We start from the raw sequence: 57671 nt of genomic DNA, 5'->3' as shown, positions 1-57671 counted from the left end.
ATTCATACAAAAACTGGCATACAAGTTTTGGTGATGGACAGTAGATCGCAACATCAAAATAAAAAGATAGCTTTAAAACGATTGCAAGAAAAGGTGGATACATATAATAATGAACAGTTAAAAATATTGGTTCAGCATCAATGGGGAAATCATCTCAATTTAGAAAGAGGAAATCCTACTCGTGTTTTTACAGGAAGCGATTTTAAAAAACAGAAAATAAATAAAAGTTACAAGTCTAAACGACAAGAATCTAGAAACAATTTAAGACAGGAAAAATGGGATTAATAAGGGCAGATAGTTACTGTGAAAAAACAAAGGTTGCAGTAGCTAGTTTTTGTCGTTTGGAAATGAATCTGTGAAGCACAATGATTTACATATGATGTAAATCATTGTGCTTTACTTTATTTGTTGTGAGAATTTTATGCAGATAAAACATTTTACTTTGATCATATGTGTAAGAATCTTGTCTTGAAGATTTAAAAGAAGTATTATAAAAACTGGTATAGTGATACACAAAAACTATGGTGTTTCTTGTTGTAAGGTAAATCTGTGTCGATGTTTAGTTCAAAGGTTTTTAAGCAATCTCTAAAGGATATTCATATATTTTTTATATTATTGTATACCGTATACGAGAATTGTATACGGTATACAAAGTGTTATTTGCATGGATAAAATTTTCAACAATGAGTTAAGTGCTCAGGCTTATAAAAGAGTAAGAGCGATGATTATATCTAAAGAACTAGCTCCTGGACAAAAAATAGTTCAGGATAAGTTGGCCGAAACTTTAGGGATTAGTAGAACGCCTTTAAGATCTGCATTACAAATGCTAGAAGGTGAGGGTTTAATAGTTTCTATACCCAGAAAAGGAGTCATTGTAAAGGAGTTTTCTGATATAGAGATCGTAGAAATTTTCGATTGTAGAATGGCTTTAGAAGGAACAGCTGTTAGACTGTTTACAAATAATGCAGGGCCAGAAGAAATAAGCGAGCTTAAAAAAATATTTACACCTTTTTTGGAAGGAGATATCGATAATTCCTTATATCAGAAAGCAGATGCAAAATTTCATAATACCATAATGAAAGGAAGTGGAAATGGGTTTTTAAACAGGCTTTTTCAACAAGGTAATTTGTTAGTGTGCATGGATTTGATAGGCTTGCTAAGATTACCAAAAGAGACACTATCTGAACATATCGCTATTATTGAAGCTATAGAAAAAAGAGACGCTGATTTGGCAGAATCAATGGCCAAAGAACATTTAAATAAGACAAAGCAGCTAATTTTAAAAAAAATAAATGAATAAAAGAGCCTCTTTTTTTCCTGTCAGGTATCGAATGGTCTTAGGGACTTTTATCCTATCGATGATAGTGCTTTTTGATAGAATACTAATTTCTGTGGCAAAGGATCCAGTAGCAAGTGATCTATCTCTATCTGATAAAGAAATGGGATGGGGGCTGTCTATTTTTGCACTTGGTTATGCTCTTTTTCAAACACCTTCAGGATATTTGGCGGATAAGTATGGGGCTAGAAAAGTATTAACAGTTGTAGTAAGTATTTGGTCCATATTTACCGCGATTACAGGAGTAGTATATAATTTTTTCGCACTATTAATAGTGCGTTTTCTTTTTGGAGTGGGAGAAGCAGGGGCCTTTCCTGGTATGGCACGTGCCATTTTTAAATGGATACCTGTAAAAGAAAGAGGTTTAGTTCATGGTATTAATTTTTCAGGAGGACGAATAGGGGCCGCTATAGCCTTGCCTATAGTTGCTTGGTTAATTAACCTTGTGGGTTGGAGAATGAGTTTTGTAATACTTGGAGGAATAGGTGTTTTATGGGCGTTAATTTGGTTTTGGTGGTACAGGGATAATCCTAAAAATCATAAATCCATGACCATAGAAGAACTTGTAATTATAGATGAAGGGATACAAGAAAAAGGCAAAAACAAATCACCAATACTTTTTAAAAGAATGTTTGGGTCACGTACCATGTGGTTACTCATGATACAATATTTCTGTAGCAATTTTACCTTTTTCTTTTGTCTTACATGGTTATTTCCATATTTGAAAGCAAAATATAATCTGGATGTCGTTGAAGCTGGTTTTTATTCTTCAGCTCCATTTATTTTTGGAGCATTAGGAAATTGGTTTTCAGGCTGGATGGTTGATTTTGTGTATAAAAAGAATAAATGGGGATTATCTAGAAAACTACCTGCAATTATTGGGTTTACACTTGCTACTATTGGTATTATTGCTAGTGTTTATATGAATGAAGTGAATGGTGCGGTTATTTTTATATCATTGGCGGTTTTTGGGGCCGATATGACATTAAGCCCTTCATGGTCTACATGTTTAGATGTAGGAAAAGAACACTCAGGTACTGTGAGCGGAACTATGAATATGGCCGGCAATCTCGGATCTTTTTTTACCGCTTTAGCGTTTCCATATATGATGGCTTTTGCGGGTTCGCATACGCCATTTTTCTTTTTAGCAGCGGGTTTAAATTTAATTGCAATTCCGATTTGGTTATCTATTAAACCAGAAAAAGCATTGCACCTAACAACATAAAAAAGAGTATAACAGAATGATAAAGTTTGAAGAATTTAAAGAAGTCTGTCAGAAATCAATCAAAATGATTGAAGAAGCCGGCATACTACTTACACAGGATGATAAAAAGAAAATGACAGCTGCGGATTTTGGATTAAATCATATTAAAAAAGAGGGAGTTCAAATATTAACCATGTTTCAGACAGGAAGAATTGCAGGTAAAATATTGGTGTTATTACCAAATCAAACAGAGCCAGAACATTGGCATCCAACGGTGGGTGATGATCCAGGAAAAGAAGAAGTGATTAGAGCAATTAGTGGTGAGTTATATTTCTACATTCCAGGAGAAAATACTATGAAACACGGTTTCATAGTAGATGACAAAGACGATTGTTATACCATGCGTAATGAAATCGTAATGAATCCTGGAGATCAATTAGAACTTCCGGCAGGAACTAAACATTGGTTTCAGGCAGGTGAAAAAGGAGCAGTTATGTATTCATTTTCAACTACAGTCACAGATTTAAACGATCAATTTACAGATCCGAATATAGTTAGAGACACTATAATTGAAGAAGCACCAAGTAGTGCGTATTAAATTAAAGATAAAAATAAATGAAACAGAGTATAATAACAGCGTTTTTAAGTAAAACACAAGATAGGTTTTCAGAATACCAGAAGCCTACTGGTTTAAAAGAAAGGTTAGAAATTGTTCAAAAAATAGATGGTGTAACAGGTGTCGAAATTGTATTTCCTTATGAAACAGAAGAGGCAGATTCAACAAAAAAGTTAATGCAAGATATGGGGTTGGAGTTTGCAGCTGTTAATGCCAATATCAAGAAAGAAACAAAATGGGTTCCTGGGGCATTATCAAGACCAAAGGAGAATTTGAGAACCGATGCAGTTCAAATGATTAAAGATGCAAAAGATTATGCTATAGCAGTGGGAGCACCTTTAGTTACATGCTGTCCTTTATCAGATGGATATGACAATCTATTTCAAGTGGATTATCAAAAAGGATGGAAATATATGATAGATGCTTTCGCAGAAGCTGCAGATTATAAACCAGAAATGCCTTTGTTTGTAGAATATAAAATTAATGAGACTCGAGTAAATTGCTTTTTAGATAGTTGTGCCAAAACGATTGTATTCTTAAAAGAAGTTCAAAATGCGGCTACAGGAATAACAATAGATTTTGGTCACGCGCTACTTGCCAAAGAAAATCCAGCAGAGATACTGGCATTGTGTGAGCAATCAAATATCGATTACTACCTACACACAAATGATAATGACTGGCAGTTTGATTGGGATTTGATAGGCGGGTCAAGAAACTTTTTACATACCGTTGAGTTTTTCTTTTATGCTAAAGAATTTGGTTATGACAAATACTTTACTGCAGATGCTTCACCAAGAATTTTTGATATGCTTGGTTTTTTCAGAGAGCATGCAGAAATGAACAAAGCCATTTGGAATATTGTAGAAAACTTAGACAGAGATAAGTACAGACGCTTAATGCATGAGGAAAAACATATGGATCTAATGCAATTAGTAAGAAAAGAAATTTATAGACTGTAAAAATGCCAAAAACAACATTTAAAATAACGTATAATGAGGCTAAGATGTTGATGAATGAAGCTGTTAAATCTGCGAATCATCATAATGTACCCGGAGCTATAGCTATTGTAGATGAAGGAGGTCATCTTCTCTTATTAGAAAGCCTTGATAATACGATGAGTAGCGCTTCTAAAATTGCGATAGGAAAAGCAGCAACGGCGGCGGCATTTAAAAGACCTACAATGGATATTGAAAAAGTTGTACTAGAAGGAAGAACACCTATGTTAGTACTAGATAGTGTCACAGTAGAATCATACGTTCCTTTAAAAGGTGGATATCCTATTTGGTATGAAGGAAAATTAGTAGGTGCCATAGCTGTAGCAGGTACTATGGATGCAGAAATGGACGAAGTAGTGGTTTTAGAGGCATTGAAGAATAAGACTTGGTAAATTGTATTCGGAGAATAAAAATAGAGTATTAAATACATCAAAGAGATTCATTTAGGATACAAAGAATTAAAAATCATGAAACGAAGTTTTTATTTACAATATATTGCATTGGTTATTGTAGGATTGTTTTTGCTACAAAGTTGTGATGACAATCAACAATGGGAAATTGTTCCGGCAAAAGGGATTCCTACTGCGAGGCATGAAGCAGGTTTAGTTGCTTATAAGGATAAAATTTTATTAATAGGGGGGAGAAGAATTAATCCTACCGACGTATTTGACACAAAAACGAATACTTGGATAGCAAAATCACCAACACCAATAGAACTACATCATTTTCAACCTGTGGTGGTGGGTAATGCTATTTACCTAGTCGGAGCAATGACAGGAGAATGGCCAAATGAAAAACCTCTTGATAAAGTTATTATTTATTATCCAGAAGAAGATAGATATGAATATGGCCATCCAATACCAAAAAATAGACGTAGAGGAGGGGCCGGAGCCGTGTATCATAATAATAAAATTTATCTGGTTGGCGGTATTACAAACGGTCATGTAGACGGATATAAATCTTGGTTTGATACATATGACCCTAAAACAGGAGAGTGGCATGTGTTACCTAATGCACCTGATGCACGAGATCATTTTCAGGTCGCAGTAGCTAATAATAAACTATATGCTTTTGCAGGTCGCAGAACCTCTAAGGCAACAGATCAGGATATGGCTCTAACCAGTAGTTATGGAAATGTATATGATTTTGATGCACAAAAGTGGGAACCTGTAACCAGTGATTTAGCAATACCTACCGAAAGAGCAGGCAATGGTATTTTTGCATGGAATAATGAAATTGTAATTGGAGGAGGAGAAAGTGTTGCCCATGAGAAAGCACACGCCGAGGTAGAAGCGTATAATACAATAACTAAATCATGGAATAAATGGCCATCTTTACTAAATGGTCGTCATGGCTCGGGTTTTGTAATCGTTGGAGACTATGTATATACAGCATCAGGTAGTGGTAATCGAGGAGGAGGCCCAGAACTTACTTCGATAGAGCGATTAAAATTACCCAGAAAAGGACACAATGATAGCGATGTAGTTAACACAAATCGAAAAACTGTTTATAAACAATGGCATACGGTAACCCTACCATTTAAAGGACCAGAAACATCAGAAAAAGCAATAGATAATCCATTTTTAAATTATCGTTTAACGGTAGAATTTAAGCATGCAGAAACAAAGCGTACTATAAGAGGGTTTTATGCAGCAGATGGGAACGCAGCAAACACTAGTGCAGATAGTGGTAATATCTGGAAAGTTAGGTTTACTCCAGATGTAATAGGAGAATGGACATATTCAGCAATACTACACCATGACGACAGTATTGGGTTGGATACTAATCTCACTAATGGGACCAAAGTTGATATATCTAATGCAAATGGTAGTTTTATTGTTTCTAACTCAGATAAAAGTGGTGTTGATTTTAGAGCAAATGGTATGCTTGAGGTGTCTAAAGGATATTTTAAATTTAGAGATTCAAAAAAATATTGGATCAAGGGTGGAGCAAATAGCCCAGAAAACCTATTAGCTTATGTAGATTTTGACGATACGTATCGCCTTAAAGCTTCAGAAAAAGATGGAGAGGCAAGTACCACTAGCGAAATTCATACATATCCAAACCACTTAAAAGATTGGAAACCGGGAGATGCAACATGGAAAGATAAAAAAGGAAAATCATTAATTGGGGCATTAAATTATTTGGCTTCTAAAGGAATGAATGCTGTTTATTTTCTAACCTTGAATATTTTAGGTGATGGTAAAGATGTATGGCCATACACAGATTCAGAAACATTTGACCGTTTTGATGTTAGTAAATTATCACAGTGGGAAATAGTATTTGAACATATGCAATCTAAAGGGATTATGTTGCATGTAGTATTACAAGAAACTGAAAATGAAACAATGTTAGATGGAGGAGATACAGGACCATTAAGACAGTTGTATTACCATGAATTAATAGCTAGATATGGTCACCATTTAGGATTAATCTGGAATTTAGGAGAAGAAAATGGCTTAGCTCCTTGGACACCAATAGCACAAAATGATAAACAAAGAAAGGATATGGCAAAGTTTCTTAAAGAGACAGACCCATACAAACATCCCGTATTACTGCATACACATTCTGAAGACCCTCATAGATCAGTAATTTTAGATTCTATTTTAGGTTTTAAATATTTAGATGGTTTATCTCTACAGCAATCCGAGCGCGAGCATGCTCCCGAAGTTTTAGAAACTTGGAGAAATAAAGCTAAAGCGGCCAAACAAGATTGGTTGATTACTATGGACGAAATAGGACTTTGGCATACAGCAGCATTACCAGATAATCAAGATATCAATCATAATACATTAAGAACGTATGCCCTTTGGGGAACATTGTTATCAGGAGGTAGTGGTGTAGAATGGTATTTTGGGGCAAAACATCCTCATAATGATTTAACATCAGAAGATTGGCGTCAAAGAGATAGACTTTGGGAGCTAACAAATTATGCTACTACTTTCTTTCAGAGGTATTTGCCTTATTGGGAAATGGAACCAGAGCATACACTTGTTAATTCCAAGGAAGCTTATTGCCTTAGAAAAGAAGGAGAAATATATGCAGTATATCTAGCAAGCTCTGGAACATATACCATAGATTTAAAAGATGTCGAGGGAACATTTTCCATACATTGGTTTGATCCGCTAGAAGGAGGAGAATTGCAAAATGGTTCTGTAGAAAAAATACATGGAGGAGGTATAAGAACAATAGGAATTCCTAAGAGTAAAAATCAGCAAGATTGGGTTTGTCTTATTAAAAAGATTAGTGATAAAATTTAATTTTCAAAAAATAAGTGATGCTGTTTCTTAACGGCCTCATAACTATTATTTCGTCCCTTAAAGATTTAGAAAAAGTATATAAGGCTAGCCACAGTCTTATATACTATTGTGACTGATTTTTAAGTATCTTCCTGTATTCATTACATTCAAGCACACTAACTTCTGTGATTACTTTCTTATTGTCGGAAATGCTATAGCATGTCGGATTTCTTCTATTATTCTGTCGAAAATGTTTACAGGTTTACCGCATTTGTGCTAGCTATGAAATAGCATTGCTCTCTAACTTTGATTCATCAAGAATTAATATATCATAAGGTAGTATATCATGATCAATACAGTATTAAGTGTTTTAAAGGATAAACTCAATGAATACCTTAAAAATTTAGGAACGACAGAATTAGATGTTGTAGAGTTTATCAATACAAATAATAATGATCCAGTATCATTTACAGATGATAAGGTTACACCTTTTCTGATTAATGTTGCCGAGGATAGAAAGTTTAGAAACGCTGATCAATATTCAGGAATAATTCAGAATGGAATTAGAACTCAAATTAGCCCAGAGATCAGAATTGAATTGCAAATACTTTTTGTATCAAAATTTAGTGATTACAATCAAGCGCTTAAATTTCTTTCTCATGTAATTAAGTTTTTTCAAGTTCATCGTGTTTTAACACCTTTAAGTGCACCTCAGCTTTCTGAAGAAAATATAGAAAAACTTACAATCGAACTAATATCACTTCCTCTTGAAGAGCAAAATCAAGTATGGCATTCTTTAAACACATCGTATTTGCCTTCTGTTTTATACAAGATACGTTTGTTATCATTTATAGACGAGCTAAGTGTTGAATTTGTAGGTAAAAATGCTTCAGAAATTAGTCTTAATACTATAGAAAAGATAAACAAATGAAGTACAACGAATTCTTTCAGATAACAATAGATCATCAATATTTTTCTGATGCTCAAATGGATCTGGTACTTATACCAGAGGAACAAACATTACAGTTTTTGAGAAAACGACATTTTGTTGTAAAACATACTTCAAAAGGATTAAAAGTATTAATACCATTAGATGAAAAAGAGAATAGATTACCGGTAATAAAGGAAGATGACACACTTAGTTTTAATGTGTTTCCCACAACTAGCGGTTTTGACGAGATTACAGATACATCGATGATTGACAATGATAGCATTTTATTCTTTACCAATAAAGGATTAAAAAACGATAGTAAAGAATTAGTGGTGTCCGGAACTACAGCAAATATGCGTAAGAATGGCTTTCCTGTGATTGCAAAGATAAAAATAGAGTTAAGTAGGGTAGATTTTGATCTTGATAAAGAACCAACCCTATACCAAGTAATCTTCAAGCCAAAAACCGTAAAGTGGAAGTATTATATTCTATCTGGTATCGCAACTACAAAACTAGAAATCAAGGATCGCGACGCTCAATTAACATTTGGTAAGTTAGAAAACCTAAATGACATTCCCGATAAAATAGCAACTGCCCTAAGCTTAAATTTCCCCAATAAACAGTTGTTTGTTTTTGAATCAAGTAAAGCTATTCATTATAGTGATACGGCCCGAAAGAATATTCAATTATTCCAAAATGAAAATATGATTATTAAACACTTGTCTAATCCCGATATAAGTGATAATGGCATTCAAATTATTAAAATCAATTAAGTAAAGTTTAAACATTAAAAATTATCTAATATGTCTAATTATTTAACACCAGATGTGTATACAGAGGAAATTCCTCTACTACCGCCGTCTGTAGCAGGGGTATCTACTGCGGTTCCAGCTTTTATTGGTTATACCGAAAAAACACTAAAAAGCTCAGATGATGAGTCTATACGTCCAATACGAATTTCTACCTTATTAGAGTATAAGGAAATCTTCGGAAAAGCACAATCAGCTTCCTTTGTTGTAGATGTAGAAAACAAAAATGTTATCAAAGGCGTAAAAGTAACGCCACCACAAAGCACTTTATACCATGCATTGGACCTTTATTTCAAAAACGGAGGAGGCGAATGTTACATTATTTCTGTTGGAACATATGATGATTATTCAGATGCTACAGCTAAAGATTCATTTTTAGATGGCCTTAAAGCTTTAGCCAAAGAGGATGAACCAACACTTGTGATGTTAGGAGAAGCTGCAAAATTGCCAGCAGATGATTACCATGAAATTTGTACGGAAGCTTTGAAACAATGCAACGAACTTAAGGATAGGTTTTGCGTTTTTGATACTAAGAAAGATGATATCGACGGAAGTAGTTTTAGAAATGGAATTGGGATCAATAACTTGAAATACGGAGCTGCTTATACACCATACATACAAACTTCACTTTCGTATAAGTATGATGATTCGGATGTAATAGTTAAGCAATTAACTTCTTCTGAAGACAGTGCATTCGAAGTAGAATATCAAGGGATTAGAATCACGTATTCGGGTGATAATGCTACAAGTCCAAAGTTTAGAGTAAACGGAGGAACAGGAACAACAGTAGAGATTACAATATCGACTAATAATTTATTAAGCATAAAAAATGTACCAGATACGGGTATAGATGTAAATAGGATACTTGAAGCTTGGGCATTAATTAGTGATAAAAAAGGTTTTGATATTGTAGCATTTGATGAAAGTGGTATTGTTAGCCAAACTTCCTCTCCTTCTAGCCAGGATTTAATTAAAAACGGACAATCAGAAAATTTAAAGTCTTATAAAGAAGACCAATCTGCGTTGTACAATAAAATTGTAAATCAACTGGCAAAAGAAAAAATGATTTTGCCTCCAAGTTCAGCTATAGCTGGAGTTTATGCTACAACAGATAGAGAAAGAGGAGTGTGGAAAGCACCTGCAAATGTTAGTCTTAATGCGGTTAATGGTCCTATAGTGAAGATTACTTCTTCAGATCAAGAGAAACTAAATGTAGATACTACGGCAGGAAAATCTATAAACGCTATCCGCAGTTTTGTTGGAAAAGGCACTTTGGTTTGGGGAGCAAGAACATTAGCAGGAAATGATAACGAATGGCGCTATGTATCTGTTCGTCGATTATTCAATATGATTGAAGAATCCACTAAAAAAGCATCTTATTTTGCCGTTTTCGAACCTAATGACCCATCAACTTGGTTAAAAGTAAAAGCCATGATCGAAAGTTTCCTTTACGGAATCTGGCAACAAGGAGGTTTGGCAGGTTCTACGGATGAGCAAGCTTATTTTGTAAATGTAGGGCTAGGAAAAACCATGACACAACAAGATGTCCTAGAAGGGCGAATGATCATAGAGATTGGTATTGCAGCTACGCGTCCAGCAGAGTTTATCATTCTGAAATTCTCTCATAAACTACAAGAGGTTTAATACAGTAACCTAATCAAAATCATTCAATTGTAAAATATTAATAAATGAAAAAATGGCGTTAACAAAAGAACAAATCAAAACAGATTATCCATTACCTATTTATAATTATAGAGTGGATATTGATGGAGTATCCTTCAGCTTTTCAGAAATATCAGGTCTTGAGCTTTCATTCGAATCTATTACCTATAAAGAAAGCTTTGCATCTGGTGGTAAAGTGGGACCCAATATTATGTATATGCCTGGGCAGATTCAACCTGTAAATATTAGCCTTAAAAAAGGATTTGTAAAGGGTAAAAGTATCCCGGTTTTTTATGAATGGATCAATGGTATCCAATTAAATCGTGTGGATAAGAAGGATATTGTAGTTCATCTTTTAGATGAAACAGGAAATACTGTTGTGAACTGGAAAGTAATTGATGCATTTCCAACAAAACTGTCAGCACCATCCTTTGATGCCAATTCCAATGAAGTGGCTATAGAGTCTATGGAGCTTATGGCTTTCAGAGTAACTATGGAAGAATTAGCATAAACATTACTATATGCGATCCAGATAATGTCGTTGAGTTAAGAAAAAGTAATATTCAGATGTCACACTGAGCTTGTCGAAGTGAATTCAAAAACAAAGTGTTAATGGTCTTCGACAAGCTCAGACTGACAACACAAAAATTTAACTTAACAACATTGATAATCCAGGTTAATTGTCTTGCGGGCTTGTCTCCAGTAATTGATACTATATAAATAACCTCTTATGGCAACAGATAAACAAAAAATTATTGAAGATTATCCTTTACCAGTATATAACTACAGGGTAATTATTAACGGAAGCGAGACAATGTCCTTTTCTGAAGTTTCAGGTCTTGAAATTGATCATGAACACGTAATGTACAAACATGGGTTTAGTTGGGTAACAGGAATCCACTTGATTCGAGGTCAAAGAAAACCTATTAATGTTACACTTAAACGTGGGCTTGTAAGTAAAAGAAAGGATTTATACGATTGGATAAAAGCAGGTGAAAAAAAGGACATTAGGATAGAGCTATGTGATGAGACTGGCACGGCGGCGGTAAGCTGGGATATATCCCGAGCCCTGCCCTTTAAAATGGATGCACCATCATTTAGCGTTAGCACTAACGATATTGCCATAGAAAGTTTGGATTTGATTGCTCATGATTTAAGGATTACACACAACCAATGATTATTATATGTCACAGTTTTTAGAAAAAATAAATTTTGCAGACAGAACTCCCGAATTATCCCATAGGTTTGGAGTCTTTTTCTTCGCAGGAGGTTTGATACCCAATCCTATAGATATAAGATTTCAGAAAGTTAGTGGGATGAGTACCGAGGTACAATTGGAAACTATCAATGAAGGAGGACAAAACCTGCATACACATCGTTTACCAAGCAAGGTTAGTTATACTAATTTAGTTTTAGAGCGAGGGTATGTCACTAGTCGTATACCCTCTCCTTTAAACCTTGAGTTTAATCTAGCATTTTCTAGGTTTAAATTTTACCCTTCTAATGTATTAGTGACCAAGTTTAATGAGGCGGGTAATCCAATAGGAGCATGGCTTTTTCTAAAAGCATATCCGGTTAAATGGTCGGTGTCTGATCTCGATGCACAGTCAAATTCTGTAGCAATAGATACAATGGAGCTCGCATATACCAGATTTCAAATAATGAGGATATAAAATGGCAGTAGAAATCAAAGAAATAGTGATTCGGGCAGTATTGACAGATGAGGAAAAGTCTGGCAAATCATCTCAAGAAGTAGGACTTGAGAAAGAGAATCTAGTACAAGAATGTGTCGATCAAGTATTGAAAATATTAAGTAAGAAAAACCGTAGGTAAAATGGCGTTTAACTTTTTAAAGTTTGAAAAACTTACCATTGTAAGTTACGATAAAGTAGAAAGAGAGGATAAGGTAGATGAGTTTGTGGTGATGTTTAATCCAGAGTCGTACTCGCTATCTTATGAAAATATATATAGTAGAGCACAAGGAATAAATACTAGTGGGCGAGTGGCTAACTATGCAATGAGTAAACCTGAAAAACTCAACCTTAAGATCATTTTAGATGGTAGTGGTGTAAGTACTTTTGGATTAACAAATATCATTGGTAGAGGTCACGACGATGTGTATAAACAGGTACAACGCTTTTTAGAAATGACCAGTTATATGGATGGTAAGCTTCATGAACCTAGGTTTTTAACTTTAAAATGGGGAGATCTGCTATTTAAGTGCCGCTTAGGTTCTGTAACTATAAATTACACCTTATTTAATAGTAGTGGTATTCCGTTACGAGCAGAATTAGATACTTCATTTTTTGGTGATATAGAAAAATCAGAACGCCTTAAAAAAGAAAGAAAAAGCTCTCCGGATCTTACGCATTATAGAATAGTTGGAGCTCATGACAGATTGCCTTTAATGTGCGAAAAAATTTATGGATCGCCACAATATTATGTACTAGTGGCAAAGGCCAATAATCTAGATGATTTTAGAAACTTGAAACCAGGACAGGAAATTTATTTTCCTCCAATAGAAAAGTAAATAATGGCAGTAGTTACAGCAACTATTACGAGTGAAGGAATAGAAATGGAAGGTCGATACGAACTTCTGTCTATTGATGTGAGCAAAGAATTTAATAAAGTTCCAACAGCCGAATTGAGGTTGATTGACGGTATTGTTTCGCAACAAAAATTTGATATTCTAGACGAACGTTTTTTTGATCCTGGTAAACGGATAGAGATTGCTCTTAGATATGAAAATGAACCTCAAAATGAAGATACCGTCTTTATTGGAATAGTCGTAAACCAGTCGTTAGAGTTAAATAAATTTGGTACTACACTTACTATTGAATTAAGTGACGAAGCCATCAAAATGACCAATGCTCGTAAAAATGCAGTATACATTGGCGAAAAGGATAGCGTGATCATTGAAAAGCAAATAAAACAAAATGGTTTAAAAGGGACGATGACTGAAACTGTAGTAACACATCCGCAGATGATTCAATACTATGCCACAGATTGGGATTTTATGGTTTCGCGAGCAGAGGCCAACGCACAATTGGTGAGTGTTAATAACGGGGAGATAGCTGTTTTTAAACCTACAATTCAAGTACCTTCATTTGAGCTGGAATTAGGACAAAAAGAAATTTATGATTTTGACCTAAAGGTGAATGCAGGCAATCAATATCATGAAGTTAACGCTGTGGCTTGGGATAGCTCTAAGCAAACACTTACTACACCCGATAAAGGTGATGAATATAAAGTCCCTCAGGGAGATCACGATATTTCTAAAATTGCCCCTACAGTAGGAGCAGAAGAAACAACATTAATCCATGCTGCGACAATGGATACAGAAGAGCTTAAGGCTTGGTCAGATAGTCAAATTCTTAAATCAAGATTGTCGTTTTTCAGAGGCTGGTTTAAAATCGTTGGAACACCAAAAATTCAAGTAGGACAAACTATTGCCATCAAAGGGGTAAGTAAATCCTTTACAGGAGAGAATATTATAACAGGAGTTAGACATGAAGTGACACCAGAAGGTTGGATTACTCATCTGCAAATTGGGATGGATCCTTGTTGGTTTGCGGCACAGTCTAATGTAACAGATACAAAAGCGGCAGGTTTACTTCCTGGTGTAAATGGATTACAAATAGGTATTGTAAAAGCACATAAAGAAGACCCAAAGCACCCGTTTCAGGTTCGTGTTATGATTCCGGCTTTAGGACCAGATAAAGATACAGTATGGGCGCGCTTAGTTACTATAGATGGAGGGGTTGAGAGAGGCATGCTTTTTAGACCAGAACCAGAAGATGAGGTCATTGTAGGGTTCTTAAATGACGATCCTAGACAAGCAATTATTCTTGGATCAATGCATAGTGCTAAAAATAAAGCACCGATACCTTTTGATGAAAAAAATAGTCAAAAAGGAATTTTTACCAAATCAAAATACCAATTGCTTTTTGATGAAGGTAAAGAAGTAATTACGCTATCCACATCAGAAAAAAATCAGATTAGTATAGATGAAAAACAGAAAATTATAAAGATGTCAGATGCCAATGGTAATCATATCGAGCTCAATACAAATGGAGTAATGATTATAAGTGCAAAAGATTGTCAAATTAAAGCTGAAGGCAATTTTAATATTGAAGCCGAAGGAAATGTGAGCATTAAAGGAAGTAAAGTGGATTTAATATAGAAAATGAACATGGAAACTATAACATTAGAATTAACAATAGACGAAACCAATACAATACTAACTGGATTAGGACAACAACCTTATATTAAAGTAGCTGATCTAGTTCATAAAATTCAAGAGCAAGGAGCTTCTCAACTCGCAACCGATATACCTGAAAACCATACTGAAAAAGAATTAGAAAATATAATATCAGAAAGAGATGGAAAATAAATTTTTAGGTAAAGGATGGTCTTTCCCCCCAGAGTTTTATGCGCATGGAGCAGCTGTAGAAATGAAAGAAGGAGAAGATGATATTAAACAAAGTCTTCAAATTCTTTTATCAACGGCACTACAAGAACGCATTATGCAATCAGGATTTGGTTGTGACCTTAACAGATTTTTATTTGAAGAAACAAGTCAAGGAGTTATCAATGATATACGTAGTACAGTATCAAATGCCATATTAAATCATGAGTCAAGAATATTGGTAGATGATATTAAACTTGAAAATTCAGATTTAGAAAATGGTTTGATTACTATTTCTATTGACTATACAGTGCATATGACCAATACCCGTTCTAATCTGGTGTATCCATTTTATATAAATGAGGCCTCGATTTAACTCGGGTTTTCTAATGCATAAAACGGGTTGAATAACGAATCAAAATAAATAAGACAATGGATTTGATAATTATGGATGGCGATACAGTTCAATTTTCTACAATAGGAGCCATTACTTTGTTACCTCCTATGCCTACAACGGTGATAAAGGCTTCTGGAGAAACAACTATCAATGGTAAAAAAGTTTGCGTAGAAGGGGATGAAAAAAAAGTAGAGATCGCCAATTGTTCGTATATAATTCCGCCATTCACAATACCCGGTTCTGGCACATTGAAAATAAATAATTTAGCACCAAATCAGCTAACACAAAAAAGCAAAAGCGATAACAAAAGTCTCATTCTAAAAGGAAAACTGTTCATAGCGATTTTTGAAGTCAAATCCCCAGCCAAACAGCCACCTCCAGTAAATGCACCAGACCCATTACCTATGCACATAGGTACAGGAAAATTAATACCAAATAACATTAAGATAAAAGCCACTTAATTAACACATAGTAGTAGAATAGATGATGAATACTATAAAAACTCAAAACCTCCTTTTTAAGGATGGAACTAGTCAACAAGACCGTGATCTAGAAGCCATACATCCAGACTACGTTAAGATAGAAGGGCGTAGCATGAAAGAACTAATTGCAGAGGCGCAATGTCTGGCAAAAGAACTTCGATTTTTTGATGAAAATAACGAGTTCAAACCCGGAATATATTGGGATTCATTTCTAGTTGAAAACGGTGTAGATTATATTTCCAAACAACCCTTCGAACAGAAAACTATGCGTGAGGAATGGGCAAATCAGTTGGCGGCTTACGTAGAAGATCCAGAGAGCTTTTTAAATGATGAGGAAAAACTACATAGATTATCGCAACCACATGTAGTCCTTTTTTTAACTTTTCTGAAATTGCTTAATCATATTAAAAATCAAATCAATGGATTAACGCAAAAACACCTTGATTTTTATTTTACAGAGCGCTTAGGGCTTACACCCAAAGAAGCAGTTCCAGATGTGGTAAATGTTTTATTTGAACTTATAGAGAATATAGATCAGCTTGAAATAAAAAAGGATACCGTTTTAGTTGCAGCAGTAGATGAAGAAGGTAATGAACTGCATTATAAAACAGATAAAGATACCATTGTTAGTCAGGCTAAAATAGCGCAATTAAAAAATGTTTTTGTAGACAAACAACGACTTACTATTAAAGACGCCCATCTTATTAATAGAAATACTCCCCACCGTGGAATCATCCAAATGATGGAAATGGCACTTGGGCATCCGAACCCGGGAGACCCACTTCCTGATTTACCAGAAGGAGTAGCTACTATTTTTGAACTAGAACCACTGATTCAAGATGATGACCCGAAGGGGTTATCATACGTGACAGCACAATTATTTCTTAAAGTACAAGATTTCGAACGTATCCTTCAGAAAAACCAAGAAGAAAAAAATGGCATACTTACAGATTGGCAAGAGGTATACACTATTTTGGATTCAGGGTACAAAAACAAAATCAAGCATAAAAGACAGCAGGAGCTAAAAGAACTACATGATAAAGAAGGTTTTGATACACTACTAAAACATGTGTATGGAAATCCAAATGCTGGAGATGACCTCCCTTTGTATAGAGGCAATCAAGCTTCACTTGCCAATGTTTTTGAGGACCTTAAGAGTACCGATGTAAATATCAGTCACGAAGCTTCAGAATATATCAATGAAGAGCTTAAACTTAAAGAACCTGATTTTATTCATATTGTACAGACAAGTAGTAATCTAAGTGACAAAGAAGAAGACTGGAATAGAATATACCGATTACTAGAACTAATAAATCGTCAGATACGTGGTATATCGCTTCCTTCTCCTACTACAGAAAAAACCTTTAATGTTTATGCCAATTCTGATGCAAGATCTACTGCTTTTAGTCAATATGGAGATAAAGATGAGAGCAACCGTTTCAGAACTTTTGGGAACAGACAACCAAATATAGATCAGCAGTTACTACCAGCAAACATAGGCTTTGCTATCAGTTCTCCAACTTTATTGCTTAAAGAAGGTAAAAGAACCATTACTACTTTTTTAGATTTTGGAGTAAAGAATAGTGACGCAAATGCAGTAGCGACCATTTTTAAAAATAAAAAAGATGTATTTGATGTATACCTGAGTAGTGAAGAACAATGGTTTCAGCCAGAGCGAACATCTCTTACGTTTGGAAATTTTGTTTCGGAGCAACCTGAAAGTGAATATGATGCAAAAAATGTTTCTTTTAAAAATGATAATTCGCAGGTAGTCATTACAGAAAAGGAAAAAGATTTTAATGAGTTAGATCTTGGTAAATACTTATTCTTTCCTGATCGTGGAGGTAATAAGGATGATGGTCACCTGTACCAAATTGCAAAGATTAGATCAGCAAACGAAGTAGACATAGATAGTATAGGCAGTATAAGTAAAACGGGAAACACAATTCAAAAATTTCCATCTAGTCAGGTATTGCCAAATACACTTAAGGTAGTTATTCATCTTCTTGAAAAGGATCTGCCAGTGGTAACACCATATATGAATACAAGTTTTAATGAATTTATAAATAGCAAACAACCATCATTGGTATTTTCGCTAAGTCACCATTTAGAGGGATTAATAGGTAAACAAAATTACCGCAGTAGTTATCAAAAACTAATGGAGTTAGTACTCCATAAAGTGAATCTATACGTAGAGGTTGAGGGGATAAAAGATATTGTTCTTCAAAATGATCAGAACACGATTGATGCTAAGAAACCGTTTGAACCATTCGGGTTTGAACCCGAAATAGGAAACAATTTTTATATCGGCAATGAAGAAATTTCTCAAAAGAAGTTATCTAATTTGAATCTTGATCTAAAATGGATAAAGCATCCAGAAAATTTCAAGGAACATTATAAGAATTATTGGTTGGTAGATACCGATAATGCGAGTCTTGACGAAAGTGACTATACAATTAAAGCGAATGATGATTTTGTAGCCCAATTATATATCTGTGAAAATAATGCTGAAAAACGTATTTCGTCCTTAAAACTGTTCCCACCCGATGGAGAAGTATCAGATACGAATGTTTCTGAGTTGTTAGAAACAAGTGGTTATCAATATCACGAAATGCCTAAGATCAGTACCAAAGGAAAAGATAATGTGACAGATTGGGATCGTTATTTTAAGTTAGAGCTTGATCCGCTAGATTTTCAACATTCACTTTACAATACTCTTTTTGTAAATCAAGCAATTTCTGATCATGATGAAATAAAAAAACTCAAAATAAATAAACCTTATCAACCCAAGGCAAAGAGTATATCTATAAGTTATACAGCGCAGACGTCAATTGTACCAGAGATAAATGCTCCAAACAGTTACGATACCTTGTATCATCTTCACCCATTTGGATTTGAAGCGTTAATACCAGGTGAGACCTCTAGTGTATTACCGACATACAATGATGAAGGAACGCTATACTTGGGAATAACTAAGCTTACAACACCTAATGTATTTTCTGTTTTGTTTCAGATGGCTGAGGGAAGTGCAAATCCTGACGTAGAAAAACCAGCCGTACAATGGAGTTACCTGCAAAATAATGAATGGGTACCCCTAGCAACGGCAGCTATTTTATCTGATACCACCAATGGTTTGGTAAATACAGGTATTATACAGATTAAAATTCCTGAAGATGCGACTACTGGCGGCACACTACTATCAGATGCGTTACATTGGCTTAAAGTAAGTGCTTCTACTAATATAACAGGGATCTCTGATACCATTGCGATACAGGCTCAAGCCATTAGTGTAACACTTGCCAATGACGTGGTTGCACCTTCTCATTTTAAAAATCCTTTAGCTTCAGAGACCATTACAGAAACCTTAGCGTCTATTCCAGAAATAAAAAGCATTACTCAGCCCTATACCTCTAGTAAAGGAAAACCAGCAGAAGAGGGAACTATATTTTATAAGCGCCTTAGTGAACGCCTTCGGCATAAAAATAGAGCAATTACTACTTGGGATTATGAGCATATGGTGTTAGATAATTTTCCAGAAGTATATAAAGTAAAATGTCTTTCTTCAACAGAACAATTAGGAAAAGTAGCTATTGTTGTCATACCAGATATTAGAAAAAACCTGCCGTTTAATCCGTTTGCACCAAAAGTAGCTGCAGATACACTTTTACAAATCAGAGAATTTCTTGATAATCATTCACCTGCCTATGCAGAAATAGCTGTACATAACCCTTCATACGTACAAATATTGACTAGATGTACGGTACAGTTTTATCCAGACTATGACACAGGCTTTTACAAAGAAAAATTGATTGATGAGCTCAAACGCTTTTTATCTCCATGGGCGTATAACCAAGATAGCGAGATCAGAATAGGAGGTAGTCTTCATGCAAGTGTACTCATCAATTTTATTGCAGAAAGACCATATATCGATTATGTAGCCAATTTAAAGTTATTTCAAAGTGAGGATGGAAAAACCTTTACAGATGTTAGAAGTATTAATAATGGTAAAGCTATTGTAGTACCATCTCGACCAGATACAGTGATGGTTTCTGGAGCAACGCATTTTATTGATATTGTTGATGAAAACGGTTATGATGAGGATAGTTTTCAAGGCATCAATTATATGCAAATAGAGTTAGATTTTGAGGTAGCCAAAGACGTAACGCAATCCTTGAGCGAATCATAAAAATGTAAAAAAAGAAACTAATATTATGGATATCAATAAAAAAAACCGAACAGAACTCAAAGCGTATTTCAATGTAAATGATATACCTACCGAAAAAGAGTTTGCAGATTTTATAGATGCCGGTATTAACCAGGCCGAAGATAACATTATCAAAGAACAAGGCAGCCCTTTAGCAATACAAGCCGAAGGAGGAGATGTAGGTACACAGGAGATTTTAGACCTATACACAAGTTTTGGAAATAATAACCCCAATTGGTCATTTAACCTTAACCCAAGAGTAAAGTCAGAGGATCCAAATAGCAGTCAATCTGGATTTAATATTAAGGATGCTACAGGAGAGAGCCGGTTGTTTATTAAATCAGGAGACGGCAGTATAGGTGTGGGAACCATAGATCCCGAATCCAAATTAACCATACGAGGAAATAATGACGCTTCATTATTATCGGTAATTGATACTACTGGCCAGCATACCAAAATCCTTGAAATAACCCAAAAAGAAGGCGTTTCTATAAAGGGGTCATTGAATGTAGATGGAGATTTTACCTCCAAAAATATAAAGGCTGTTGCTGCCAATCAAGATTTGGGTAATGACGCAGCAAGCGATGAAAAAGTACCTTCACAAAAAGCAGTAAAAGCCTATGTGGATACCCGTCTTCCTAAAGGATTGATCTCTATGTGGTCGGGAATCGATATACCCAGAGGATGGGGGTTATGTGATGGAACCAATAATACTCCAAACCTGTCTGGAAAATTTATTGTAGGACTTGATAAAAATAAAAAGGACTATAATAAAATAGGGAATACAGGGGGGGCAGAAACTGTGAAATTGAAGGAAGCCGAGTTACCATCGCATACGCATTTAGATAAAGGGCATGGACATAGTATTATAGATCCTGGTCACAATCATAATAATGGTTCTTTTAACCGCCTAGTAACACAAACCGGCAATAATACCCATAAGGGAACCGATAGTAGAAATGATAAAGGTAAGGAGTTTGATCTAAGAAATTCTCAAATAATTAAGGAAAACAAAACAGGTATTTCAATCGTACAAGATAAAGCAAATTTGGAGCAAACAGGTGGTAATATGCCCCACGAAAATCGACCTCCTTACTATGTATTGGCGTATATAATGAAGCTTTAGTCTAGCCTCAAAAAAACTAAAGAACAAATTGATGCCTTTGAGATCAAAATCTAAATACATTTCATGAAAACAAATCCAATTACGATACCTAAAGTATTACCAAAAGACACTGCATTAAGCTATGATTTCCTTCGTGAAGAAGGGATCAAACTCATACAAAAACTAAGTGCAGATACCTGGACAGATCATAATGCACATGATCCAGGAATTACCATCTTAGAGCAAGTATGTTATGCTATTACAGATTTAGCCTATCGTATTGATTATGATATCAAAGATTTATTGGGTAATAATGACAAAAGTTCATACAATGATTTATATAGTCCTGCTACCATATTAACCGTAAACCCTGTCACTTTGCTTGATCTACGTAAAATCGTAATGGACGTAGCCGGAGTAAAAAATGCATGGGTCGAGAAAGTATCGCAAGATCATTTGGGGAATGATAAAGAAAGAGAGATCATACCCAAAGGTCTTTATAACGTACTCATAGAAAAAGATGAATCTGTTGAGATCGCTGGTTTTAAATTGATAGCCGATGTAAGAGCAAGATTACATGCATCTCGTGGAGTGTGTGAAGATTTTGAGGAAGTTAGATTGCTAACTACGCAGCCGATAAACCTACAAGGAATTATCGAAGTTGCTGATACCGTAGACGATATCAATCAACTAGTTGCAAATATACTGTATAGAGTAGCTGCTCATTTTTCGCCTCGTATCCCTTTTTATACACTACAACAGCTCTTAAAAAAAGGAAAAAGAACAGATGAGATCTTTGAGGGACCTACCCTTATTCATGGTTTTATGGACGATGACGAACTGCTTCGCCATAATCGAAAACAGGAAATCCAAGCGTCTGATATTATTCGTGAGATTATGGATGAAACTGAGGTATTGACCATTGATGATTTTTTGATAGGAACGGGAGCTAATACGATTAAAAGCTGGGTGTTATCTCTTGATCCTACCAAAACTCCAGTATTAAATTTTGATGAAACATTGAAGAAACTTTCTTTTACATCAAGAGGTCTTAAAGCCACCATAAATCCGGAGCAAGTAAAGAAGCTGTATAACCAAAAGAGCTTACAAGGATTATCAAGAGTGCTACCTGTACAAGAGCGAGATATAATAATGTCTGAAACCAAAGACAGGCATATAGAAAACTATTATGCGCTCCAGAATCAATTTCCTGCAAATTATGGTATTGGTACATCAGGGGTATCAGAATCTGCTCCCGAAAGAAGAAAGGCACAATCCAAACAATTAACCTCTTATTTGATGTTTTTTGAACAGCTACTGGCAAATCACTTTTCTCAAATAGCCAATTTCAAAAACTTGATGAGTTTTGATGGCGATGATAAAAGAACCTATTTCAATCAGTCTTTGTTGGGTACTGTTGTAGGCTTAGAAGAAGTACTGGACAGTAAAGAAAATTATGAAAAATACCTGCAAGAAAGGACGGCAGACTCTGTAGATGGCTTAAAACGTAAAAACAAGTTTCTTAATCACCTATTAGCACGGTTTAGTGAGAGGTTTACAGGTTATGGGATGTTATTACAAAAGGCTTCTAATATTCCGTATGAAGTAGATAAAAAACTAATCACAGATAAGTCGAACTTTCTTAAAGACTATCCAGCGATCAGTGCAGGACGAGGGCGCGCATACGATTATACCCAACAACATTGGCAAAGTAACAATATATCTGGGCTCGAAAAGCGAATTGCAAGAAAATTAGGGATAGAAGAGTATACTCGCAGAAACCTTGGGGATGGGGATACCGAAGGCTTTCATATGGTCGAGCATATTCTTTTACGCCCGCATTCTAAATATCCATATCCATTTGATGCGCAATATAGTGCTGTTGAGATTACCAAATTTGAAGCTGTAGAAAATACCAATCATACACGATGTATTTCTAAGGGGCATACCCTTAAAGAAGGTGAAGAAATGAGGATTCTGGAAAACGAACAATATAATGGTACATATACGGTAATTGCCATAGAAGTTGATCATTTTGAAATAGAAATTCCTTTTCAGGAATCAACTACTAGTGGTTTTTGGCAGCGTACGCTAGATATTAGATATTTTATTAGGACAGCACCGGTAGTTTCCTTTTCAGATTCTTCATCAGAGGTCGGTCATACATTCTGTACTGTGACAGAGCATAATTTGCAAAAAGGGGATCGTATAGAACTCACTGGTACACAACATTATGATGGGGATTATGAGGTAGTAAATATTACAGAAAAAGGTTTTGAAATCCCAATACCTTTTATTGAGAAAGAAACCTCTGGGAGATGGATGCCTATAGAGATACCTGCAGATCCCTATTCACTACAGTTAACATTTGTTCTTCCTAATTGGATGGAACGGTATCAAAATGAAGCCCTAAAAAAGTTTGTAGAGAACACCATACAAGAAGAAACACCTGCACATATCACAGCGTATATCCAGTGGCTAGACAAACCAGAAATGCAAATTTTTGACAAGGCGTTCCAGAGGTTTTTAAAAGAAATCAACAGGTCGTAAACTTGAATTAGAGTATTAGAACAAATCAAATCGGTATAACCTCGCTGTCAGGTCGAGCGGAGTCGAGACCTAACTAATTGGATAAAATGACCTCTCGACTCCGCTCGAGGTGACAGTATAAAGATCAAAAATAGTAAAATCACTAACAATCAATTATTTTTTTAACGGAGCTTAAACAATAGTAATACTGATACATGACACAGCATAAACACATCATAAATAAGCAAATCATCGAGATACAGCTACCAAAAAAAGCGGATACATTTGGTATACAGCAAAAGTTAGGCAAGCTCTATAGCGAACAGTTTACACCCATTATAGATAAGCTATTGTGTGATCGCTATGGTAATGATGTAGAGAAACGATATCAGATAGATCAATTAACTGTAGACTTGGGGAATGTACAAATAGAAAACCTAGCAGAAGTCTTTACAGAAAAATTTAGTGATGCACTAATTGCAATTGAAGATGCTGCCAATGAAGAAAGTGCTGCAGAAGAAAAAGAGGAGAAACCGCAAAATACACCTATACAAGTAGTGTCGTATTACCTCAAAAATGGTAGACTACCTTGGTGGTCCAGTAATACTACTAAAGCTTATGTACTAGAACAATTGGATCGACTCATTAAAACGCCAGATACTACTTTTACAAAACTTTTGGTTCAATTGCCTTTGAATCATACATATCTGGACCGTTTTTTATATACGTTTACAGAAGATCAAGTCCTTTCTTGCCTTCAACTATTAACTGATATTTCGGTACAAGGCTTATCTACGGTTAAAAAAGAATTACAAGATAGAATTTCAAAGAATACTAGAGTTACATATCTTACTATTGAAAATACCTTCTGGAAAACAGCTTTTACTCAGATAACTACGGCCAAAGACTATGAGGTTTTAAAAGAAAGATGTAGCCAGGAAACGCTTTTAGAACTAGGAGTTGATTTAAAAAACGAAGGCAAAGAAAATCGAAATAAAAATGTATACGTAATACGATCACTGGTAGGAAAATATAAAACACAATACTCTAGTGATACAGTTTGGCAGCAGTTTTTTCAGCAAACATCCAAACTAGTAAACGCCCCTTATTTTTATAAGTTAGATACTAATTTGCAAAGAGAATTAAAGCAATTGTTGTTGCGTCTTAATGTATCACAAAATAATAGTCAACAACCAATCAATACCGAAACCAAACTGCAACCGATCGCCAGATATCTTCAAATCGTAAGAGCTACGTTGAAACCTTTACAACAGGGCCTCAGCACGTCTGCTGAAATAGAAACATTACAATCCTCTTTTGAGGATGCGGATTTTATAACCATTCAAAATTCGGGATTAGTGCTCTTGTGGCCATTTTTGCAACGATTTTTTGAAAACCTGGAGGTGATGAAGGATAAAGCGTTTCACAATGAAACTGCTAGAAACAAAGCTGTTTGTGCTTTACAGTATGTATGTGAAACAGTAGATGCCGAATTTTTTGAAGCAATGCTTCCGTTGACGAAAGTCCTATGTGGGGTGCCCTTAGATGATATGATACTTCCTATACCGCTTTCCGAAACTGAAAAGCAAATGGCAGATGAGCTATTAAGTGCTGTAATAGCTCGTGGTCCGCACTGGAGAAATTTGTCGCTAGATGGATTTCGTACTTCCTATTTATCAAGACAAGGGTCATTGCGTAAGCGTGATGATCACTGGCTGCTGCAAGTGAAAAAAGAAACCTATGATGTAACTCTTGAGAAATTACCCTGGGGGTTTACTGTTGTAAAATTACCCTGGATGCAGGCAGTACTCATGGTAGAATGGATGTAATACTGCAAAATAATGGCAATAAAAAAACAAACTATGGAAACCACTATAGCAAATAAAAGAGCACTAAAACTGCCAATACTAGATACTAATCTAGTACAAAACGCAAAGGTATTAGAGAGGGAACTGGCATGGCTTAGAGAAGTTATTAATGTGCGTATAGCATTGCATTTTGGTCATGACACTTCATATCAATCGATAGATGAGCTAAGCGCACCTGATTTACCTACAAATAAAAGTGCTTATGGGGCTTTTGTACACGATCATAGGTTAAATGTAGCCGAGCGATTAGTGCTCATCCTTGCACTTGTGCCACATATAAAACCAGAAGTGTTGGATATTTTAATCAGTAAAAATCAGGATTACGATCGACGATTTAGTGAATTTGGTGGATTGTTTATCGATGGACACTCTGGATTGATTCCTACAGCAGAAACTGCGCTATTTATTCTTGCTGGTGATGATTTGGTAAAACGTATATCGTATCAGTATCTTTTTAAAACTGATCACATGTTCATACGTATGCGAGTAATCCCTAACGATACTGTTAAAAAAAGAGTCCCCAGATTAAGTGGTATATGGATGGTGGGATATGAGTATATAGACTATATAATTAGTGGGCAGCCATACGAGGCCGTGTACAGTGCTGATTTTCCTGCAGAACGTATTAGTACGCAACTAGCATGGGATGATATTGTACTCACTAGGAGTACAACGCAAAGTTTACAAGAAATACGTGACTGGATTACCCATGGGGGAATAGTAATGGATGAGTTAGGATTGAGTAAACAGTTAAAACCAGGTTATAAAAGTCTTTTTTATGGACCTCCAGGCACTGGTAAAACTATGACCGCAGCACTATTGGGTAAAAGCACAAACATGCCCGTGTATAAGATAGATTTAAGTATGGTAGTCTCTAAATATATTGGAGAGACCGAGAAAAACCTGGCAAAAGTATTTGATCAAGCTGAGCGGCAGAACTGGATTTTGTTTTTTGACGAGGCAGACTCTCTTTTTGGCAAGCGTACGCAAATGAATAGTGCTAACGACCGATACGGAAATCAAGAAATTGGGTATTTATTACAACGTATCGAAGACTTTTCTGGCGTAGTGATTTTGGCATCAAACCTTAAAGACAATATCGATGAAGCCTTTACACGTCGTTTCCAATCTATGGTAGCATTTAGTATGCCGGGGGTAGAAGAACGCTACAAGCTATGGCAACAATCTTTTTCACCAAAATTACCCTTAGATACAAATGTAGATGTATGGGGTATAGCAGAAAAGTACGAGTTATCTGGCGGAGTCATGATGAATGTAGTACGAAAATGTACCCTAAAGGCTATAACCGATAAAAAAGAAAGCATCCCGCAGCAAGAATTAGAAATGGCAATACGCCTTGAGTTACAAAAAGGAGGTATCATTTTAAGCTAAAAACTATGATAAAAGATAAAAAGAAAGTAAGAATACTCTCATTAGATGGTGGGGGAATAAGGGGGATTATCCCGGCACTGATTATAAAGTATGCAGAGGAATACCTGCAGAAAAAAGTACCGGGATCCACCATCGCAGATCACTTTGATTTTATTGCAGGTACTAGTACAGGAGGGATTTTGTCTGGTATGTATTTAACACCACAGTCAGAAAATAAAAATAAGGCAAAATACAGCGCTTCAGAAGCATTGGATTTTTATGTGGATGAAGGACCTAAGATTTTTAACGACTCAAGAGTGAGTAACTGGAAACGCCTGTGGGGACTTACTAATGCTACAGAATATAATCCTCGTAATCTCGAACAAGTGCTTAAAGAAATGTTTGGCGAGCTGGTCATGAGCGAATTGATAAAACCTTGTATGGTCACGACCTATAATATGAATACAAAATCTTCTTTCTTTTTTACAAGTATAGAAAATACATCAAAAAGAGAGTTTTTGGTGCGGGATGTACTACGGTCTACATCTGCAGCACCTACTTATTTTCCGCCAGCGGTAATAAAAAATAAAGCGCCAAAGCCCAAACTAGAGGAGACCCAAATGCGTAACATAGATGGGGGTGTTTTTGCCAATAATCCTTTGTTATGTGCCTATGCAGAGGTGCGTAATACACATTTTAGAGAACGTAATAATAAAGAACCATCGGCTAGCGATATGTATGTATTGTCAATAGGTACAGGAGCAGGAGACGCTATATTTAAAAAAACACAAAAAAGCCACAAATGGGGGTTGTTACGATGGGCAAAATCTATCCCAGAAATTATGATGGATGCTAGTATAGATACCGTTTCCTATCAAATGAAAGAAATATTCGATACCCTACAACCAGATGATCTTGGATCGTTGCTAAGAATAGATACACCTAATGAGGCTAAAAATTATGACTTAGATATGACGAATGCCTCTAAGGATAATATAAAAAGATTACTAGCAGCTGGAGAAAAAACACTAGAACATGCCAGAGCTAATGGGCTAGATGCCTTTTTAGATGGTCTTTTGGATATGGATAACAAGAATGTACAACTTAAAACCATGGCAGATGAAAAGACGAACAGATAAAATTCAAGAACCCCAAACCCCGATTACCCCAAAGGTTACTAGTGAGCCTAGTACCGGAGGTACGGCCCAACTTATGGATAACCGTACCTCCACTATCAATCAGCGTAAGCTACAGAATACGATGAATACTTCTACAGAGGGTAGCGTAAATCCAATACAACGAAAAGTAAACAAAACGGGCTTACCTGATAACTTAAAATCTGGCATCGAAAACCTCTCTGGATATAGTATGGACGATGTAAAGGTACACTACAACTCCAGCAAACCAGCACAGCTACAAGCACATGCTTATGCGCAAGGAACAGATATACATCTAGCATCGGGACAGGAAAAGCATTTGCCTCATGAAGCGTGGCACGTAGTGCAACAAAAACAAGGTCAAGTAAAACCCACCAAACAGTTAAAAAGTAAAGTAAATATTAATGATGATGCTGGTTTAGAAAAAGAAGCCGATGTGATGGGGGCAAGAGCTCTTAACCATAATACTGAACATAAGGTTGCACAAAAGCAAAATACCAAAAATTCAAATGATATACAGCTTAAAAAATCCACTCTAATCGATGATAAAGTAAATTTGATTCTTGAACAAAATTGTAAATCAGATTTGAATTTTAATGTAAATGGAAGTCAAAACCCAATTCAACGATTAGTCTGGACAGAAGAAATAATAGATCGAAAACACCCATCTCTTGATACTAAACTTGAAACGAGAACATGGAAGGAATTGGGAGAACTGAAAAAATTGTTAAAGAAATATGAGATTAAGTTTTATGAAAAACATAAAAATAGAGTTAGTAGGCTTAAGACTGTATTAAAAACAATAATAAATAAATCTAAATCAATTCATGATGATTTGATTGAAGATAGTTCTTTTAAAAGAACTATAAATATGATTTTAGAGGATGCAGAGGAAGAGAGAAGAACGTTTAATGAAATTACTAGCAAAAAAGAACCAGATTATGTACTTACAAACCCCAATAGTGATGTAGATGTAAAATTTGTTCTACATCCTTATGCAAAAGATTTGTATGACGAAGGTGATGTCGGTCAAGGATATTTTGGAGCGGTGGACTTAATAGATGGAAAAGTTTATTTGTTACCAGGTTATAATAAAGTGGTTAAAAAGGGGGTACCCAAAGAAGAATCTAAAGTACCTGAAAATTGGGAAAATCCAAGTAATATAAAAGAAACCTGGTCACATGGTATTAAAGCTATTGTTGCTGATCCCTTAGGACAAAATAGCGGACAAGGGCATGTAGCTTTGGCCACAACATACAGTTTAAACCCTAACGAAGGTAATTTAATAGGATTTGGAATCATGAAAGGGACTAAAGGTAAAATAAATCAATTTAGGAATAGATCTTCAAGTATGAATTTCAATTCTATTAATTGGGAAAATGAGGAGAGAATATCCTTATGGAGACAGCGAGGAATTCCAGATGTTCTTTCGAATAGACTTCTAGCTTTCTTACTTGAAACGTTACCTAATAAAAGAAATTATCTTAAAAACAAATTAGTTAAAAATTATAAGCATGATCAAAAAAAACTTTCAAAAACAGATCAAAATAAATACCTATATACTCTACAAACAGATCGAAATAATGCAATAAAACTATTATTAAGTTCTAAAACTGATCAACAAGAAATATTAGCATCTCATAAAAATGATAATGATTATGATCAAAATATTGGTAGATTTATAATATTAATAAAAGAAACAATTGCTTCTTTGAAAGAAGAGGACACAGAGAAACAATTAAACCAGGGTATTCAATTAATCGAATCAGTATTATCATCTAATGATATCAAAAATGAATACAACAAAAATTTTCTGGGAATATATAGTTTGAAAGAAAAATTTGATGAGGTTAAAGCTGGTTTATTTGATAAAATTATAGATTATTTTGATCAAATGAAAGAACCTATTCCTATTCAAATAAAGGAGTTAGGTCAAAACAATAATGTTGTAGTGACTGATACTATAAATACTCTTGATTGGACGGAAAATGAATTTGTTATGTATGACAACAAAAAATACAAGGTTAAAGAGGTTAGGAATAATGATAAAAATAAAAGAATATATACTTTAGTAGAAGTTGAAGTTGATTAAATAATAAACAACATCGATGCTCCCCCCGTTAGCATCTTCTGCCAGTGACGATAAGAGTATGGAACCTGATCGTACGTAAATGTTTTTCGTGTTACGTATGAGTAAGCGCCAAGAGTAAGGAAAAAGTAAAGGCGGCTTTGTTTGTAATAGATTTTAAAGTCATCATGAATCGCAAATATGTTAGAACAATTGTAGCAAGCCCAGACCTGTCAGGTTTTTAAAACCTGACAGGTCTAGTCAACAGCTCAGATTGCATGTATGAGTGTTGCTAATCTTTATATAAAAACCAAAGCTGCACATTATTTACACCTTTCTGCGCTGCGCAGGCGGGTGACTATGGTGCGCTGATTGATAAAATAGTTGCGCAGGAGAGTAATAAAAGTATTTTAGAGGATATAACTTCATAAGGGCTTGTAAAAACACGACACACTAAAGCTTATGCCGTCGTAAAAATTAAAGCTTTTGTCGTATTTGTAATAGTAAGGTAAGTAGTTGTAGCTGTAACTTTGTTGCTCTCATAGTACATGTTAAAATTGACCAGCAAAACTAAAAATTACTACACATGAAGAAGTTTTACAAATATACAGCGACCCTTTTTGTTATTACTGTTCTATGTAGCTGTGCAAGTTATGCTCCAAAAGATAATCAACTTTCTGTGGTTTTAACAAATACTCAACAAGCGATAACAAATCTGGCAGAAAAAATACCTGCTACAGGAGAAGATAATCTTATACAAACCTTCAATAAATTACAAAAAAAAAGTGTAGAGTTAATACCTGCTCTAAAAGTGTGTAATCAGAAATATGCACTTACTCCAGAATACATGGCAACCTTAAAAGAAGCACAAAAAGTATTGCAACGCGTAGATAAAGATTTTGATACCATATCTGATAAAACATTTCTGCTAGAGGCCATTTTTTTGGATTTTGACGCCAAATTAACATCTATTACAAGTAGTGAAAAAAATGATGCAAATACCAAAATTAAAGTTACCGTAGATTCTAATGAGGATGAAGGGTATTTTGTTTTTGGAAAATTATCTTACGAAAAAGCATTGGATATAAAGCGTTTTCGATTTAACAGACCCACAAATAGTGCGACACAGGATTTTGTGCCAGGCTATTATTTGTTTTGGTTAGAAAAAGAAGATCTCATAGGAGAACCAGAATTGCACCTTATTATGAACAACGGTGAAGAAGAAGAGAAAAAACTAGTATTAAAAACTCCTAAATAAAACCAAGATGCTTGTTGCTAAACTAAAAGAAGTCTGGAAAGAGGTTACACTACTTAGTACTTGGATTGCTTCAGTCACCGGTGCTTTTATTATTCCGTTGCCCTCTTGGCATGCAACAGACGAGAACACAGCTTTTTTTATGAAGTTTGGGGTATTTATAGCCACTGTACTTGCTGGTTTTTTGATTTTGTATTCTTTTAAAAATAAGTCAGCAAGAACCTGGATGCGTTTATCAATAGAGTTTATCGCTCTTTTTGTAGGTGTGTATGCTATTTATCATTTTGCTAGAGAAGCCAAAACGTTACCTTATCTCGATAAAGATATTGTTATTGGTAACGAACTACTAGATAATAATCCTTTTGAAACTTTTAAAACAGCTCACGGGTTTTTACCAGCCAGAAATGAACAAATGATGATCATATTGGGTGACCCCGAAAAAGCTTGGGTTAAAGAGAGTATTATGTCTAATAGAATACAATTAATGGCACTGTTATTTTTTTGCTACTTGTTCTCGGCAGGATTTATGATCTCTTTTTGTAATCTAATTATCTTGTATAAAGAAAAGTATCAAAAAAAGAATACTACAGTTTCTAAAACTGTTATAGAATAAGAATACTATAAATTAAATTCTATTTAACATCCTATTTAGTACTAAAAAGTTTAAAACCTATTATACCTGTAACCACAAATTTTAATGCGTTTTTTAAGGTTTCTTTATATCAATTAAGAAGATGTATGTGTGAAAAGAAATCAATCACTTGTGTTTTGGTTATGATTTTTTTCTTTATCTCTTTTACACAATTATTAGCGAGTACTCAGAAAATAAACAGTTTACAGGATCAATTAAATGCACATAAAGAAGAAGATACCATAAAAGTAAATTTGCTTAATGCCATTGGTTTTGAATATTGGATAGTAGATGCCAATGAATCTATTATTTACGGAAAGGAAGCATTGCAATTATCAAGATTATTAAGATATCCTGCTGGTTTAGCTAAGGCAAATCGTATAGTCGGTGTTGCATATTGGGCTCAAGGTGACCAAAATAAGGCTTTGAAATATCTAAATACTTCTTATAAGATTTACGAAAAAGTAAATGATAAGAGAGGAATAGCGAATACAAGACTTAATATAGGAATGGTATATGCTGATCTTAGGGAGTATGAGAGAGCTTTGCAAAATTATGACCAAGCGATTAACGAATTTACTGCATTAGGATTAAAAAGTAGGATTGCAACAACGTTTACCAAAATAGGTACTATTCTTATAAAACAACATAAAGATACCAAGGCTTTACAATATCTTACAGATGCATTACAAATGCATATTGTCAACGAATTCACTTATGGGATTGCAGAAGTACATAATAGACTAGGGATTTTATACCTTTCTAAAAATGAAATTGAACAGGCTAGTTATCATATACAAAAATCAATAAAATTAGGTAGAGAGGTAAGTGATATTGATGGGCTGACGAATAACTTTGTTATTCACGGAAAAATATTAAGATTGTCTAATAGACTTGATGAAGCCGCAATCGAATTAAATAAGGGGTTAGAACTTGCTAAAGAGAACAATTTAAAGAAATATGAATTGTTTGCGTACGAAGAGTTAAAGGAATTAAAAAAACAACAATCTAAAGCAGAAGAAGCCCTTACATTTTATGATAAATATACCACGCTTAAAGACTCTCTTTTTAATTCTGATAAATCAAAACAAATCGCCTATTTAGAGTTTGAAAATGAATTAGATATAAAAAATAAAGAGGTATTGGCACTTAAAGCAAAAGAAAAAACAGATAACTTTATTAAACTTATTTTAATTCTTGGAGTTACAAGTATATCTATATGTGGTTATGTAATTTTTATGATATCAAGACAACGTGCTAAAAAAAGTAAACAATTATCGACTAAAAGTCAAGAATTGTTAGAATCGGTGTATGCGCTAAGTCAAAAAGATTTAGAAAACTCAGAATTAAAGCAAAAGGAATTGAAGCGTCAATTAGATTTTAAAAATAAAGAACTCACATCATATGCATTAAATTTTATAAAAAAGAATGAAGTAGTACAACAATTACAGACAACTATAAAAAGTCTTAAAAAATCACCTGCTGTAGAAAAAGATAAATTGATAGCGGATCTAAATAAGATTATACGAAAAAATTTAAGCATCGATAGAGATTGGGAAGATTTTAGTAGATTTTTTGAAGATGTACATCAGGGTTTTTATACAAAGTTAAAATTGAAACACATGGATTTGAGCACAAATGACTTAAAAATATGCTCTCTGATTCAATTAAACCTTAATATTAAAGAAACGGCTAGTATTCTTGGAATATCACCAGAAAGTGTGAAAACTGCGCGATACCGTCTTCGTAAAAAACTAGGATTAGATCCTGGTCAAGAAATTCTTACCTATTTGATACAGTTAGAACAAGAATAAAAGAACTGGAATTAAAGTATTTTTTATAGGCTTTGGTGAAGTTGAATACCGTAAAATCACATAAAGCTTAATTATTTAATGATGTTTACTTTAGAAAATAAAAATGTGTTATATCAATTATAGCATGATGTTGTATTTTAGCTAAGATTAAATCGTTGACAATTATCTTATTTAAAATCCCTCTGTTTTGAAAACTAGAACTTTATGTGTGCTGCTATGTCTGATCTCTCTTTTTTCCTATTCACAAACAAAAGATAAGGTTACAGATGCACGTTCTCAAAAGATAGAAGCAATTAAACTAGAAATAGAAAAAGCAACCTCAGACTCTATACGTTTAAATCTTAGATTGGACCTAGCAGGTGAATTAGCTTATTTTGATGGTAATATAGCCAAAGAAATCTTTCTAGATGTTCATAACATCATTACGGATAAGGGATATAAAAGTTATTATTATAAAAAATTAGAAGCAGAATTATTATATAGTATGTCAAGCGTATCCTTAGATCTTCAAGATACTGAGGCAGCTTTGAAGTATGCAAATGATGCCTTAGCTATTGCTAAAGAGATCGAATATGATATGATTATAGGAAGAACTATAAGTAATCTAGGGAATATTTACTCAAGGCAAATGGATTTTGAGAAAGCAAAACAATTTCATAAACGAGCATTAGTATTCCATGAAAAGGCAAAGTCGGCTCGAGGGCAAGTACTTACGTTAAACCGCATAGGCAGAGTCTTTAGTAGACAGAAAAAGATAGATTCTGCCACATATTATTTCAAAAAGGCGATACAAGCTGACACCGCTAAGGCACTTAAGCTACAAGTAAAAGGAAATTTAGCCAGTATCTATGCAAATTCAGGGAACTATGAATTAGCGGGCGATATTTATAGAGAAAACTTAAAATTGTTACCTCCAACTGAGTATAAAATCAGAGCACATAACCATTCTAATCTAGCAAAAGTATATGATAATCAAAAAGAGTTTAGCAAAGCAAATGCACATATAGACAGTGCTATTTTCTTTTCAAAAAAAGTGAACGCTTTATATTTAATACAATGGGCATACCATACCAAAGTTGGAATAGCGCACAATCATAAAAAATTTTCAGAGTCGTATGAAGCTTTTTTAATTCAAGATAAATACAAAGATTCTTTAGTAAAAAAAAGTACAACAAAACGTTTTGCAGATTTAGAATTTGCATATCAGTATAAGAGAGAAAAAGAACTAACGGCAGTAAACCTGAAGAATGAAGCTACTAAAAAGAAATTGTATTTATCATTACTGGTTATTACGCTTGTAGCAGCTTTATTTTTAATTTACTTTATTAGAAAGAATAATAAACAAAAACTAGAGCTTATTGCAAATAAAGCCAAACTAGTAGAGGTTGAAAAATTAAAAACAGACCTAGCACTTGCACTTCGGGAACGAGAACTTAAAAAAGTGGTAGTAGAAAACTCTGTTAGAGAAGAAGTCTTTAATACTACAATAGATGATATTAAACAAGTTACAGCTTTAGAGGATGAAAGTGAACGTAAGTCTGCATTACGCTCGATATCGGCTTCGTTATTATCAGAGAAAGATGCTAAAAAATCATCATTAAGTTTACAGACGTACCTAGATGAGGTAAATATTGATTTTAAAATACTACTTGATCAACATTTTTCTGAGTTAAAACCAAAAGAAAAGGAACTCCTTTGTCTTATGAAAATGGAGCTTAGTACTACAGAAATTAGTAAACTTCAAAACAATACAGTGGCGGCTATAAAATCTTCAAGATATCGTATTCGTAAAAAACTAGGTTTAGATTCTAAACAAGATATTATTGCTTTTATTGAAAATAAAAATATCACGTTATAAGATATTAAAAGTATTTCTTGCACATAGTTTTTTAATTAAACTTACACTTTTTTTATCCTATAAAACCCCTTCTTTTTTGAGAAAAGCTGTATGGTTACCTTAAAATAACAAATAAGAATCAATACTTTGATTAGTTATTAAGTAATTGTAAATGAGTAGTTTGAATTATTTGATACTCTTTTGCTACCCCCTTTTTTTTGCAATGTAAGTCCCTTATACATTTCTTTGTTTAAGAATGTGATGTTTAACTTAAATATCACTTTTTGTTAAATACGTAAATGTAATATCTAACTCTGGATATGGTAGTTTACTATTTACAATTTTTACTCTAAAAAACCTTGATACTCTTTTATCAAAAAAAAGAATAAGATATATTTTATGAAACCAGATACTAAATATATTAAAAACGGTACGATCAATATTGCATATCAAGTTTTTGGTTCTGGTCCTATTGATTTAGTTTATATTCCGGGATGGGTATCGAATATAGATTGGATGTGGGCTTGTCCAGAACTTGTTAGCTTTTTAGAAGAATTAGGAAAAATAGCAAGAGTTATTCTTTTTGATAAACGTGGAACGGGACTTTCGGATCGTGTCGTAGAACTTCCGACCTTAGAAGAAAGAATGGATGATATTAGAGCCGTGATGGATGCTGTTGGTTCTCAAAAAGCAGCTTTATTTGGGCATTCAGAAGGAGGATCCGTCTCAGCTTTATTTGCAGCTACATACCCAAATCGCACGATTTCTTTGATAGCTTTTGGAATATTTGCTAAACGAATATATGCCCCTGAGTATCCTTGGGCACCTACTCAAGAAGAACGACAGGTTGTTTATGATATGATTGAAAATAATTGGGGTAGCGGAGAAATGGACTTAGAATCATTGGCTCCCTCTAAAGCAAATGATCCTGTATTTATGGATTGGTTAGCGAATTATTTTAGATCTGGCGCTAGTCCCACTGCGGCTATGATGCTTACCAAAATGAATACGCAAGTAGATATAATAAATATTTTAGGTTCTATAAAAGTACCCACTTTACTATTACAACGTACCCATGATATTGATGTAAAAATAGAAGAAGGAAGATATATTGCCGAACGTATTCAAGGAGCAAAATTAGTAGAGTTTGAAGGTAGTGATCATTTATTTTGGACAGGTAACACAAATGAGATTCTAGAAGAAATAAAGGCTTTTATATTAAATGTAAAGCCAAAACCGGTATATGAAAAACAATTATTTACCATACTAGTGGGACAAATATTATCTTCAGAAATAAATATAGATAAACATAAAGCGTTTATAAAGCAATCTGTAGAGAATTATAGAGGACGTATAATTCAATATCATAAAGAAACATTTATTGCCACTTTTGATGGACCTAGTAAAGCTGTTCATTGTAGTATGAATATGATTGGCGCTATCCAAAATATGAATGCACAGTTAACTACAGGTGTACATATCAAAGAATGCCTGGTAGGTAACCCTATATGCCAAGAGATAGAAGGTTTCAAGACATTACTTCTTCAAAAGTCGATGCCTAATCAAATTTTATTAACCCAAACGGTCAAGAATTTGGCTGCAGGAGCTGGTGTGCATTTTACACAATACAAAGCGATTTTTGAAACCGAAGCAGGAGAATCATTATCGTTATATACTGTTAGTGACAAACCCAAACATACTATACCACCACTAAGAATTGAATCTAAAAGACTTCTTCAAAATGATTCTTTTCTTGAAAAAGTACTTCAAAATATTGATAACCATCTTAGTAATGAACATTTTGGAGTAGAAATGCTTTGTAGAGAAGTAGGTGTGAGCCAACGGCAACTACAACGTAAACTGAAAGCAATAACCAATAAATCTCCAAATAAACTCATCTGTTCTGTGCGTTTGCATCGTGCTAAAGAGCTAATCCTTAGTCAACAAAAAACTATTGCCGAAATTGCTTTCTTGGCAGGTTTTTCTAACCCTTCTTACTTTTCTAAATGCTTTAAAAAAGAATTTGCAATAAGCCCATCTGATTTGATAAGTTAATAGGTCTAATACCTTTTTAATATTTCGTATCTGGTTGTGTAGAATTCTATTAACAAACAATTTAATCATTAAACATATTCAATATATTGTTTAATTACTCTACCTCTTGTTACTATAGTTTTCTTTTTCTGATGAATTTATATGAAAACCATTGTTATAAACGTTTTTACCTTACAATTAGTTAAGTTGTAGTATTACATTTTCAAAACGAAAAATTGATTTTGAAAAAAGATCATCATAAAAGGTATTAACTTTATTGCTAGATTAAGGAAGCTAAAGATCAATGGATGTTAGAAAAAGTATAGCATATCTATGCGTAATGGTTTTTTATTATACCCAAGGTTGCCTTTGGTCGCAGGAGAGACCAAAGGATTTCAATTTTGTAAATATAAAAGATGGTATTTCAAAAACTGCCGTATCAACTATTATTCAAGACCATTATGGTTTTATGTGGATTGGTACTAATGGTGGAGGTCTGCACCGATACGATGGGATTGAGTATATATCCTACAAACACGAACCAAGAGATTCTGTATCGCTTAGTAGTAGTATGATTTATTCGGCTTATTTAGATAAAACAAATAGGTTATGGATAGGTACTGAAAATGGTTTAAATGTATATGATAGAGATCTCAACCAATTTAGAAGGATTTGCATAACAGAGCAAGGTAAGAGTCATTGTGATTCTAGTATGGCCATAAGCAGTATTATTGGTGATGATAACGGGGATTTGCTTTTTGGTGTTTTTGAACGAGGCTTATTCAAATTAACACTTGATGATTTTAAGACGCACCATATAGCTAACCTTGATACCATTTCTTCAGGAAGTATTCTAAATATTAATAGTCTTGTTGCCGATAGTAAAGGAACTATCTATGCAGGAACTAATAAAGGACTTAAGCAATATGATCCAACGATAAATACGCTTCGTAATTCGATATTTGAGATCGAAAATCAAGATAAAACTATCGACGAACCTATTCAATCTTTATTAATTGATAATGAAGATAACATTTGGATAGGCACAGTAGATAAAGGCCTCTATAAAATAAAAAGAGATCACAATGCAAATCATATAATTTCAAACTTTGAAGTCACTTCAAAACGGATTTTATCATTAATTACAGTAGGAGATGGCACCATATTATGTGGTACAGAAAATGACGGATTAATACATTTAAGTAAAAACGGACAAGTATTTAAAAATTATGTATTTGATAAAGCAGATAAAAACAGTATTCAATCAAATTCAATATGGTCGTTGTTTAGAGATAAAAATGATCGAATTTGGATGGGGTATTACAATAGAGGAATAGGAGTTTATGATAGGTTATATGATAAGTTTAAGAATATAGAAAGTTTACCTCATAAAAAAAACTCCTTAGAAGTAGGTTCAGTTACGGGCATTATAGAAGATCGATTGGAGCGATTATGGATAAGTATGGACGGAGGGGGAATTGATATTTATACCCCTAAAAATAAAAAAATCACTCATATAAATAATCAAAGTCAAGAATACTTGGGGCTGGATGCACATGATATTCAAACTATTTTTATGGATAGCCAAGACAATATATGGGCGGGAAGTTGGAATAATGGAATTTATTTCCTTAAAAAAGGAGAAAATCGTTTTGTTAATTTTAATTCAGAAAATACAAACGGAGAATTAACCTCAAACCGAATATTAAGTTTTGCTGAAGATACTAATGGTAGAATATGGATAGGTACTTTTCACGGAGGCATTGTTTCATATCACCCCAAAGAAAGTACTATTAGGCACCACAAAACACAAGAATTTGTGGATAATGGTTTACATAAAAATGACATTAGGAAAGTTCTAGTAGATACAAATAATAATATATGGATTGGATCTACCAATGGCTTATATAAAGTTTCTGCAATTAATAAGGATCAATATTCTGTTATGGCAATAAGCCCAAAAATGTTTGGGAATTTTAAGAATACAGCAAGTGTAAAACATATTTTATCAATGTACGAGAGTGCAAATGGATCACTATGGATAGGAACAAAAGGTGCTGGTTTATGGAAATACAATAGCGATAAAGAAACTTTTATTTCTTATAATGATCTCTATGATTTGACTGAAGAAAATGTATCTGCTATTATAGAAAGTGAAAATCGAAATATTTGGATAAGCGGTAACGAAGGGCTTCATAAAATAGATATGATAACTAACAATATCACGAACTATACTACAAATGATGGATTGTTATCAAATGATTTTAACTTTAATTCGGTGTATAAAGACAAAACAGGAGATTTATACTTTGGCGGTTATGAAGGAATCGATTACTTCGACCCCAAAAGTATTAAGATCAATACAGCAATACCTTATTTATGCTTAACGGATTTTAGACTGTTTAATCAAAAAGTAGTACCCAATGCTAAAAACTCTCCTTTTCAAAAGGCAATTTCAGAAACAGATAGTATCTCTTTAACCTATAAACAATCCGTATTTACTATAGAATATACAGGGGTTAATTATACAAGACCCGAAAAAAACAAATATGCATATTATTTAGAAGGCTTAGAAAAATCATGGAATTATGTAGGAAACACAAGAAGTGCAACCTATACAAACCTAGACTACGGTAATTATATATTTAAATTAAAAGCAGCTAACAATGATGGCATATGGAATGAAACTCCATTAAAACTAAAAATAACGATACTACCCCCGTGGTGGAAAACAAAATGGGCTATCGTATCATATGCTTTTCTGCTTCTTTTCGTGATTTATATGGTAAATCAATTAAATCAAAGAAGAATTAAAGAAAAACAACTGATTAAGTACGAGAGAGAAAAAAGAGTAAAAGAAGAAGAGTTACATAAGAAAAAGCTTCAATTTTTTACCAATATATCTCATGAATTTAGGACTCCCCTTACCTTAATTATCAATCCGCTTATTGATATTATTAATAACAAAAAATATGATTTACCAGATGAGATTAAAGAAAAGCATCATGTTATTCATAAAAATACAGATAGACTTTCTAGATTGATAAATGAAGTTATGGATTTTCGAAAACTAGAGTTAAACAAACTAAAAGTTAAAGCTCAACAGTTAGATATTATCCAATTGGTTAACTATGTCGTTGATCATTTTATTGAAGAAGCACGTGATAAAAATATTGATTTGCAAGTCGATCATGATGGTTCAGAACTAGAAGTATGGGTGGATAAAAATATGATAGAAAAAGTTATTTTTAATCTTTTGTCCAATGCTTTTAAAGTTGTTACTGAAAAAGGAAGAATTGTAGTAACAATACATATTAAAAGAAATCTTCAAGAGGCCATTGCAGATACTAATGCACATAGAGATATGTTTGAAATAAGTATCTCTGATACTGGACCAGGTCTCGAAAAAGAACAACTAACCAAGATATTTGAACGGTTCTATCAAGTTGATACTCTTAATAAAGGATATTATGGTGGAACAGGAATTGGCTTAGAGGTTGTAAGAAGTTTTGTGCAATTGCATAAAGGAAAGGTTGAAGTAGATAGCGTTTTAAATAGTGGCACGACTTTTACAGTGATTTTGCCATTAGGAAAATCTCATTTTCAAGAAGACGAAGTTATATGCATTACTAATAACGCCAAACCAGAGGTAGAACAAATGATTTTGCCTAGTACAATGGATTCTCAAAAAGAAAGTATAAAGGATAATGACTTAAAAAAATCTAGACTTCTAATCGTTGAAGATAATATCGAACTACGAAACTATCTAAAAAATGAACTAAACGATGTGTATAAAGTATTTACAGCATCAAATGGTGATGAAGGATTAAGACAGGCTAAAAAAGAAATACCTGATATTATTATTACTGATGTTATTATGCCAAAAATGAACGGTTTTGATTTTTGTACTAAGATAAAAGAAGATATAAAAACCAGTCATATCCCTCTTTTAATGCTAACAGCCAAAACAATGCAGGATGATAGACTAAAAGGTATAGAATCTGGTGCAGATGCTTATCTCAACAAACCGTTTGATCTTAGAGTTTTAAAATCTCGACTTAAACAATTATTATCCAGTAGACAGATATTATTTAATAAATATTTTAGCGCCATTAGTGATAATGATAATAATAAAAATACGACTTCATTAGATAAAGAATTTATCCAAAAAGTATTAAAACACATTAATAAGGATATAAGCAACCCTGATCTTAGTGTTGAGTCTTTAGCATTACAACTACATTTAAGCCGCAGTCAATTTTATCGAAAGATAAAAACACTCACAGGACAAACTGCAAGTCAATTTTTAAGAAATATTAGATTGCAACGAGCAAAACAAATCCTAGAAGAAGGACAAACCAATATTAGTAATGTTTGCTATCAGGTTGGCTTTTCTTCACCTTCTTATTTTACAAAATGTTTTAGGGGTCATTTCGGTATTTTACCTACAGAAGTTGATACAAAAAAAACCTAATTTTTGTGTTTCAATACTAAGAGTAATTGAAAAAGCAAGACGGATATTTTTTAGTTTAAAATACTCGATCAAACTAGAGTGTGGTTTTTTATCGTATTCTTTTTAATACGCTATTAAAAATTAAATTTCTTCTAATTCGTACTGTGATAATTCTATATTAAAGAACGGGTACACGTTATATTTAGGGCTCTTGCCCTAAATGCAACAAATATTATAGTCTATGCTTTTTTTGTTTCATCCCCTTTTTTTTTCTGTTTCTAAATTGGCAAAAAATTATAATGGAGATCATTTTAACAGGAAGAGAACACCAGTTCTTTCTAGTTTGATTTTTAAGTAGTATGTCATAAATAAAGCATCTTCTTATCGTTGTAATACTAAATATAAAAACCAATGAAAAAACGAATAAGCCTTAGTGGTTTTATAATGATTTTAATTGCTATACAATTAAATGTTGGGTGTACCTCAAAAAAAGAAAAGGAAAAAGAATATGACTATAACTTTCAAGACTCATCACTAGAAATAGATGAAAGAGTGAATGATATGATAAGTCAGATGACACTTTCAGAAAAAGTATCACAAATGCGATACGATGCTCCGGCTATAGCACGACTGGGAATACCTGAGTACAATTGGTGGAATGAATGTTTGCACGGTGTTGCCAGAGCGGGTGAAGCAACGGTTTTTCCACAAGCAATTGGTATGGGAGCAACTTTTGACAAATCACTTATATTCAAAGTAGGAACTGCAATATCAGATGAGGCAAGAGCAAAACATCATCGTTTTAGTGATCAAGGTAAAAGAGGTATTTATCAAGGATTAACTTTTTGGACCCCCAACATAAATATTTTTCGTGACCCGAGATGGGGTAGAGGTCAAGAAACATATGGAGAAGACCCTTATCTAACAGGGCGCATGGGTGTAAATTTTATAAAGGGCTTACAAGGTGATGATCCAAAATATTTAAAGGTAGTAGCCACGGCAAAGCATTTTGCAGTTCATAGCGGTCCGGAGAAATCTAGACATGAAGATAATTATCAAACATCTAACAGAGATCTTAAAGAAACGTATTTGCCTGCTTTTGAAGCTGCCATAAGAGAAGCTAATGTGCAATCGGTAATGTGTGCCTATAACAGGTATAGAGACGAAGCTTGTTGCGGTAGTAATTTGTTGTTAAATGATATTCTTAGAAAAGAATGGGGGTTTGATGGTTATGTGGTTTCTGATTGTTGGGCAATTAATGATTTCTGGAAACCGAACAGGCATGGATTATCAGAAACTGCCGTTGAAGCCTCTGCACTTGCTGTAGATAGAGGTACTGATTTAAATTGTGGGAATGCTTTTGACCCTAATCTTGAAGAAGCCGTTCTAAAGGAGATCATAGATGAAGAAAAAATAGATATTGCTTTATCCAGATTAATGACAGCTCGATTTAAACTTGGAATGTTTGATCCTGATAAAATGGTATCGTGGTCCAAAATACCATACGATGTCGTATGTAGTGAAGAGCATTACAAGTTATCCGAAAAAACAGCTAGAGAGTCAATAGTTTTATTAAAAAATGAAAATAAAACGCTTCCGTTAAAAAAAGATATTCCTTCAATTGCAGTAATCGGTCCCAATGCAAATGCAAAACAAGTATTGTTAGGCAATTATCATGGTACTCCACATAACAGTATTACTCCCCTAAAGGCAATAAAAGAAAAACTTCCAAATGCAAAAGTGCATTATGCAAAAGGTAGTGATATAGCAAAAGGATGGCCATTACTGCAAACAATTCCTTCATCTGTACTTCATAACGGAAAAAGTTCAGGATTAAAAGGAGAATATTTTGATAATAAAGAGTGGAAAGGCAATCCTAAAATTACTAGAAATGATAGTGTCATCAATTTTGTTTGGATGCCCAAAAAACCAATTGATAGTTTAACCTCTGATGCATTTTCTGTAAGGTGGACAGGGCAACTTATTCCAAAAGAAAGTGGTAATTACCGAATAGGTTTGCGTGCAAGTAGTGCAGGGAAATTATATGTAAACGATTCATTAAAGTTTGAGTTTAGTGATGATCACGAACCTAAAACTAGATATTTTGATACAAATTTAAAAAAAGGAATAGCGAGTAGAATAAAGATAGAGTACTATAACTACCATGCAGACCCCCAAGCCCAATTATTATGGGCAAAGTTAGATGATGATCTGTTATCGTCAGCAATTGAAGCTGCAAAAAAATCAGAAGTGGTTGTGCTTTGTTTAGGGTTATCACCAGATATCGAAGGAGAAGAAATGCCAGTAGTCTTAGAAGGATTTGACAAAGGTGATAGATCAGAGATTTCATTACCTAAGACGCAAATTGCATTAATGAAAGAAATTACTGCGCTGGGCAAACCTGTCATTGTTGTTTTGATGAACGGAAGCGCATTGGCAGTTAATTGGGCAAATGATCATGTTCCTGCTATTTTAGAGAGTTGGTATCCAGGAGAATTTGGAGGAAGAGCAATTGCAGATGTGTTGTTCGGAGATTATAATCCAGCGGGACGATTGCCTGTTACTTTTTATAAATCAGTAGAAGACCTTCCTGATTTTAAATCATATGATATGACTAATAGAACCTATAAATATTTTAAAGGCGAACCTTTATATGCTTTTGGGCATGGATTGTCGTATACCAACTTTACGTATTCAAATTTAAAAGTACCAGAGACTGTTACGATATCAGAAAATATACCTGTAATAGTTCAAGTTACCAATTCTGGAGATGTAAATGGTGATGAGGTCGTTCAACTTTATCTGTCTCATAGTAAAGCTGTAAATGATGGGCCTAAACATTCTCTTGTTGGTTTCGAAAGGATCAATTTAGATCCAAATCAAACAAAAGAAGTGCGTTTCACAATCACTTCAAAACAGTATGCATCAATCACATCAGAAGGTAAAGAACATATCAATAAAGAACCAATTAGAATATATGTAGGAGGAAAACAACCTAACTCGAAAAATGAAATTGAAGATTCTAAAGCAACACAAGTTTTGACAAAAGAAATAACACTTAAATAATAATTATAAATTAACACAAATCATGAAAAAACACCTAAAAACCTATCTATTAGTACTATTGTGCTTCTTATTTAATAGTACATTAAGTGCGTATTCTAGTGATTACTCAGCACAAGAAAAACCACTAATTCAAATTCAAGAACCTAGTAAAAAGTATGAAAAAGAAAAGAATGATAAATTAAAAATGAATAGGCCTGCGCCTGTTATTCCGGATCAACCTTCTTTTGAGACGGATGTTTATCGAAATATGTTTGTAGAATCCGGAAAAAGCAATGAAGCTGTAGACCTTAAATTAAATCAAATCTGGGAACAATATTTTGTCAACGGAAATGTAAATACCGAAAAACTGTATTATGAAGTTGATACCGATATGGCTTACATTTTAGATACAGGAAATAACGATATTCGATCAGAGGGGATGTCCTATGGAATGATGATTTGCGTTCAACTTGATAAAAAAGAGTATTTCGACAAATTATGGAAATTTGCAAAACAGTATAGTCAGCATAAACCTGGAACCTCAAGAGATGGATTATTTTCTTGGCAGTTAACTAGCGATACCTTTTCAATGATTGATCAAAACTCTGCACCAGATGGAGAAGAGTATTTTGTGACGGCACTATTTTTTGCTCATGCCAGATGGGGGAGTATACAATCAGCAGATGGTTTTGATTCAGAGAGAGATGTTTTTGATTATGAAGGACAAGCAAATTATATTTTGAAAAGTATGCTTAATAAACCTAGTGCCGATAGTGGTCAATGTCCAACCAACTTAATCGATACTAATCAAAAACAGGTTGTTTTTGGAATATGCGGAGATTCTGCTACATATACTGATCCATCTTATCATTTACCTGCATTTTATGATATTTGGGCACTTTATGCTGATAATAATAATCAATTATGGTCAGAAATGGCAGAAACTAGTAGAACGTATCTTTTACCAAGAGCAGCTCACCCTGTCACCGGATTGATGCCCGATTATTCAGAATTTGATGGTACTCCGAAAGCTGTAGGTACCCATGCTAATTTCGAATTTGATGCTTGGAGAAATATTATGAATATGGGGTTTGATTTTGCATGGTTTCAAAAAAACAAAAACGATATACAACCATTAATAGATAAGCAAATAGATTTTTTTAAAGACAAACCAAATTATCCTGGTTTATGGACTTTGGACGGGACAACACCTCGAAATTCTGATCACAATGCCGGACTTGTAGCTTGCAATGCAGTAGGATCATTGGCATTAGGTGATGCAAAAGTTTGGCCTTTTGTAGATGAGCTTTTTGAAATGTCTATTCCGTCGGGAACATATAGATACTATGATGGTTTATTATATATGATGAGCTTTATGCATGTAGCTGGTGCTTATAAAATCTTTAAACCCGATGAAACCGGAAATCGAAGCCCAATTGCAAACTTCACTACTAATATTTCAGGTGGTATAGCACCAATTACAATAAATTTTGATGCATCTACCTCTTCTGATCCTGATGGGGACCAATTATCATATACTTGGGATTTTGGTGATGGACAAATTGGAACAGGAATGATAATTACGCATGAGTATGCTACTGCTGGAAATTATGAAGCTACATTGGTAGTAAGTGATGGCAGTAAAGAAGCAACTAAGAGTATGACGATAACGGTAACCGACAATGCTATTCCTGTAGCTAATTTTACTGTAAGCGTTGATTCTGGTATAGCACCGTTAGAAGTTGATTTTGATGCTTCGACTTCTTCAAATCCAGATGGAGGAACTTTGAGTTATAGTTGGGATTTTGGAAACGGACAAACAGCAACTACTGTAAGGTCAACTACTACCTATACAGAAGTGGGGCAGGTGGTAGCCAGATTAACAGTAACTAACCAAGCGGGAAAGACTGCAATAGCAGAAAAAACAATTACAATTACGGGTGATAATCCAACTTGTAATTTTGGAACACCTATTAGTACACCTTTATCATCATTACATTCAGATTTTAAAAATATTTATGTATTGGGTAATGGAGGTCCTAATCTAGATAATGTAACAAACTTTACTATTAATTGGGATCTCGCAAATAATGGGATATATCAATTTTCTATGAATACCAACAATGGTATTCCTAGTTGGTGGAACAATTTCTTGCCAAAGATTGTACAAAACTTTAATTCATCACAACCAGAAATTAGATTGTCTGGAACCGGAATTCCTGAATTGGATGGAAGTTATTGGGTAACAGTAAATCAGGGAGATTTTGTGATGGTATCAAAAACAGATGGGTTTGTATTATATTTTAGCGCTGCTTCAACAGCTCCCGAGTGTGACAATAGTAAGAATGTCAAAAATCAGACAAATATTGTATTGGTACCGAATCCTGCAACTAGTTTTGTAGACGTTTTTGACAATAATAAAGGTGATAATCTAGAAATTAATATCGTAGATTTTTCAGGAAAAACAGTTTCAAGCGTATATGCAAAAGATATACAAAACGGATTTCGATTAGATCTAACTGAATTATCCCCGGGGGCATATATACTTGAGATCAGAAACTCCTCAAAGAAAGAGATAACCAGGAAAAAGATTATAATAAATCGATAGCTCAATAAATTTAAATAGTTAATAATCAAAAGGGGAATTATTGAGTGTATAAACCTTTGTAAATAATTATTTGCAAAGGTTTTTTCTTTAAATAATACTACGTATGGTACCTCTAAAAAGGTTTTAATTACATAGCACATAAGAGGAAAACTTAATGCAGAAATGCTATAATAAGGTTTGATAAAATCTGGTTTTACTGTGGTTAGGTTAAATTGATATCTTATTTTTGAAAGACTTCTTTGTAATTACAAGTTTTACCATTAAATCAAGAAAAATGGCAAAAATATTAACCGAAATATCTGTAGCGTTAAAAGAGTTTATTCAAAATCAAAAAATCTTCTTTGTGGGTACAGCTGCACAAGAAGGGAGAGTAAATATTTCTCCTAAAGGAATGGATACTTTACGTGTTTTAAATGGTAATAAAGTTGTTTGGCTCAATCTTACCGGAAGTGGTAATGAAACAGCTGCTCATCTATTAAAAAATGATAGAATGACCATTATGTTTTGTGCTTTTGAAGGAAAGCCTTTGATTTTAAGACTATATGGTTCTTCTAAAATCTATCATGATAGAGATCAAGAATATCACAAGTATATTTCGTTGTTTCCTGAAACTCCAGGTTCACGGCAAATTATAGAAATGCATGTTGATACTGTGCAAACTTCTTGTGGGTTTGCAGTGCCCTTTATGGATTATAAAGAAGAACGTACTGTCCTTAGAACTTGGGCAGAAAAACAAGGCAAGGATCGTATAAAAGAATATCACCAAGAAAGAAATAGCCGTAGCATAGATAATTTTGAAACGGGTATCTAGTTACAGTATTTTTTGATTCATAGTTATAAAGTAACTCCAACGATTACACCAATACCAATACCACCAATTGCAAATAAGATCTTTTCAAAAGCACTTTTTCTGCGTTGTCGCTTGGTGTTTTTTTCAACTATTTCAAGACTATTGCTTGCTTTTTCAAGACTATTAATAGTATAATCTAATGCTCTTTGCGTATTCGCCAGTGTTTCTTGGGTTCTTTTGTAAACCTGTAGATCAAGACTATCAGACGCTTTAAAGTTTATTTTTAGTTTACGTTCGAGGTCTATATTTCTACTTAGCGTTTGAGAGTATTTTTCGATTAGCGACTGCGTCATTTTATCTTGATCCAATGTGCTAGTAAATACATTTTTAAACGCCAGAAAAGTTTTCTTGTTTACAAGATAAATATCTGGAGTACGAAATACATACAAGCTATCTCTTTTTACTAAAAATGGTTCCCCTTGTCTGTCGGCATATGATTCTGGGATTTCAATGATTTTAGAAGAAGTAGTATCCTGACTATAAGAAAAAGAAACGGTTAGCGTCAAAAGGAATAATAATAAATTTTTCATGATTTTGTGTGAATAGAAAATAATTGATTGACTTAGTTTATACCTAGTGCATTTTTAATTAATGCTTTGTCTTCGGCTAGTTGATCGTTATTGATTTTTATAGAGTCTTTTATACGTTGTAATTCTTCCCAGTCTTTTGCATTTTTCTTTTGGAAATCAAATATTAAAGAATCACGTTTATGAATAAGTAGATCTTTTTGAAGTCTCATTTTTTCAAATTCTTTCTTGGACTTTTCTAAATCAGACTTTGTACTAACCAAAGTTTCTTTTGAGGTCTTTAGTTCTTCTCTAGCCCTATCTAATTCAGATTTTATAATTTTCCAATTAGAACCAGAATTAAATGTCATATAACCAATAATGACTAAAAACAAAAGAGCAACAATTTGAAGAATAGTATTTGGATTGATGTTTTTCATTGTTTTTGTGTTTATATATATTTTGACGAATTTCCTAAGTTGGGCTATTATACTTGACGAGTAAATGTAAGTATTTTATTCTTTTTCACCACAGGGGATAACACCCCAATTACAACAAAGTAGGTACAAAAAGTATTTACAAACCATGAATTACCCAATAACGCTACTTAATCTAAACATAGGTAAATACATGGCAATCAGAATCACTCCAACAATAATACCAACAATAATAGTTAACAAGGGGTTAAGTACATTAGATATAACTTGAGACTGATGTTTTACCTGTTGGTTATACTGCTCATTTAATTTTTGAAAAATAAATTCTGTTTGATTTGTTTCTTCTGCTACACGAATCATAGCAATCATTTTTTTGTCGAACACTGGATTTTGTGCAAATGAAGTACTTAATTTACCGCCCGCAATAACGGCATCATTTGTATTTTGCAATCCTTCCTGCAAGGGGTAAAAATTAATCATATTTTTTACCAGATCGATACTATCTACCATAGGGACTTTAGCCGACGTTAATAATGATAAAGCTTGCGTGAATTGAGCCATATATATTTTCCTGAAATAGTTTCCTAAAATTGGAATCTTAAGCTGCATTTTTCCAATAAATTTACGGTACCATGTTTTTTTTGATATGAAAGCTAATAGTATAATACCTATAGTAAAAATACCTAATAGTAGTATTCCATATTCACCCATAAAGTTTGAGAAATTAATAATTGCTTTCGTAATATTAGGAAGGTCAACATTATTCTGCTTAAATATATCTACAAACATAGGTACGACGTATCGCAACATAAAAAAGATTACCAAAAGTGCTGTGCATAATACGATAATTGGGTAGGTAAGTGCGGCAACAATTTCTCTTCTTAAATCATTCTTGCGCTTATAAAATTCACTAAGCTCTAAAGAAATCTGAGCTAATTGTCCAGTTTGTTCTCCGATCTTGATGGCATAATATTCATAATCTGAAAAACTCGAGTTATTTTTTAAGATGTCAGAAAAAGAACTACCATCTATTAGTTGTTGTGTCATTGTAGACATTAATACTCGGTCTTTTTCTTTTTTCTGGGTTTCTGATAATAATTCTAACCCACTTTTAAGATCTATCCCAGATTTTTGCAGCACACTTAGCTCTGCGTACCATTGCTCTTTCTTTTTGCTATTAAAAGCATTACCAAATAAAGTGATCTCTTTGGTTAATACCGAAGAGATATCAAAAGAACTTTGATTCTGTTTTTGCTTTTTAGTATTTGCAATTTTAATCCCCATAATTAAAAATGTATTGTAGGATCGTTGTGTTTATACACAAAAATACGATGTAAATCTGTTGTCTTATCAAAAGTAAGCTTTATGGCATCAATTCTTCCAGAGTTTACCTGCTGTCCTTTAAAGAAAAATACTTTCTTTTTTAATTGTACTGGATAATTATCTACCAAAGTGACAATACTATCATTTGTGAATTTATATACCCTTTGATGGATAGGAGAGGATAGTTCTAGTTGATCTTCTCTGGCATTCCATTGTATATCCGTAAATTTATTAAAGTCTATGGTAAGGGCCACTTCTAGAGATTGTATTTCTGATTGATAAGCATAGTTATTTTCGATACTTCTCATATTGCGCTGTACAATACCTAAAACAGAAAAAGCTAGCCCTGCAACAATAGCAGAGATCACAAGAACTACCATTACTTCGGTTAGTGTAAACGCTTTTATTTTTTGATTTACAATTCTCATTTAAGGTATAATACTTTATTATTCTCTTTTCCTTCTTTGGTATAGGTTAGATTGATAATGTTATTTTTCGAGTCGATATAAATATTCCATCCTGCAAAATCTTCAGAATAAGGTATTTTAAGCTGCTCATGAAGTACTAAGTATTCTAATTCTTTAATACGATTATCTATACTGCTAGTATCTCTTTTTACATGATTGTTAAAAATATTATTGAAACTTAGGCTGGCTATCATAAATACAATAATAATCAATACCGAAGCCGTTAATGTTTCGATAAGGGTAGCGGCTTTTATTTTTTTTAATACAACCATTTTGCGACACTATTTTTCGAGTTTATAAATGGCAATCCTGCATAATTGGGTATAGGGTTGTTTAATATTTTACCGTTATATATATGGTTTAAGTAAATCGATCCGGATTGATTGGCAATAAATTGTCTGGTGTATACAGAGCCTCGCACAATACCTTGAAAGTCTATATTGCCCTCACAATATACTTCGCCAATAATTTCGGTACCGAGTTCTGTTTTAAGATGGGTTTTGATTCGGTTTTGCGTGTCTTTTTGTTTTTTTAGATACACTACCGAACCTTCAATCAGCGTATTTTTGCTAATAGTAAAGTCTGGCTCTTTGTCTTGTGATGTAGTTCCTTCTGTAGTATTTTTTATCCTATTTTGATCAAAAAGTATTAGGGCAGAAGGGTAAGAGAGGTAACAACCTTTGCCAACGGTTATTTTTTTGGTTGCAATGGCCTGTAAATTTCCTCTTACATTGTCCTTAATTATAATATTGGGCGCAATAAGAATCACACCTTCTAATTTAGCGGTCGAATGTACAATGATTTGTATAGCCGATTGTATGGTTATATTTCCTGCAATATCTTCATCTCCCAAAATAATAGTGGATGGGCTAGAGATATTTTGACCCTGTTTGTAAAAAGTATGTTTAAGCTCTTTTTTTAATGAAATACTGTGTTCTTCATTTAATAATGACCCGTTAGAAAGTCTTTCTAGATACGATATCCATTGCTGATCTACTTTGGGTAGTGTTGCTTCGCTTTCGATAACGCGACCGTAGTATAAACTAGATCCTTGATAGTAGTTTCCAGAAATATTACCGGCTTTTACACCTTGTTTGGGTAAATAGCTGTTGCCCTCTAATCTAGTATCACCAACTATCACTAATGGAGAGTTTGTGTTTGCAAGATATAGATTCGGTGATTTTTGATCAAAAGTAGATCCGATCAATGCCGTTTTCTTGATTTTTTGATGATGCGTTTCAATTTGCGAAAATACTTTGGTCCAAGCGCCATGATAATTAGTAAATAGCTTTTGTTGTTTATCACCTTCAGTGGTTACAATCGTATCTTTTGTTGTAATTCTTTCAGGAAGGGATTTAAAAATCTGCTGATTTGTTAATGCTGAAGTCTGTAATACTTCCTGAGTTTTTATAGTAAAGAATGATTGCACATGGGTAAGCAATAAAAAAGCACTTAGCAACAGGGCAACAAGTACCGAGATTAATAAAGCAAATTGCATTGCTTGTGCTTTTATTTTAAAGAGTGCTTTTATAAGTTTGGATTTATAGACATGCGCTTTATTTTAAGATCTCAAAACGCTTTATTTTTCCTTTGTACTGTAATTGTACCCAAGATGAATTTCCTTTGGTTAGTTTAACTTCAGAAATAACATCTTTGCGTTTCATTAATTGATCAGTACCATTAATTTCTACTAGATAAATAGCGGTGGCACCATTGCCTCCTGTGACTACTCCTTTATACCGAATAGATGGCCAGTTGATTACTGTTTTTTTAACCTGAGCCACTTTTTTAACAGGTTCTTTTTTAGGTTTATATACAGTCCCTAAAAAAGGATCCCGAGTTACATCACTTATCGAGAAACGATCTCTCTCTTTACTTTCAATTTTAGAAAAAGCAATAGGACCAATGTTGGCAATTTCGGGATCATCATCGGTAAACGCATCTGTAATCTGAAAGATAATTGCTCCCCAAATAAAGACCACTAATGGTAATAATATGTATAAACCTTTTTTGCCTTTTAGCATATATACTTTAGTTTATAGAAAATGTAAAAGTAGTACTTGCAGCACTTTCATTATTTGCTTGATCAGAAGCTTTTAAGAACCAATAATAGGTCTTGTTAGCTTCTAGAGTGATTTCTTCTGGAGAGGTTGCCTCTTTCTCCATTACAAGTTGTGTTAAGGCCTCATCTTCATAGATAAAAATAGTATCTATCTCTTCAGAACCAGCTACTGCGGCTCTTGTCCATGTAAAACTCACTGTAGTACCTGTTACTGTAGCATTATTTGCTGGGGCAGTAGCTGTAGGAACATTTGGATTCATAGTATCTATGGTAAGCGATCTTGTAGTATACAATGTGTTTTGAGTGGCATTCTCTGCACGTACTTGCCATCTTGTAGCACCCTCGGGAAACGTTAAGGTCACCGATGTTGTACTTGGTGTTTCTTCTTGTAGTACTTCATCACTGGCATTAAGCAATTGTACTCTATACGAATCTGCTCCTTCTACTACTTGCCATTGCATCGTAATTTCTGGCTCATTAGTAAAAATTTGATTTGCTGGGGATACTAATAATACTTGCCTAGAAGAGAAATCGGTAGGTTCTGCTACTGTAAATCCTGCTGCTACATATGGGGTAGCTGTTCCAGAGTTTTGTGCACGCACTCGCCACTCATAAGTGTTTTTGACTAAGCTTACACTAAATTGTGTTCCCGTTACAACTGTATCTTCTACAATCTGGGCTGCATTTTCAAAATTAGGACGAGCAATTTGCAAACGATATCCAGTGGCTTGATCTACAGCATCCCAATTAAAGTTTATCGCTGTAGCTTCTATTTGCGCGCCATCTTTTGGCGCAATGATCGTAATGGTTTCTTCGGCAAGATCTTTTTCTATAAAAGCTTCTTCACAACCTGATGATAGTATTGTGATACTTAATAGCGTATATATAATGTGCTTTTTCATAGTACTATTTAAAATCTCATTTATGAACTTATAGCTTAAAATAATCCATTTTTTCTTTTGCTTTACCAACATCACGATAGGTGCTTTTTGGACATGATGAAGTTTTATCTACAATATCCGATAACACTATTTTTCGTTTGCCATTGGCACCCCAACAAAAATACGATAGTTGGTATGCAAAAACTGTTGCTGATCCAAAATCTATAGTTTTATAAGACTTACCATCGCGAACCAAAGAAAGTTGGTATTGTTTGTATTTGGTATTGACTAAAAAGACAGCTTCTGCAGCTGTAATTTCTTTAACTTGCTGATTAGGTAATGCTAGCGAAACGGCAGATACAATACCTGCATCTTTTTGATTTTTTACGTATTGAATGGTTTGCTCATTTTCTTCTTTTTGTAATGCTGAAAGTAAGCTTACTCTATCTAATAGCTCTAGGGTAATAAATATGGGTTTTGTTTTAACAGAATCAATATAGGTAATGCCCTGTTTATTGTCTTTTGCAATTTGAGTATATGTCTTAAACGTAGTTTTATCAAAAGTGGTTGTAATCACCCCGACTCGAATAGGCTTAGCATAGGTTGGTAAAGCAGTTTCTTTAAAATCAGAATGTAGTATTGTGCCTTGCTGCATCCCAATCACTCCTAATGCAACAGGAGTAGAGGTGGCAGTGCGCATTGCCGATTTATTTACTTTAATACTATGACATGATGTAATAGTAATTAATACTGCTAGCAGTACCAGATATTTTTTGTAGCTCATTGGTTTCAATACAATTAACGGCCAAAGATAATAGAAGCATGCTAATTATCCCAGTAGGGCGTTGTTTATTATTAGTGTCTTTTGGGTATAAAATGTTACCCTAAAAAAGATTTTAAAAAGTTGAAAATATGTTGGGAAGACATGAGCAAGGTACAAAATTATACAGATATCATGCGGTTTGTTTTTTATAGTGTAACCACTAAAATAAATGCATTTATAAGGATTGCTTTACTTTAGCAGTTCTTAATCTATACCAAACGATCAATGTCTATAGAGTTTACAAAAACTATCATCGAAGTTATATCAGCAATCCTAATCCTGATTGCCTTTGAATTACTAAACCGAAAACACCTAAAAGGATATTCGTTTATGGCTATAGGTCAATTATTGGCAGCAATCATATGTGTTATGACCTCGTTATGGTTTCTTGCATTTATGCATGCAATTAATTGTTTATTGATGGTGCGTGGTTATCTAAAATGGAAAACCAATAATGAGTAAAGTGTTTACAAACTTTATTGTATGGTATTACTTATAGTATTTGATTTAATTGTATACGTGTGATAACACAGATTTGTAATCTGTGAGTTCTATAAAACTGAAAACATATATTTTGCTGCCACTAGCCGTAGTACTAAATCGATGGTACTCTGGTTTGATATCCTTGAGGACTTATTATGATTACTTTTGTTATTTTATTACTGATACCAAGCAAGGTAAAAACTTCATTTTATTAGATTTAATAGATCAAGTATTTGTTGTGAAGGTTTGATTTTTGAATTCAAAATAAATAGGATCTTGTTCTATCATTTGCAATAGTAGTTTTTTGGATTCGAATTTCTTTTTTCGCGTATACCCTTCTGAGTATCCCATTAAAACTGCAATTTCTCTCATACTTTTCCCTTCAAAAAAAAGAGTTAGCACCCTTTTGTTAGATTCATCTAGTTTTAGAAAATGTTTTTGATATAGATTCTGTTGTTCTTTATTAATTATATTGTTTAAAAGAGAATCATTAATAGAGTGATCTTGAATTTCTATAAGTTCAGTGTTTAAAACAAGTTTCTTTTTTTTACGTAATCGATTCCTCCATAGATTTTTACAAACTCCTAAAAAATAAGTTAATACAGTACATCTAATCTCTAAGGATCCTTTTTGTAATTTTTGATAAATAAGTAATAGTGCATCCTGAAATACATCTTCAACATCTTCTTCACATCCTGAATTTTGAATAACATAACTTCTGACATAAGGAATGTTTTGTTGATAGAAATCTGTTAGAATTAATTCATCTCCCTTTGAGATACCTTCTATTATCATAGCATTTTTGTCATTTTTCATATAGAAGTATTTATAACCGTTAACAATTTTGTTGTTTTAATGAGTTCAAACATTAATAAAAGCAGTGGTGTAAAAAACAGATCATTTATAATCCTAGAAAATTTATTTTTAGGCTGCTGTAGTTTCTTAAAGTAGCTCTTTCTTTTCCCTGACATTTATTTCGATTTTGGTTGCAATTTAGTCCAATATATAGCTCAAACACAAATGATATTAACCTGTTTTCCCCGAATACGGGTTTAAGAACTTAATTAGTGTTTTGTTTTAAAAAACTGTAATTCAAGATATTGTGTGGTTGTTAATAGTGGTTGAATACTTTTATGATCTCTTTAAGGAGTTTTATAATTATGTATATTAATAATGTATGTATGGTTAACTAAAATAGAAAACGAATAATGGTTAAAGTGACTTGAAAAGTGTAAAAGTGTTCTCTAGTTTTATCTTTTGGAGCGTTTATGTTTATATTTACTCATACTTGGTGTGGAAAATAAGTCCATGCTATCTAATCTACGCTATCCGGTTGTTTTTGGGTCATAACTGCTCAATTTTAGGCTTCATAAGCTTAACTTTGAACTTACCTATGTGAGTGATGGACCTTTTTGACCTTCTGTTGGGCCATTTTGACGAAAATTTGAGTATTATGAGTCTAAAATTGAGATAAGAAAACCAAAATTTCAACACATCTTCTTAAAAATTAGACCTTGACTCTTGAATTTTGAGCCTATCGAGTTAAAAATAGCACCTTTTAAGTTAAACGGAAGGCCTTTTTGGCCCATCGGAAGGTGTTTTGAGTTAAACATTCTGTATTTGATACCAATAATGCGAAAACACGGATTTGCAATCCGTGTTTTCTATTTTAAAATATGTTTAAAACTATTATTTTTAATATTATTTCTAAAATACTAATATAAAAGCCGCAACGATAAAAAGTTACGGCTTTACTTACTCATACTGGCACGGAAAACATT

The 57671-nt window shown here is 33.7% G+C and carries 46 protein-coding genes (1 of these 46 running past the window's edge); 36 read left to right on the top strand and 10 right to left on the bottom strand.

Going from position 1 to position 57671, the window contains the following annotated elements; genetic code table 11:
* From prfH to AWE51_RS10725, 35 genes are all read left to right on the top strand, one after another.
* On the top strand, positions 1–285 hold the 3' portion of the coding sequence (gene prfH / locus AWE51_RS10890; protein WP_066313411.1) for a peptide chain release factor H. The gene continues 411 nt to the left of window position 1, outside the view; the window shows 285 of its 696 coding nt (coding positions 412–696); the start codon falls outside the window, past its left edge; its stop codon occupies positions 283–285.
* A 379-nt stretch (positions 286–664) separates the two neighbouring features.
* Positions 665–1300 (top strand): GntR family transcriptional regulator, encoded by a 636-nt coding sequence (locus tag AWE51_RS10885; protein ID WP_066313409.1) that lies wholly within the window; start codon positions 665–667, stop codon positions 1298–1300.
* A complete protein-coding gene (locus AWE51_RS10880) occupies positions 1293–2561 on the top strand; it encodes an MFS transporter (RefSeq protein WP_066313407.1) in 1269 nt (422 codons plus the stop codon). Before AWE51_RS10885 ends, AWE51_RS10880 begins: the two co-directional genes overlap by 8 nt.
* Positions 2562–2577: 16 nt before the next feature.
* Positions 2578–3138 (top strand): D-lyxose/D-mannose family sugar isomerase, encoded by a 561-nt coding sequence (locus AWE51_RS10875; RefSeq protein WP_082832402.1) that lies wholly within the window; start codon positions 2578–2580, stop codon positions 3136–3138.
* 17 nt (positions 3139–3155) lie between these two features.
* Positions 3156–4115, top strand: coding sequence for a sugar phosphate isomerase/epimerase family protein (locus tag AWE51_RS10870; RefSeq protein ID WP_066313404.1), 960 nt, complete (start codon positions 3156–3158; stop codon positions 4113–4115).
* A 2-nt stretch (positions 4116–4117) separates the two neighbouring features.
* Positions 4118–4543 (top strand): GlcG/HbpS family heme-binding protein, encoded by a 426-nt coding sequence (locus AWE51_RS10865; protein WP_066313399.1) that lies wholly within the window; start codon positions 4118–4120, stop codon positions 4541–4543.
* A gap of 75 nt (positions 4544–4618) precedes the next feature.
* On the top strand, positions 4619–7411 hold the full coding sequence (locus tag AWE51_RS10860; RefSeq protein ID WP_099098782.1) for a Kelch repeat-containing protein: 2793 nt from the start codon (positions 4619–4621) through the stop codon (positions 7409–7411).
* 325 nt (positions 7412–7736) lie between these two features.
* Positions 7737–8321 (top strand): DUF4255 domain-containing protein, encoded by a 585-nt coding sequence (locus AWE51_RS10855; protein WP_066313396.1) that lies wholly within the window; start codon positions 7737–7739, stop codon positions 8319–8321.
* Complete coding sequence (locus AWE51_RS10850; protein WP_066313393.1) at positions 8318–9094, top strand: hypothetical protein; 777 nt, start codon at positions 8318–8320, stop codon at positions 9092–9094. Before AWE51_RS10855 ends, AWE51_RS10850 begins: the two co-directional genes overlap by 4 nt.
* A 30-nt stretch (positions 9095–9124) precedes the next feature.
* Complete coding sequence (locus tag AWE51_RS10845) at positions 9125–10774, top strand: phage tail sheath family protein (protein ID WP_066313390.1); 1650 nt, start codon at positions 9125–9127, stop codon at positions 10772–10774.
* 52 nt (positions 10775–10826) lie between these two features.
* Positions 10827–11303, top strand: a complete 477-nt coding sequence (locus AWE51_RS10840) for a phage tail protein (protein WP_066313387.1) — start codon at positions 10827–10829, stop codon at positions 11301–11303.
* 219 nt (positions 11304–11522) lie between these two features.
* Positions 11523–11969: a phage tail protein gene (locus AWE51_RS10835; protein ID WP_066313385.1), complete on the top strand. Its 447-nt coding sequence runs from the start codon at positions 11523–11525 to the stop codon at positions 11967–11969.
* A gap of 7 nt (positions 11970–11976) precedes the next feature.
* Positions 11977–12465, top strand: coding sequence for a phage tail protein (locus AWE51_RS10830; RefSeq protein ID WP_066313382.1), 489 nt, complete (start codon positions 11977–11979; stop codon positions 12463–12465).
* A gap of 1 nt (position 12466) precedes the next feature.
* Positions 12467–12625, top strand: coding sequence for a DUF5908 family protein (locus tag AWE51_RS26460; RefSeq protein ID WP_157766073.1), 159 nt, complete (start codon positions 12467–12469; stop codon positions 12623–12625).
* Between the two features lies 1 nt (position 12626).
* A complete protein-coding gene (locus AWE51_RS10825) occupies positions 12627–13322 on the top strand; it encodes a CIS tube protein (protein WP_066313379.1) in 696 nt (231 codons plus the stop codon).
* Positions 13323–13325: 3 nt separating this feature from the next.
* Entirely contained in the window at positions 13326–14975 is a 1650-nt protein-coding gene (gene vgrG, locus AWE51_RS10820) for a type VI secretion system tip protein VgrG (protein WP_066313377.1), read from the top strand.
* 9 nt (positions 14976–14984) lie between these two features.
* Complete coding sequence (locus AWE51_RS10815) at positions 14985–15185, top strand: hypothetical protein (protein ID WP_066313375.1); 201 nt, start codon at positions 14985–14987, stop codon at positions 15183–15185.
* Positions 15175–15576, top strand: coding sequence for a GPW/gp25 family protein (locus AWE51_RS10810; protein WP_066313373.1), 402 nt, complete (start codon positions 15175–15177; stop codon positions 15574–15576). The genes AWE51_RS10815 and AWE51_RS10810 overlap by 11 nt, the downstream gene beginning before the upstream one ends.
* Positions 15577–15632: 56 nt before the next feature.
* Positions 15633–16058 carry a hypothetical protein gene (locus AWE51_RS10805; RefSeq protein ID WP_066313371.1) on the top strand — a complete coding sequence of 142 codons (426 nt, stop codon included), beginning with the start codon at positions 15633–15635 and terminating at the stop codon, positions 16056–16058.
* A gap of 22 nt (positions 16059–16080) precedes the next feature.
* Complete coding sequence (locus tag AWE51_RS10800) at positions 16081–20265, top strand: baseplate J/gp47 family protein (protein WP_082832401.1); 4185 nt, start codon at positions 16081–16083, stop codon at positions 20263–20265.
* A 25-nt stretch (positions 20266–20290) separates the two neighbouring features.
* Positions 20291–21409 (top strand): hypothetical protein, encoded by a 1119-nt coding sequence (locus AWE51_RS10795; RefSeq protein ID WP_066313369.1) that lies wholly within the window; start codon positions 20291–20293, stop codon positions 21407–21409.
* A 63-nt stretch (positions 21410–21472) separates the two neighbouring features.
* A complete protein-coding gene (locus tag AWE51_RS10790; RefSeq protein ID WP_066313367.1) occupies positions 21473–23938 on the top strand; it encodes a hypothetical protein in 2466 nt (821 codons plus the stop codon).
* 194 nt (positions 23939–24132) lie between these two features.
* Positions 24133–25746: a contractile injection system tape measure protein gene (locus tag AWE51_RS10785; protein WP_066313364.1), complete on the top strand. Its 1614-nt coding sequence runs from the start codon at positions 24133–24135 to the stop codon at positions 25744–25746.
* Between the two features lie 33 nt (positions 25747–25779).
* Positions 25780–27177, top strand: coding sequence for an ATP-binding protein (locus tag AWE51_RS10780; RefSeq protein ID WP_082832405.1), 1398 nt, complete (start codon positions 25780–25782; stop codon positions 27175–27177).
* Between the two features lie 5 nt (positions 27178–27182).
* Positions 27183–28295 (top strand): patatin-like phospholipase family protein, encoded by a 1113-nt coding sequence (locus AWE51_RS10775; RefSeq protein ID WP_066313361.1) that lies wholly within the window; start codon positions 27183–27185, stop codon positions 28293–28295.
* Positions 28276–30405 carry an eCIS core domain-containing protein gene (locus tag AWE51_RS26880; protein ID WP_198403820.1) on the top strand — a complete coding sequence of 710 codons (2130 nt, stop codon included), beginning with the start codon at positions 28276–28278 and terminating at the stop codon, positions 30403–30405. The genes AWE51_RS10775 and AWE51_RS26880 overlap by 20 nt, the downstream gene beginning before the upstream one ends.
* A 562-nt stretch (positions 30406–30967) precedes the next feature.
* Positions 30968–31639: a hypothetical protein gene (locus tag AWE51_RS10765; protein WP_066313355.1), complete on the top strand. Its 672-nt coding sequence runs from the start codon at positions 30968–30970 to the stop codon at positions 31637–31639.
* A gap of 7 nt (positions 31640–31646) precedes the next feature.
* Positions 31647–32249 carry a hypothetical protein gene (locus AWE51_RS10760; RefSeq protein WP_066313353.1) on the top strand — a complete coding sequence of 201 codons (603 nt, stop codon included), beginning with the start codon at positions 31647–31649 and terminating at the stop codon, positions 32247–32249.
* Positions 32250–32374: 125 nt separating this feature from the next.
* Positions 32375–34081, top strand: coding sequence for a tetratricopeptide repeat protein (locus AWE51_RS10755; RefSeq protein ID WP_082832399.1), 1707 nt, complete (start codon positions 32375–32377; stop codon positions 34079–34081).
* Positions 34082–34268: 187 nt separating this feature from the next.
* Entirely contained in the window at positions 34269–35939 is a 1671-nt protein-coding gene (locus AWE51_RS10750; RefSeq protein WP_157766072.1) for a tetratricopeptide repeat protein, read from the top strand.
* A gap of 378 nt (positions 35940–36317) precedes the next feature.
* A complete protein-coding gene (locus tag AWE51_RS10745; protein ID WP_066313347.1) occupies positions 36318–37973 on the top strand; it encodes an alpha/beta fold hydrolase in 1656 nt (551 codons plus the stop codon).
* A gap of 283 nt (positions 37974–38256) precedes the next feature.
* Positions 38257–42426 (top strand): hybrid sensor histidine kinase/response regulator transcription factor, encoded by a 4170-nt coding sequence (locus AWE51_RS10740; protein ID WP_082832398.1) that lies wholly within the window; start codon positions 38257–38259, stop codon positions 42424–42426.
* Positions 42427–42816: 390 nt separating this feature from the next.
* A complete protein-coding gene (locus tag AWE51_RS10735; RefSeq protein WP_066313331.1) occupies positions 42817–45471 on the top strand; it encodes a glycoside hydrolase family 3 protein in 2655 nt (884 codons plus the stop codon).
* Between the two features lie 22 nt (positions 45472–45493).
* A complete protein-coding gene (locus AWE51_RS10730; RefSeq protein ID WP_066313329.1) occupies positions 45494–48058 on the top strand; it encodes a glycosyl hydrolase family 8 in 2565 nt (854 codons plus the stop codon).
* Between the two features lie 274 nt (positions 48059–48332).
* Positions 48333–48869, top strand: a complete 537-nt coding sequence (locus tag AWE51_RS10725) for a pyridoxamine 5'-phosphate oxidase family protein (protein WP_066313326.1) — start codon at positions 48333–48335, stop codon at positions 48867–48869.
* Between the two features lie 23 nt (positions 48870–48892).
* On the opposite strand, the gene AWE51_RS10720 is transcribed toward AWE51_RS10725, so the two are convergent.
* The 9 genes from AWE51_RS10720 to AWE51_RS10680 form a co-directional block, all read right to left on the bottom strand.
* Positions 48893–49438, bottom strand: coding sequence for a hypothetical protein (locus tag AWE51_RS10720; protein WP_066313318.1), 546 nt, complete (start codon positions 49436–49438; stop codon positions 48893–48895).
* Between the two features lie 32 nt (positions 49439–49470).
* Positions 49471–49854, bottom strand: a complete 384-nt coding sequence (locus tag AWE51_RS10715) for a hypothetical protein (protein WP_066313316.1) — start codon at positions 49852–49854, stop codon at positions 49471–49473.
* Positions 49855–50004: 150 nt separating this feature from the next.
* Entirely contained in the window at positions 50005–51135 is a 1131-nt protein-coding gene (locus AWE51_RS10710; RefSeq protein ID WP_066313314.1) for a type II secretion system F family protein, read from the bottom strand.
* 2 nt (positions 51136–51137) lie between these two features.
* A complete protein-coding gene (locus tag AWE51_RS10705; protein WP_066313312.1) occupies positions 51138–51602 on the bottom strand; it encodes a PulJ/GspJ family protein in 465 nt (154 codons plus the stop codon).
* Positions 51599–51913 (bottom strand): hypothetical protein, encoded by a 315-nt coding sequence (locus tag AWE51_RS10700; protein ID WP_066313311.1) that lies wholly within the window; start codon positions 51911–51913, stop codon positions 51599–51601. The genes AWE51_RS10705 and AWE51_RS10700 overlap by 4 nt, the downstream gene beginning before the upstream one ends.
* A complete protein-coding gene (locus AWE51_RS10695) occupies positions 51901–53139 on the bottom strand; it encodes a hypothetical protein (RefSeq protein WP_066313310.1) in 1239 nt (412 codons plus the stop codon). Before AWE51_RS10695 ends, AWE51_RS10700 begins: the two co-directional genes overlap by 13 nt.
* 58 nt (positions 53140–53197) lie before the next feature.
* On the bottom strand, positions 53198–53665 hold the full coding sequence (locus tag AWE51_RS10690; protein WP_066313309.1) for a hypothetical protein: 468 nt from the start codon (positions 53663–53665) through the stop codon (positions 53198–53200).
* A 7-nt stretch (positions 53666–53672) separates the two neighbouring features.
* The gene (locus AWE51_RS10685; protein ID WP_066313483.1) at positions 53673–54605 is read right to left on the bottom strand and encodes a hypothetical protein; all 933 of its coding nucleotides are present in this window, start codon (positions 54603–54605) and stop codon (positions 53673–53675) included.
* A 28-nt stretch (positions 54606–54633) separates the two neighbouring features.
* A complete protein-coding gene (locus AWE51_RS10680) occupies positions 54634–55368 on the bottom strand; it encodes a hypothetical protein (protein WP_066313307.1) in 735 nt (244 codons plus the stop codon).
* A 264-nt stretch (positions 55369–55632) separates the two neighbouring features.
* Between AWE51_RS10680 and AWE51_RS10675 the strand changes: the two genes are divergently transcribed.
* On the top strand, positions 55633–55869 hold the full coding sequence (locus tag AWE51_RS10675; protein WP_066313305.1) for a hypothetical protein: 237 nt from the start codon (positions 55633–55635) through the stop codon (positions 55867–55869).
* A 246-nt stretch (positions 55870–56115) separates the two neighbouring features.
* Here the strand turns inward: AWE51_RS10675 and AWE51_RS10670 are convergent, their stop codons facing one another.
* Complete coding sequence (locus AWE51_RS10670; protein ID WP_066313303.1) at positions 56116–56706, bottom strand: RNA polymerase sigma factor; 591 nt, start codon at positions 56704–56706, stop codon at positions 56116–56118.
* Positions 56707–57671: the final 965 nt, after the last annotated feature.

Source organism: Aquimarina aggregata, assembly GCF_001632745.1.
GTDB classification, from domain to species: Bacteria; Bacteroidota; Bacteroidia; order Flavobacteriales; family Flavobacteriaceae; genus Aquimarina; species Aquimarina aggregata.
Note: the sequence above shows the minus strand (reverse complement) of the source record. Positions and strands in the feature narration are given on the sequence as shown.

What these genes read in the sequence shown, in the direction of transcription:
- AWE51_RS10885 (WP_066313409.1), top strand. Translation starts at nt 665, where the DNA reads ATGGATAAAATTTTCAACAATGAGTTAAGTGCTCAGGCTTATAAAAGA.
- AWE51_RS10880 (WP_066313407.1), top strand. Translation starts at nt 1,293, where the DNA reads ATGAATAAAAGAGCCTCTTTTTTTCCTGTCAGGTATCGAATGGTCTTA.
- AWE51_RS10875 (WP_082832402.1), top strand. Translation starts at nt 2,578, where the DNA reads ATGATAAAGTTTGAAGAATTTAAAGAAGTCTGTCAGAAATCAATCAAA.
- AWE51_RS10870 (WP_066313404.1), top strand. Translation starts at nt 3,156, where the DNA reads ATGAAACAGAGTATAATAACAGCGTTTTTAAGTAAAACACAAGATAGG.
- AWE51_RS10865 (WP_066313399.1), top strand. Translation starts at nt 4,118, where the DNA reads ATGCCAAAAACAACATTTAAAATAACGTATAATGAGGCTAAGATGTTG.
- AWE51_RS10860 (WP_099098782.1), top strand. Translation starts at nt 4,619, where the DNA reads ATGAAACGAAGTTTTTATTTACAATATATTGCATTGGTTATTGTAGGA.
- AWE51_RS10855 (WP_066313396.1), top strand. Translation starts at nt 7,737, where the DNA reads ATGATCAATACAGTATTAAGTGTTTTAAAGGATAAACTCAATGAATAC.
- AWE51_RS10850 (WP_066313393.1), top strand. Translation starts at nt 8,318, where the DNA reads ATGAAGTACAACGAATTCTTTCAGATAACAATAGATCATCAATATTTT.
- AWE51_RS10845 (WP_066313390.1), top strand. Translation starts at nt 9,125, where the DNA reads ATGTCTAATTATTTAACACCAGATGTGTATACAGAGGAAATTCCTCTA.
- AWE51_RS10840 (WP_066313387.1), top strand. Translation starts at nt 10,827, where the DNA reads ATGGCGTTAACAAAAGAACAAATCAAAACAGATTATCCATTACCTATT.
- AWE51_RS10835 (WP_066313385.1), top strand. Translation starts at nt 11,523, where the DNA reads ATGGCAACAGATAAACAAAAAATTATTGAAGATTATCCTTTACCAGTA.
- AWE51_RS10830 (WP_066313382.1), top strand. Translation starts at nt 11,977, where the DNA reads ATGTCACAGTTTTTAGAAAAAATAAATTTTGCAGACAGAACTCCCGAA.
- AWE51_RS26460 (WP_157766073.1), top strand. Translation starts at nt 12,467, where the DNA reads ATGGCAGTAGAAATCAAAGAAATAGTGATTCGGGCAGTATTGACAGAT.
- AWE51_RS10825 (WP_066313379.1), top strand. Translation starts at nt 12,627, where the DNA reads ATGGCGTTTAACTTTTTAAAGTTTGAAAAACTTACCATTGTAAGTTAC.
- vgrG (WP_066313377.1), top strand. Translation starts at nt 13,326, where the DNA reads ATGGCAGTAGTTACAGCAACTATTACGAGTGAAGGAATAGAAATGGAA.
- AWE51_RS10815 (WP_066313375.1), top strand. Translation starts at nt 14,985, where the DNA reads ATGGAAACTATAACATTAGAATTAACAATAGACGAAACCAATACAATA.
- AWE51_RS10810 (WP_066313373.1), top strand. Translation starts at nt 15,175, where the DNA reads ATGGAAAATAAATTTTTAGGTAAAGGATGGTCTTTCCCCCCAGAGTTT.
- AWE51_RS10805 (WP_066313371.1), top strand. Translation starts at nt 15,633, where the DNA reads ATGGATTTGATAATTATGGATGGCGATACAGTTCAATTTTCTACAATA.
- AWE51_RS10800 (WP_082832401.1), top strand. Translation starts at nt 16,081, where the DNA reads ATGATGAATACTATAAAAACTCAAAACCTCCTTTTTAAGGATGGAACT.
- AWE51_RS10795 (WP_066313369.1), top strand. Translation starts at nt 20,291, where the DNA reads ATGGATATCAATAAAAAAAACCGAACAGAACTCAAAGCGTATTTCAAT.
- AWE51_RS10790 (WP_066313367.1), top strand. Translation starts at nt 21,473, where the DNA reads ATGAAAACAAATCCAATTACGATACCTAAAGTATTACCAAAAGACACT.
- AWE51_RS10785 (WP_066313364.1), top strand. Translation starts at nt 24,133, where the DNA reads ATGACACAGCATAAACACATCATAAATAAGCAAATCATCGAGATACAG.
- AWE51_RS10780 (WP_082832405.1), top strand. Translation starts at nt 25,780, where the DNA reads ATGGAAACCACTATAGCAAATAAAAGAGCACTAAAACTGCCAATACTA.
- AWE51_RS10775 (WP_066313361.1), top strand. Translation starts at nt 27,183, where the DNA reads ATGATAAAAGATAAAAAGAAAGTAAGAATACTCTCATTAGATGGTGGG.
- AWE51_RS26880 (WP_198403820.1), top strand. Translation starts at nt 28,276, where the DNA reads ATGAAAAGACGAACAGATAAAATTCAAGAACCCCAAACCCCGATTACC.
- AWE51_RS10765 (WP_066313355.1), top strand. Translation starts at nt 30,968, where the DNA reads ATGAAGAAGTTTTACAAATATACAGCGACCCTTTTTGTTATTACTGTT.
- AWE51_RS10760 (WP_066313353.1), top strand. Translation starts at nt 31,647, where the DNA reads ATGCTTGTTGCTAAACTAAAAGAAGTCTGGAAAGAGGTTACACTACTT.
- AWE51_RS10755 (WP_082832399.1), top strand. Translation starts at nt 32,375, where the DNA reads ATGTGTGAAAAGAAATCAATCACTTGTGTTTTGGTTATGATTTTTTTC.
- AWE51_RS10745 (WP_066313347.1), top strand. Translation starts at nt 36,318, where the DNA reads ATGAAACCAGATACTAAATATATTAAAAACGGTACGATCAATATTGCA.
- AWE51_RS10740 (WP_082832398.1), top strand. Translation starts at nt 38,257, where the DNA reads ATGGATGTTAGAAAAAGTATAGCATATCTATGCGTAATGGTTTTTTAT.
- AWE51_RS10735 (WP_066313331.1), top strand. Translation starts at nt 42,817, where the DNA reads ATGAAAAAACGAATAAGCCTTAGTGGTTTTATAATGATTTTAATTGCT.
- AWE51_RS10730 (WP_066313329.1), top strand. Translation starts at nt 45,494, where the DNA reads ATGAAAAAACACCTAAAAACCTATCTATTAGTACTATTGTGCTTCTTA.
- AWE51_RS10725 (WP_066313326.1), top strand. Translation starts at nt 48,333, where the DNA reads ATGGCAAAAATATTAACCGAAATATCTGTAGCGTTAAAAGAGTTTATT.
- AWE51_RS10720 (WP_066313318.1), bottom strand. Translation starts at nt 49,438, where the DNA reads ATGAAAAATTTATTATTATTCCTTTTGACGCTAACCGTTTCTTTTTCT.
- AWE51_RS10715 (WP_066313316.1), bottom strand. Translation starts at nt 49,854, where the DNA reads ATGAAAAACATCAATCCAAATACTATTCTTCAAATTGTTGCTCTTTTG.
- AWE51_RS10710 (WP_066313314.1), bottom strand. Translation starts at nt 51,135, where the DNA reads ATGGGGATTAAAATTGCAAATACTAAAAAGCAAAAACAGAATCAAAGT.
- AWE51_RS10705 (WP_066313312.1), bottom strand. Translation starts at nt 51,602, where the DNA reads ATGAGAATTGTAAATCAAAAAATAAAAGCGTTTACACTAACCGAAGTA.
- AWE51_RS10700 (WP_066313311.1), bottom strand. Translation starts at nt 51,913, where the DNA reads ATGGTTGTATTAAAAAAAATAAAAGCCGCTACCCTTATCGAAACATTA.
- AWE51_RS10695 (WP_066313310.1), bottom strand. Translation starts at nt 53,139, where the DNA reads ATGCAATTTGCTTTATTAATCTCGGTACTTGTTGCCCTGTTGCTAAGT.
- AWE51_RS10690 (WP_066313309.1), bottom strand. Translation starts at nt 53,665, where the DNA reads ATGCTAAAAGGCAAAAAAGGTTTATACATATTATTACCATTAGTGGTC.
- AWE51_RS10685 (WP_066313483.1), bottom strand. Translation starts at nt 54,605, where the DNA reads ATGAAAAAGCACATTATATATACGCTATTAAGTATCACAATACTATCA.
- AWE51_RS10680 (WP_066313307.1), bottom strand. Translation starts at nt 55,368, where the DNA reads ATGAGCTACAAAAAATATCTGGTACTGCTAGCAGTATTAATTACTATT.
- AWE51_RS10675 (WP_066313305.1), top strand. Translation starts at nt 55,633, where the DNA reads ATGTCTATAGAGTTTACAAAAACTATCATCGAAGTTATATCAGCAATC.
- AWE51_RS10670 (WP_066313303.1), bottom strand. Translation starts at nt 56,706, where the DNA reads ATGAAAAATGACAAAAATGCTATGATAATAGAAGGTATCTCAAAGGGA.